This is a genomic window from Thauera sp. AutoDN2, from assembly GCF_051280715.1.
Taxonomy (GTDB): Bacteria; Pseudomonadota; Gammaproteobacteria; order Burkholderiales; family Rhodocyclaceae; genus Thauera.
The window spans coordinates 56,175-111,734 of record NZ_JBNCAR010000009.1; the positions used below are offsets into that span (position 1 = coordinate 56,175).

Genomic DNA, 55,560 nt, shown 5'->3' on the forward strand with positions numbered 1-55,560 from the left:
GTCTTCGAGGGCGACACCACACGCGACCGTCTGCGGGAGGTTCAGAAGCCGCGGAGCGGTACGCCATGAGCCGGCTCGCCTGGTTGCGGCTGCCATGGCTGTTCAACCGCCGCGTCGGCGTGGCGCTGCTGTGGACCTTGCTGGTGGCCGCCGCCGCGGTGGCGGTGAACATCGCCGGCATCCACGTGGTCGGCGGCGTCGAGGGCTGGCACCACTGGCTGCAGGTGCACGCCGGCCACTTCTTCGTGTGGCGGCTGTGCCTCTACGGAGCGACGGCTTACGGCTGGTGGTGGATGCGTCGGCGCCTGTTGCGGCGGGAGCCGTCACGCGAGACGCATCAGCGCCTGCTGCGCACGGAGATCGCGGCCGTGATCGCCGTGGTCGCGCTGGAAGCCAGCCAACTGTTGCGGCACGGCTGAGACCGGGAGGCAGGCATGACGCTCTACACCACGGACTACCTGGAGTATTACCTGACCCTGGTGGCCTGGGTGGTCAACAACGGCATCTGGAGCATCCTCGTGGCCAGCGGCGTGTTCGCGCTGCCGTTCGTGGCCATCGTGATCCAGGAATGGCTCAAGGCCCGCAGCGAAGGTGCGGACGAGGGCAACAAGGGCGTGCTGTCGTCGATGCGCATCGAGAACCGGGTGTGGGTGGCGATCGTGGTCATCATGTTCGCCGGCATCCCGTTCATCCCGGTGGATCTCGCCACGATCAGGTTCGACACCACGCGCTCCGCGCAATGCCAGGTCAACGTCCCGCTGCCCAACGACACGGGCTGGTCCAACGTCTACACGGCGCTCAACGACCAGAGCGCGCTGGTGCCGGTGTGGTGGTTCTTCATGCACGCGCTGTCGAAAGCCGTGACGGGTTCCGCGGTGGCGGCGATTCCCTGCGGCACGGACCTGCGTCAGATTCGCATGGATGTGGATGCCACGCGCATCGACGATCCGGTGCTGGCACAGGAGGTCGCCGACTTCACGCACGACTGCTACGGGCCGTCACGCGCCAAGCTGTTCATGAACCGGCCGACGCTCTCCGACGAGCAGATGAACGACGTCACCTGGATCGGGTCGAGTTACTTCCTCGACACGCCCGGCTTCTACGACACCTACCACTCCCGCACGCCTCGCACGGCCTGGCCGTACGACGCGACCCGCGATGCAGGGCTGGCGCAGGTGGACAGCGGCGGCGGCTATCCATCCTGCCGCCAGTGGTGGGCCGATGGCGACCAGGGGCTGCGCAGCCGGCTGCTGGCACAGGTCGCCCCGGACCTGCTGACCCGCATCGGGCGCTGGGCGGGCTTCCTGTCGCAGAGCGAGGTCGATGACTCGGTGATCCGCGCCGTGGTCTCACCGCGACAGCAGAAGATGAACCAGGGCGCCGTCTACACCGACTACGGCGGCCAGATTGACAAGACGCTGCCGAACGTTGTCACGCGCGGCGCGAGCGACCTGGGGCTGACCGTCGGCTCGCTGGGCTTCTTTCCGGCGATGGACGTGGTGCGCCAGGCGCTGCCGATGGTGCTGACCATGCTCAAGATGGCGCTCGTCATCTGCATCCCGCTGGTGCTGCTGATCGGCACCTACGACCTGAAGACGGTAGTGACGGTGAGCTGCGTCCAGTTCGCGCTGTTCTTCGTGGACTTCTGGTTCCAGCTCGCGCGCTGGATCGACAGCACGATCCTGGACGCGCTCTACGGCTGGGGGTTTGGCGCGGACAGGCCGCACACGAACTTTGATCCGCTGATTGGCTTGAACAACGCCTTTGGCGACATGCTGCTCAACTTTGTCATGGCGATGATGTTCATCGTGCTGCCGACGTTTTGGGTGATGGCATTGGCCTGGGCAGGCGTGCGCACGGGAAATATCGTGCAGGGGTTGTCCACCGCCACCTCGGACGCCAAGGGCGCTGGGGGGCGTGGCGCTGGCTTGGCAATGAGCGCCGTATCGAAGAAGTGACCGCCGTTCAGTCGTCGTCGGTCACATGCGGGTCGATGCGCCAGTCGCTCTTGTCATAAAGCCCGAAGCCGTTGGGGCCTTCCCTCCACTCGGGTTGTGGTTCCTCTTGATCCGGGTCGTCGTGCTGTACGAGCCATGCAGCAGTCACCGCAAAGGCAAGCAGCAGGGCCAGCCAGAACGCGAAGTAGAGCAGCGCACCGAGTACGGCGAGCTTGATGATCCAGAGCACGGCCGTGGCCACACCTGCGGGCACGCCGCGCATCACCAACCAGCCGGCGACATACTGCTCGCGGCGCAGGTATCCACGCCAGGCACGGCCAGCCCCCTGGCCCAGCCGGTGGCTCCAGCGCCCGTTGTACGTGTTGGTGGTCATGCTCACATGCCTCGGCTTCAGTGGTGCCTCACCTCGCGGAGCGGCCGGTCGTGGCTTGCCCACCAGCATAGACCGCGATCAGGAGGGCGGGTTGCGGCTGGCAGAGCCGGGTTGGCTCGGGTCGCAGGTCGATTAGATTCTGCACGATAAATCCAACCTTATACTACTTTCCATGCGTGTTCTTGCAGTAGCTCTAGGGGTCGATTGGATTTCGTGTTATTTTTATAACATGGATGGAAATTCTCGGCACCAGGTAATCAAGCGGCTGCAGGCGGGACTCCCCCGCGGGGCGCCGTTCGACCTTGCCACCCTGAGCCAGTTCGGGGTGTCGCCCCAGCTCGCCGCCCACTATGCCGACGGCGGGTGGCTCGTGCGCCTGGCCCATGGCGTCTATGCCTTCCCGAACGATGAGTTCGGGGTCTACGGTGCGCTGAAGTTCCTGCAACAGCGCGTGCCCGGCCTGCACGTCGGCGGCAAGAGCGCCCTGGCCCTGCAGGGGGTGCGGCACAACCTGGGCAGCCGGGAGGCGCTGGTGCTGTGGGGCGACGGTCGCTTCGCGTTGCCGGCCTGGTTCACTTCGCGCTTTCCGGCCCGCTATGTCCACGCCTGCCTGTTCGACTGGCCGGACACGGCGCTGGCCGGTAAGACCCTGACCACGCCGCCTGGCCTGCCCGAGGATCTGCGGGTGGCAGCCCCCGAGCGTGCCGTGCTGGAGCTGCTGTACGAAGCCGGCGTCAAGCAGAGCCTCGAAGAGGCCCGCAACCTCTTCGATGGACTGCGTTCCCCCCGCAAGGACTTGCTCGGGCAACTGCTGTCCTGCTGCGCCAGCGTGAAGGCCGTGCGCCTGTTCCTGACCTGGGCGCGCGAGACCAGCCTCGTGGATGTCGATGCCCTGCTGGAGCAGTACCCGGTTCGCACCGGCAGCAACACGCGCTGGATGAGCCGGCTCGATGACGGCACCTTGCTGAGCCTGAAACCTCATGGATAAGACCTACGCGGACACCGTTCGCCTGCTGCTGGCCGTCGCGCCCGACGTGTTCGCCAACGACATCTTCGCCATGAAGGGCGGCACGGCCATCAACCTCTTCGTGCGGGACATGCCGCGCCTGTCGGTGGACATCGACGTGGTGTACCTCCCGTGGCAGACGCCGCGCGACGAAGCGCTGCAAGCCATCAACCAGGAGCTGGCCGCCATCGCCACGCGCGTTGCGCCACTGGGCGTGCAGACACGCCTGGTTCGCGCCAAGGATCTGGGGGACACTAAGCTGATCGTCGAGAACGACGCCAACCAGGTGAAGATCGAGGTCAACGTCGTGTTCCGCGGCAGCGTGCTGCCCGTCGAGCGGCGGCCGCTGAGCGCCAAGACCAGCGATCTGTTCGGCGTCGAGTTCGAGCTGCCGGTTCTGGCACCGGACGAGCTGTACGCCAGCAAGCTGGTGGCCGCGCTGGATCGGCAGCACCCCCGCGACCTGTTCGACGTGTGGCAGCTCTTTGAGTCGGGCGACATCAGCGACGGCATGGTCGAGTGCTTCGTGGTCTATCTGGCGGGTCACAACCGGCCACCCCACGAAGTGCTGTTCGGCAACGACAAGGACATCGCCGGCGAGTACGAGCGGGCCTTTGTCGGCATGACGGAAGTAGACTGCTCCCTGGAGACACTGCTCGACGCTCGCGCCAGGCTGCGGCGCGAGCTGCCACAGCGACTGAGCACCGCGCACAGGCGGTTTCTGAGCGGGCTGGCGCGCGCAGAGCCGGACTGGTCGCTGGTGCAGTGCCAGCATGCCGCGCAACTGCCGGCACTGCGCTGGAAGCTCGCCAATCTCGAAACCTTCCGCAAGCGCCGCCCCGACGACTTCGCAGCGCAATCAGCCGCCCTCGACACCGGCTTGGGCCAGAGCTGACGAACACCCCCGCAGCTTCCGGCTTGCCGGGATTGCCCCATGCCGCATTCATCGTGGCACCCGCGAAGCTGCGGCCCTATACCCAAAGGCTTCCGACAAAGGCCAAAGGCCAAAGGGCTGGGAAGGGGCAAAGGAAGGGCGCCAAGGGGAAAGGCCCTATCCTGAAAAGGCCAAAAGGCGCCCCGAGCAGCCTGTCATCCGGGGTTCGCCATGCTCTCGCTGTTCCAGCGCAAAAGGGTGCCACCCACCGCCGGCACGCCGCCCACCTCCGCCATAGAAACTCCGAAAGGGTCGATGCGGCCGGAGTCGGCCGCATCGCTGCTGGCCACGCCGCGCCGGCAGAAACTACTGGAACACATCTGGCAGCGCACATCGCTCTCGCGCCGGCAGTTCGCCACGCTGTACCTCGCCCCACTGGAGCGCTACGCCGAGCTGGTCCAGCAGTTCCCGGCCTCCGAGAACCACCACCACGCCTATCCGGGCGGCATGCTGGACCACGGCCTGGAGATCGTCGCCTATGCGCTGAAACTGCGGCAGTCATACCTGCTGCCTGCGGGCGTCACGCCGGAGGCACAGGCGGCCCAGGCCGAAGCCTGGACCGCAGGCACAGCCTACGCGGCCCTGCTGCACGACATCGGCAAGATTGCGGTCGATCTGCACGTCGAGCATGCCGACGGCAGCGTCTGGCATCCCTGGCACGGCCCGCTGCGAAAGCCCTACCGCTTCCGTTACCGAAAGGAGCGTGAGTTCCGCCTGCACAGCGCCGCCACCGGGCTGCTCTACACGCGCCTTCTCGATCGGGACATCTTCGACTGGCTCAGCGGCTATCCCGACCTCTGGGCCGCGCTGCTGTACGTGCTGGCCGGCCAGTACGAGCATGCCGGCACGCTCGGCGAGCTGGTCGTGCACGCCGACCAGGCATCGGTCGCCCAGGAACTCGGCGGCGATCCCAGCAAGGCGCTGGCGGCGCCCAAGCATGCGCTGCAACGCAAATTGCTCGACGGCTTGCGCTACCTGCTCAAGGAAGAATTCAAGTTGAACCAGGCCGGCCCGGCGGACGGTTGGCTGACCCAGGACGCCTTGTGGCTGGTGAGCAAGACCGTCTCCGACAAGCTGCGCGCCCATCTGCTGTCGCAGGGCATCGACGGCATCCCGGCGAGCAACACGGCGGTGTTCAACGTGCTGCAGGATCACGGCATCGTGCAACCGACGCCGGATGGCAAGGCGATCTGGAAGGCTACCGTCACCAGCGACGCCGGCTGGTCGCACGCCTTCACCTTCCTGAAACTCTCGCCTGCGATGATCTGGAATGCGGCCGACCGGCCGGCGCCGTTCGCAGGCCGTGTGCAGGTCGAAGAGGAACAAGCGAAGCCGACGCCGCAGGCGCCGGCCGATGGGCCGCACGTGGAAGGCATCGAAGCTGCAACCGCGAGCACGGAGCCGATCGCATCCGCAGGCAAAGACACCGGTGTGGCCGCGCTGCTCGACCTGCTGGGCGATACCGCTCCGCCCACGGCACCGGAGATCCCGGGTTGCCCTGTCGCCGAGCCCGAGCCGACCCCTTTGACCGTGCCCCCGCCGCAGATGAGCCTTGCACCTGCCCAGGACCGCGCGGAGCCCTCCGGGGCGCACTTCATGGTCTGGCTGCGTCAGAGCATCCAGACGCGCAAGCTCATCATCAACGACGCCAAGGCCCTGGTGCATACCGTCGCCGGTACGACCTACCTCGTCAGCCCTGGCGTGTTCCAGCGCTACGCGCAGGAGTACCTTCAAGTCGCAGCGCTGGCCAAGCAGGAGAAGTTGGAGGGGTGGCAGTGGGTACAGAAGCGCTTCGAGAAGTTGGGACAGCACCGCAAGCAGCCGAGCGGGCTGAACATCTGGACCTGCGAAGTCACGGGGCCGCGCAAGTCGCGCCGGCTGCACGGCTTCCTGCTCGCCAGCCCGGATACGCTGTTCCAGGAGGCGCCGCCAGACAACCCATACCTGCGGCTACTCAGCGAGGCCGCAAAGCGCGAAGATTCAGCCCTTGGGGGCAAGGACGACGATCAGGCGTAGGCATGCGACCGCTGTGCGGGCAGGTGTCAATCCGCGGATGGGGCCGACTCTGCCAGCTTGGCTTCGGTCAGAGTCATCAAGTGGGCGGAACTGCATTTCAGCGCACGGGCGATCTTGAGGATGACTGTGAGCGTGGGGACATGCTTGCCGCGTTCGATCTTGCCCATGTGTGACCGCTCGATGCCAGCCATGAAGGCCAGCGTTTCCTGAGCGATGCCCTGGTTGGTTCTTTCTTCCCGCACGGCAGCACCAAACGCGATGGCTGGTTCCGCTTCGTAGGTAGAGGCGCCGGTGGGGCGGCCCCTTTGGATCGAACGCTTTGGCATTGCCAAGAGCGTCGAACACGGTCACGATTTAAACCACGTTAAACTTAACTCATCCAACGGCTTCGAGATCAGTTGCCACGAGTTCACCGCCTGGGGGAGCTGGACGTGGAATCGAGTGACTTCACCGCCGAAATTCGCATGGCCGTCCTCGGCGAATGGGTGCCTCCCCAGCTCGCCGACGTGCTCGCCCTGCAGCGTGCCGAAGAGCCGGAGACCCATGCCGTCCTGGCCGGATGGACAGATCCCGGTCGAGGCGCGGAGCTGCCGGGCGACGGCTTCGACTTCGCCTTGTCTGCGGTTGCCCGGCAGTGGGCTGGCTGGGTATGCGAGCCGCTGTGGCATGACACGCTGGCGGTCGCCGTGGCCAAGCGCTCCCACCTGCTGGCTTACCGTGAAGTGCCGTGCGGGGAAGTGCTCAAGCAGCCCTTGATCTGCTCGCAGTCCACGGCCGATGAACCATGGCGCATGACCGTGCAGCGCGTGTTCGGGAACGCGCTGCAGGAGCGGGAGCAAACGGTGGAGACATTCGATGTGGCGATGACGCTGGTTGCCGCCGGGTACGGGATCGCCATTGCGCCTGCCGCGAGACTGGCGAGCTACCTACGCCGAGGCATTGTCATGCGGCCGCTGGCCGGCGCACCAATGATCGTGATGGCTTACCTGCTCCGCCGCGATGCTTCCTTGTCGGACACCCAGGCAAGATTCGCCCGCCGCGCGCGCTTGGTGTCCTGACGAACGCGCGGGGATCGCGGTTTCGCCACGATCCCGCATTCCTGCTGCTGGGGGCGGATTCCGGTCACTCGCGACCATCGAAACCGATACGGAGCGATCAACGTCGCCGGTTCGTGATCGTTGGTCCGACGGCATGACCAACCGGTTGACCGGAAGTGCACCTGAGCCGCTTAATGATATTTGCAAGATCGAAGTTGGCTTTATGGTCTTCAAGCTGCCAGTCGTTTCTTCCGACTGACCGCCTCGTCCTCGGCCTCAGCTGCCGGCGGCCTCAGCCGAGTTGGGTGACCGGTGTAGTGCAGATTGCCGACGTTGGATTGATCCCAAGGCCGAATGACTTTTCTCCCTCGATGCCGAGCTGAACTGGACAATTGGTTCTACGTCAATGGCCACCTGTGGCCCCGTGGAGCTTCTTCCCTGATACGCATTGTGCGGCGTGCGGCACGTCGTGACTTGCTTCTCTCCCCGGGCCGGTATCTTCCGCCCCAAGAAGATCGCGAGCGCATAATGCAATCCCAACTGGGAGCATTAGGAAAGTAGCTACACAGGCCCAAGGGAGGGGGTAACGATGTCCAAGGTTAGCATCGAGCGCATTGCGAAAATCGTCCGCTTCATACGCAAGCGTGGTTCGGCGTCAATGTCGTTCCTCAAGGAGGAACTAGAAGTCTCAGAGGCCACGCTCAAGCGCGACTTTGACTTTCTTCGAGACCGCCTTGGATGCCCGCTCGAATGGGATAGAACCAAACGCGGATGGGTCATTCGGGACGATCTCGCTGAAGGAGGGAGATTTGAACTGCCTGGCGTTTGGTTCGACTCATCTGAAGTCATCGCACTTCTAACCATGCTTCACCTTGTTGAAGGTGTTCAGCCGGGTCTGCTCGAGGACCATGTCGCTCCTCTCAAGTCGCGGCTTCGCAGCATGCTGGCAGAAGGCACCATGTCAGCGCGCCCTGTCGAGCACAAGCTCCGTCTGATTCACTTCGCGTCGCGCAAGGTCGAGCCCAAGCACTTCCAACAAATTGCTAGCGGATTGCTGGAAGGCAAGCGCTTGCGCTTGGAGTACTGGAACCGAGATCGCATGGAGAACACAAACCGAGTCATTTCGCCGCAGCAACTGGTGCACTATCGAGAAAACTGGATCCTCGACGCTTGGTGTCACAGCAAGAACGCACTCCGTTCATTTGCCCTCGAGGCAATCCAGTCCATCCGAGTGCTTGACGAATGCGCCACCGAGGTCAGCGCCAAGGAGATGCAAGAGCACTTTTGCAGCGGCTACGGCATCTTTGCCGGACCTGCCGCGCACCGAGCACGCTTGAAGTTCACCCCGGAACGCGCCCAATGGGTTGGCAAGGAGACCTGGCACCACGACCAGACGAGTACCTACCTCGAAGATGGCAGCTATGTGCTGGAAGTACCCTACTCAAATGACCAGGAGTTGATCATGGACCTTCTGCGCCACAGCCCAGAGGTGGAGGTGCTCGGACCACCCGAGTTACGGCGCAAATTGCACGCCGTGCTGTGTGCCGCAACAAGAAAAAATTCGCCATCCGCAAGTCACTAGGTCACTAATTGAGCTACTACCGTCGTAATAATGCCTCCCATGTTTGAAATAGGTTCAGGCAAGGAGGGATGAATGAAGGTCAATCTCGCCCATCTTCGTGAGCGTGCCCGTAGTGGCGGTTGGATTAACTTTGCTGTCTTCGACGCACGGTCTTCATCGGGCACGCGCGACGACAACGTCCGGCTTCTCGCGCAACTGACCGCCAGGGCCAGGAGTGCCAATCTTCAAGTCGACCAGTCGGCCCTTGCTTTCATGTCCGGCGGCCGAGTTCAGTTCTTTGGTAGTCCACCGCTGGTGGAGTACCTGTCCAAAAGTGGGGTTCCTGGCTGGACCCACACCATCGAGGCCTAACGCAAAAGGAGTTCCACATGGCCAAGAACGCCCCTATCGGTGACAACGCTCGCCGCGGCGCCGTGCGCAACCGCTCGCAAGTCTTCAATCCCGTCACCCAGACTTGGACCAAGCGAGACACTGGCAATGGTCAGTTCATGGATCAGAAGAAGGACGGCGACCCCTTCAAAGGTGTTCGGAAGGAGCACAAGAAGTGAACCGCTCGACTCACCAGCTAGTCGCAGGCGCTGCAGTCGGCATCTACCTGGCTGACCACGAGAACATGGCTGGCGCCACCACTATCAAACCGCTTCTGGGTAGCGCGGCCGCAGCCTTCTTCACGAATCTACCAGACCTCCTAGAGCCGGCGACCTCCCCGAATCACCGCGCGTTCTTCCATAGTTTGGCTTTCGCTGCGTTGCTTGGCACGTGTTTGCATGAATTGAATCAGTGGCGGCCGCAGACCGACTCTGAGAAGTTCTGGAAGGGTGTCGGCATGCTGGCTGCATCGGCCAACCTGATTCATCTGGCGCTGGACTTCACGACCGCCAAGTCTCTCCCCCTGATTGGACAAGTCTGAGTTATCCCCTTATGCGTCTGCCCGACTAATCGCTCTGCACTTGAGTCCGCCACACACTGATTGGGGCACGACAACTGTCCATCAATTGGTCGAATTCCCCACTCTGGGTTGGAATCGGATTTTTTCAATACCTACGTCACTGAGAACAGACCACAATTTTATGACCTGTGCCTGGCCTCAACTCTCGCCGGGGCAAATATGGCCCAGTGCCTTGCTTAGTCGAGCGATGAGATGGATGAAGCAGTAGCCGTGTTTTCTCGGAATGGGTTGTTTACAACCACTGTGGTGGCGCGTGACATCCACAGCCATGAGCATGCTCGAAAGCTGTGGCCACTCGTTACTCCCTCAGTACCACGCCAATTGGTCACTTGGGTGAAGCCATCGTTTGAAGGTGATAAGTGCAAGCGGCGGTCGCACTTCAGAACGTTGCCCGGTTCAAAGAACCTAGGTGTCGCACAGATTTTCGAGCAAGAAGAAGCAGCACGATTCAAAGCCTCCAAGGAAAGTCTCGAGCACTCCCAAGCAAAGCAAATGGTTTCTGAGGCGCTGCGGCGGAGGTTGGCAAACGGTCGTGCCATGCCGTGGTACTTCAAGGATGAAGCAAGCTCTCAATTCCATCTTCAAGGAAACCTACTGCTCGGTGCGGAAGATGTCCACGTCGAAGAGCGCGTAAAAACTTCCTTTGGCTGCGAGTACAGGTTGGACGTTGCTGTCACCTCGAAGCCCGTTAACAAGAAGCCTATTCTCCTTGGGGGCGTCGAAATCGAGTGGGCCCATCAGTTTGACGGCAGAAAGGCGCTCATCGGAAAAACCCAAGCATTCCCGCTCATCTCTATCGACATTTCCGGAATGAGGCTGGAAGAGATTACACAGGAGTGGGCTGATATGGCGCTGACGGCAACAACCCATTCCAGGGAATCGGGACAGCGTAAAACCTATGTCTACCTGCATGACGTGCTGTACCCCTTGTACGTACAGCTTCCCAGCGATTTGGTAAAAGAAGACCGACATCAATTCTTGGTTTTCGCGCCGGATAAAGAAATTTCACGATTGGAACGTTGGGCTAAGCAACTGCAAGAACTAGTAGGTTTGAAGTCGGGTGTAATGGCAGCCTCGGTCATCAATGCCAAGAGCGAGCAATCCAAGAAGATGCTGGAAAACGCTGGTCAAGTCGTTGGCCCTGGCTGGCAACAGGTCAATTCACAGCGATGCTTGATGCTTACGGTGAAGCGGCCAAATCCGCTAGATGTTCCATCCCATCTGTTCCACTTGTGCATGGCGAATTTGTTCTTGTCCTACACTGACAGTCTGGTCGGGTACAAGTACATGACGGGAATTCTGAACGATGATCCGCAAGAAGATGTGTGGTTCCATCCGAAATGGAATCCAGAAACGAAAGGCGCTGACTACTACCGGATACTTCCCAAGCGATTGGCGGAGCCACGTTCACGGATTGTTAAAGTGCTGGACTCCCTCGGGCAGTTGACCAGCTAAATGGCAGCAGAGCGTGTCTTGTCCTAGGCGGTGCTTTGCAGGGTTTATTGTGTATGCAGGCGCCTGAATTGTGAGTGGTTGATTGATTGATAGCAATACTCAAGTGAAATGCTAAAGCGTAGGCGAAAAGATATCTCGCCCTCCCAACTGATGATATTACGTGCCAAGAAATTGCCTCGCAGCAAAGGGGGTAGTTTGTTGTCTATTGAGAGGCAAAGGACAAAACTCGATTTCGGCTGGGTTCCCTTTTTTACGTTAAGCATCACGGTGTTTACAGCGGTGGTATTTGGGGCAGGCAAGGCTTATCGACAGAATTACTTGGCTTCCTTTGGCTTCGATGACTCAGTAATTCCGTGGCTGTTTCAAGACGTGGTTTACCTTGGAATCACCAAGCAATTACCTATCTTGCTGACGGCTCCGATGGTGGCTATCGGAGCGGTATTTGGATTTGCTGTATTGATCGGGGTGCTGCTTTGGATAGGAGATCGGCTTGCTGCGCGACGAACAATGCCCAGAGGGAACAACAAAGCAGTAACAAAAAACAGTACGGAATCCTTGCTGGATGTGGGTCAGTTTGTGCTGAATTGCTTGGGTTCGGTGTTTTTGTTTGGTTTGCTGGCTCTGTTTTTTGTTGCACGAGCGGAAAATCTTGGAAGTCTCGATGCAAAATCAGAGATTGAAAGTGTGGCTCAAGGAAGTTCAAACAAACCCAAGATGCCTTACGTAACAATTGAGCGGCTAGTCGGTGGGCAAAAGATCATCGAAGCGGGGTATTTGGTAAGTTGTTCTGAGCGCGCCTGTGGCTTGTATTCACCGAATAAGGGGAAGGAAGCGAGTAGATTGGTTTCCTTGGATGGTGTCACCTCCTTCAGCATTACCCAGTGAGAGTGGGCAGTACCGGTGATCGTCACGATGCAAGCGGGCGATTCATAGCGTTAGACGACTTTCCCGAACTGGCTGCGCTATGAGTCGGTAGTTTGCATTCGCTAATTCGAAAAGCTGCGGTTCAGGACGATGCCCTGCTGAGTGACACCTACCCGACACATTCCGGAGCGCGTTGGCAGATTTTCGTAAGCCACTACGTCTCTTGATGGCTGCTGTCGCCGCTAATCATGATCGCCGATCTTCCTGTTCAGATCGCTGGATCGGTTTGTCCAATGAACTGAAATATGTATGTACTAGGCGACCCTGACTCGCGGCGGGGTCCATTCGCTTTCCTTCACGGCCGTGCTCACGGCCATGACGAGCTTGTCGAGATTGCTGGCCGTCACGCCCTCCAGTGCCGAACGCCCCCGCAGCATCGAGCGCGGTTGCAGCAGTGCATGGTAGATCTGCCAAGGGTCTGCACCCCTGGTCAGCTTCAGGACGGACTGGATCAGCTCGTGCTTGAGTGGGTCGAGATGCCAATCCGGCACGCGCTGGCCGCGGTTGCCTACGTTCAACGCCAGCAAGTTGCCCGCCTTGATCTCGTAGCTGATCCACCTGCGGGACTTGCCCGCCATCTTGGCAAACGCCGCGACGGGAAGGTTGTGCGGCGCTTCGAAGACATCGAACAACTCCATCCTCTCGCGCTGAATGTCCGAAGGCACCAGCGGCGCGGCCGATCGAGGGGGCGGAACCGCCGGCAGCCGATGTGCGGCGGCAGAAACCAACGGCATGGCGTCACCCGGCTTCGTCACCAGCAGGATTGGCGAAGCGGCAACCGGCGTGGAGGGTGGGCTTGCGGTTTGCTCACTCGGGAATGCGGGCACGCCTTCCAGATGCACGGTGAGCGGCATGCTGGCCGCCTCGACCTGGTTCTGCTCGAAGAGGTCGAGCCGATCGGCCCAGTCCTGCATCATGCGGCGACGCTGCTCCACGTACTCGGCATGGTTGTAGGTCGCGCTGACCTTGTTGGGATCGACATGCGAGAGCTGTGCATCCACCCAGACCTTCGGGTAGCCGATCTCGTTGAGCGCAGTGGACATCGTGCCGCGGATGCCGTGTCCGGTCAGGCGTTCCTGATAGCCCATGCGCTTGAGCGCACCATTGAGCGTGTTCTCGCTGATGCGCTTCTTCAGGTCGCTGTCGTGCCGGAACAGGTAGTGCTGGGCCGGCTTGAACTCATCGAGCAGGTGCCGGACGATCTCCATGGCCTGAATCGACAGCGGCACGATGTAGGGCGGGATGTCCTTCGGCTGCTGCCGCTTCTTGCGCATATCCACCTGGAGTTGCTTCACGACGTCGGGCGGGATGATCCACAGCCCACGGTCCAGATCGAATTGATCCGGCGTCGCCTGTCGCAGCTCTCCGGTTCGCACGCCAGTCAGCAGCAATAGCCGCAGCCCGAGCTGGGTCTGCCGCCTGCCGCGATAGCTGCGCAGCCGCTGCAACAGCTTCGGCAGCTCGGCCATGCGCAGGAACGGGTTGTGGTTGACGGGTGGCAGCGGCAGCGCCACCACATCGAGATCGGAGGCGGGGTTCTGCTCCAGGCTCGGCACGATCACCAGCGCGTAGCGGAACAGCTGGTTGAACCACGTCCTGACTTTCTCGGCGACGGACAGCGCCCTGCGCTTCTCGATCTTGGCGATCACCTCCAAGAGGTCGGGACGCTTGATCTCATAGACCGACCGCTTGCCCAAGGCGGGCAGCACATCCTTGTCGAAGATGCGCGGAAGGATCGAGAGGGTCGTCTGCCGGCCTTCCTTGAGGCTGAGCCCACGATGCTTGAGCCACTTGCGATACACCGCCTCGAAGGTGTTTTCGTCGGCGAGCCGGACAGCGGTGCGCTTCTGCTTGCGGTGAACGCGAGGGTTGGTGCCTTTGGCCAGCAGGGCGCGCGCTTCGTCGCGCAGGCTGCGGGCCTCGCGAAGCGTCACCTCCGGGTAGGTGCCGAGCGACATCCGCTTCTGCTTGCCCGCCCAGTAGTAGCGGAAGTGCCAAGTCCTGCCCCCTGCAGCCGTGACGGCCAGGGAGAGGCCATCCAAGTCAGGGAGGGTGTATGCCTTGCCAGTTGCCTTGGCCTGTCGAACGGCCAGGTCTGAGAGTGCCATGCTCTTGCTCCTGAACATGAGTCAGGAACCAGATGCTGGTCACGTCGACCTCGCCCCTCCATCAACAATCCGGAATCAGCCGCGCCCGCAAAAATGGACTTGTTTGTGGACTTAAAAGTCCCGGCTGTAGGCGGATCGCAGTGGACCGCGGCAGAACGTCAAAGAGAGGAAAAATCCTTGTGTGGCAACGACTTGCAGACTCTCTTGGACTTCTGCGGAAGTCCGCAGAATGATGCGGTGGAGCGGGTGAAGGGAATCGAACCCTCGTATGCAGCTTGGGAAGCTGCCGTTCTGCCATTGAACTACACCCGCACGCGTTTCGACGCCCTTGCCGAGCGGTATCGCGGAAGCACGGATTGTAGCCGCTGTGCCGGGTGGCTTCAACTTGCGTTTGTCACTTGCGTTTGTCGGCTGCGGATGGTCCCGCAGGCGGCCTTCAACCGGAGAGGCGCTCCATCGCTTCGCGGATGCGTGCTGGTTCGTCCATCTTCAGGATACGCTGGACCTTGGGCGCGAGGTCACCGAGGTCGGCACGCAGGATGATCTGCTTGATCTCGAGGATGTTTCCCGGGTGCATGGAGAAGTTGCGCAGGCCCATGCCGAGCAGCAGCGCCGTGTAGGTCGGATCGCCCGCCATCTCGCCGCATACCGATACCGGGAGGCCGTAGCGTGCGCCGGTGGAGATCGTCATGGCGATGAGCTTGAGCACCGCCGGGTGCAGCGGGTCGTAGAGGTGGACCACCGCGTCGTCCGAGCGGTCGATGGCCAGCGTGTACTGGATCAGGTCGTTGGTGCCGATCGACAGGAAGGACAGACGGCGGATGAACATCCCCAGGGATAGCGCTGCAGCGGGCACCTCGACCATGCCACCGATGCGGATGCCCTCGTCGAACTTGTGCTTCTCGGCGCGTAGCTCGGCCTTGGCCTTTTCGACCAGGGCGAGGCACTGGTCGATCTCCTGCGCGTGCGAGAGCATCGGCACCATGATCTGCAACTGGCCGTGTGCGGAGGCGCGCAGCAGGGCGCGCAACTGCGTGAGGAACATCTTCGGCTCGGCGAGGGAATAGCGCACCGCGCGCAGACCCAGCGCCGGGTTGGGCTCGACACGTGTCTGCCCGCCGTCGAGCGCCTTGTCGGCGCCAACGTCGAAGGTGCGGATGGTGACGAGCTTGTTCGGCAACGCCTTCAGCACCGTGCGGTAGGCCTCGTACTGCTCGTCCTCGTCGGGCAGGCTCTCGCGGCCGATGAAGAGGAACTCGGTACGGTACAGGCCCACGCCATCGGCGTTCGCGGTCTTCAAGGCCGGAAGGTCCTTGGGGCCTTCGATGTTGGCGAGCAGGTTGATCTCCTCGCCATCGAGCGTGGTGGCCCGGGTGTCGCGCAGGCGATTGAGCTTGGAACGCTCGATCTCGAGCTCGCTCTTGCGCAGGCGGTATTCTTCCACCAGTTGCTCGTCGGGTGCGACGATGATGACCCCGCGAGAGCCGTCGACGATGATCAGCTCATCGTCCTCTAGCAGGTCGCGTACATGGTGCAGGCCTACAACGGCGGGAATCTTCAGACTGCGCGCGACGATTGCGGTATGGCTGGTCGGGCCGCCAACGTCGGTGACGAAGCCTGCGATATTGTGGTCGCGAAAGCTGATCGTGTCCGCCGGGGAAAGATCATGGGCGACGACGATGGTGCCCAGTCCGTCGCGGCGCTTGGGCGGCAGGTGTCCCGGGTGGCCGAGCAGCTCTTTCACCAGGCGCTCGACGACCTGGACCACATCGGCCTGGCGTTCGCGCAGGTAAGGGTCCTCGATCTGGCGGAACTGCTCAACGACGTGCTCCATCTGCTGCACCAGCGCCCACTCTGCATTGCAGCGCCGCTCGAGGATCAGCCGCCGTGCGGCTTCGACCAGCATCGGATCGGCGAGCATCATTAGTTGCAGATCGACGAAGGCGCCGACCTCGCTGTGCGTCTGGCCGGAGGTGGTGACCGCCTTCAGGCCTACGAGCTCGCCCTGGACGGTGGCGACGGCTTCGTCCAGGCGCGCGGTTTCCTCATCAAGGTATCTCTCGGCGACGTGGTAGTGGTTGACCTCCAGCAGTGCATGCGAGACCAGATGGACGTGGCCGATTGCGATGCCCTGGGAAACCGCCAGGCCGTGCAGGGTGAAAGGCATGTCACTCCTCTTCGCCGAAACGGTCGGCGATCAGCGCCTGAAGCGCCTGCATGGCCTCGTCAGCCCGTTCGCCGTCGGTGTCGATGGTGATCGTGCTGCCCTTGGCGGCGGCCAGCATCATCACACCCATGATGCTCTTCGCATTGACGCGGCGGCCATTGCGTTCGAGCCATATCTCACAAGGGTATGCGCTCGCGAGCTGGGTCAGCTTGGCTGAGGCGCGTGCATGCAGACCGAGCTTGTTGATGATGGGCGCATCCTCTCGCGGCATTGTGGCGTGTCTCCGTTCGTGTCGCAGGACCGGGCATGCAGCCTATCCCGATCGTCATTGCATTGCAGAGCGCGATTCTAGCGGAGAGCAGTGGTTTCGTGCCGTTGCACCGGGAGGTCGCAGCACTGGCGGAGTGTGTTTGTACAAAATATATGTCAGAAAATGCTACACTTCGCGCCGCTTTCGTAAAGGTGGATGATGGTGTGCCACGAGCCGTTGCATCATCCTTGCGCGACAGCGCTCAAACAACAAGGAGAGCTCATGACGGAAAAGAAGGATCCGATGATCCCGGATGGAGACGTCAATCCGATCGACACCGATTACAAGGTCGGTCAGGACAACATCCTCGTCAACGTGGGCCCATTCGGCCTCGACATCCACAACCGCGTGTTCGCGATCTCCGGCCTGATGGTCGTCGCCTTCGTGGTGCTCACGCTGGCGTTCCAGAATCAGGTCGAGCCGATGTTCACCTCGATGCGGGGCTGGCTCACCTCGAGCCTCGACTGGTTCTTCCTCAGTGCCGGCAACATCTTCGTGCTGGTGTGCCTGGTTCTGGTGGTCTCGCCGCTCGGCAAGGTGCGCCTGGGCGGCACGGAGGCCACGCCCGATTACACTTACCTGGGCTGGTTCTCGATGCTGTTCGCTGCCGGCATGGGGATCGGGCTGATGTTCTTCGGCGTTTCCGAGCCCTTATCGCACTTCGGCAGCGCCTTCGGCGGCACCGCGATGGAGAACGGCGTGCGCACCGACTGGGCGCCGCTCGGCGCCGCGGCGGGCGACGCCGAGGCCGCGACCCGGCTCGGCATGGCGGCGACGATCTACCACTGGGCGCTGCATCCGTGGGCGATCTACGCCATCCTCGCGCTCGGCCTGGCGCTGTTTTCGTTCAACAAGGGCCTGCCGCTGACGGTGCGCTCGGTGTTCTATCCGCTGCTGGGCGAGCGTGTCTGGGGCTGGCCGGGTCACCTCATCGATATCCTCGCCGTGCTGGCCACGCTGTTCGGGCTGGCGACCTCTCTGGGCTATGGTGCGGCACAGGCGAGTTCGGGCCTGAACTTTCTGTTCGACGTGCCGCTCGGCAACACCACGCAGGTCGTGCTGGTGATCGGCATCACGGCGATTGCGCTGTTCTCGGTGGTGGCCGGCCTGGACGCCGGGGTCAAGCGCCTGTCCGAGATCAACATGATCCTGGCCGTGCTGCTGCTGCTGTTCGTGGTCGCGGTGGGGCCGACGCTCGACATCCTCACCGGGTTCTTCGCGAATCTTGGGGCGTATTTCCAGCAGCTGCCGGCGCTGTCCAACCCGGTCGGCCGCGAAGACGCCAACTTCTCGCAGGGCTGGACCGCGTTCTACTGGGCATGGTGGATCTCGTGGTCACCCTTCGTCGGCATGTTCATCGCGCGCGTCTCGCGCGGCCGCACAGTACGCGAGTTCATCATTTCGGTGCTGATCGTGCCCTCGCTGGCCTGCGTGCTGTGGATGACGGTTTTCGGCGAAACCGCGATCCTGCAGTTCGTGCGTGACGGTTACGAGGCGGCGACCAAGGCCGAACTGCCGCTTCAGCTGTTCTCAATGCTCGACGCGCTGCCGCTGGCGCAGATCACGTCCTTCATCGCGATCATTCTGGTGGTGGTGTTCTTCGTGACCTCGTCCGACTCGGGTTCGCTCGTCATCGATGTCATCGCCGCGGGCGGCAAGGTCGATGCGCCCACGCCGCAGCGCGTGTTCTGGTGCGTGTTCGAGGGCCTGGTGGCGATCGCGCTGATCCTTGGCGGTGGGCTCGTGGCGCTGCAGGCGATGGCGGTGTCGACCGGCCTGCCCTTCACCATCGTGCTGCTGATGTCGGCGGTGGCGGTGGTCAAGGGACTCATGTCGGAGCCGCGCGCGCGCTGACGCCTTGGCGCTGATCGCCGGTTTCGCGCCGGCTTCAGGCACACTTCGCGGGCAAGCCCGCTCCTGCGGCGGTGATGCGGTGGGAGCGGGCTTGCCCGCGAAGCGCTTGTAGGAATCGGAACCCAGCATGCAAGTCGAACAACTCGAGATCCTTGATTTCCTGCGCGCTCATCGCCCCTTCGATGAATTGCCTGAAGAGGCGCTGCAGCGCACCGCGGCTGTCATCGACGTGCGCTACTACAAGGCGGGCGAGCGCATCGTGGCGTTCGGCGAGGTGGCCGAATACTGGCATCTGGTGCGCAGCGGTGCGGTAGAGGTGTTCCGGCGCAACGGTACGCTCTACAACCGGCTCACCGAGGGCGGCTACTTCGGCGAGTTCGGTCTGCTGCGCAACGGACGTGTGCGTTTCCCGGTGGTGGCGCTGGAGGATTCGCTGATCTACCTGATCCCGCGCGAGGTGTTCGCCGAGCTCTTCGACCAGTACGAGGCCTTCGCCGACTATGTCGAGGTCGAGGACAAGACCCGCCTGCGCCAGGCCATGTCGCGCAAGGAAGACGCCAACGACCTGCTGTCGGCTACAGTCGAAACCCTGGTGGGGCGTGCGGCGGTGACGCTCGACAGCACGGCGACGGTGCGCGAGGTGGCGCAGCGCATGAGCGAGGAGGGCGTCTCCTCGCTGCTGATCGTGGACGACCACCCCGACGTGCCCGGCCTGCCCCAGCTCTCGGGCATCATCACCGACCGTGACCTGCGCACCCGCCTCGTGGCGCCCGGCCTCGCCTACGACACGCCGGCGACCGAGATCATGTCCTCGGGCGTGGTGTCGGTGAACCACAACCAGCTCGTGTTCGAGGCCATGCTGGTGATGCTGCGACACAACGTGCACCACTTGCCGGTGCTCGACAACCTGCGCCCGGTGGGTGTGGTGGCGCTGTCGGATATCATCCGCTACGAGTCCCGCAACAGCCTGTTCCTGGTCGGCAGCATCTTCCGCCAGCAGTCGCAGGACGAACTCGCCACCCTGGTGCCCGAGGTGCGCGCCTGCTTTGCACGCATGGTCAACGAAGACGCCAGTTCGCACATGATCGGCAGCGCAATGGCGGCGATCGGGCGCAGCTTCAAGCAGCGCCTGCTCGAACTCGCCGAGGCAGAACTCGGCCCGCCGCCGGTGCCATACTGCTTCCTCGCGCTAGGCTCGATGGCGCGCCAGGAGCAACTGCTCGTCACCGACCAGGACAACGCGCTGGTGCTCGACAACCGCTTCGATCCCGCGCAGCACGACACCTACTTCAAGGCGCTCGCCACCTTCGTCAGCGACGGCCTGGCGCGCTGCGGCTACAGTTACTGCACCGGCGGCGTAATGGCGACCAACGACAAGTGGCGACAGCCGCTCAAGGTCTGGGAGCGCACCTTCACCGACTGGATCGAGCGCCCTACACCGGAGTCCCTGCTCCACGCCGGCATCTTCTTCGACCTCGACGGTGTATGGGGCAAGACCGCGTGGGCGAACCGGCTGCGCGAGCTCATCGCGCGCAAGGCGCGCGGCAACTCGCGCTTCCTTGCCTGCATGGCGCGCAACGCGCTGCAGCGCACGCCGCCGCTGGGTTTCTTCAAGGACTTCGTGGTCGAATCCGATGGCCGCCATACTGGCGCGATCAACATCAAGCGCCGCGGCACCGCGCCGCTCGCCGACCTCATCCGCGTGCATGCGCTCGCCATCGGCTCGGATTCGCTGAACTCTTTCGAACGTCTCAAGGATGTCATCGACGCTGCCATCCTGCCGCTCGGTCGCGGGCAGGACCTGTTCGACGCGCTGGAATTCATCTCCATGGTGCGTGCGCGTCACCAGGCCGAGTCGCTGGCCGTGGGTGAAGAGCCGGACAACAGCATCGACCCCGAGAAGCTCTCCGAATTCGAACGCAAGAGCCTGCGCGACGCCTTCCTGATCCTGGGCAACGCACAGAAATACCTCAAGTACCGCTATCAGCCCGGGCGGGCGAACTGAGGGGCGCGCGATGCTGCATCTGGGGGATATCAAGGGCGCCGGGAGTGGCGCGCGCAGCCGCAGGCCCGAGGCGGTCGCGGCGCCGGACTGGCCGGCGCGCTTCGCGGCGCTCGCCGAGGCCGCGCAAGACCCGCGCCTGCGCGCCTTCTACGCCGCCGGCGCGGTGGCTGGCGACACGCCGCTGGCCGAGGTGCCGATGGTGGCGATCGACGTCGAGACCACCGGGCTCGACCCCGCGCGCGACGAGATCGTCAGCATCGGCCTGCTGCCGATGACGCTCAAGTGCATTGCCTCGAGCGCCTCGCGCTACTGGGTGGTGCGTCCGCGCATCGATTTGAACCCGGAGTCGGTGGTCATCCACGCCATCACCCATGCGCAGATCGAGGCGGCGCCGGATTTGGGTGCGGTCATCGACGAACTGCTCGCGGCGCTGGCGGGTCGCGTGGTGGTGGTGCATTGCCGCGACATCGAGCGCAGCTTCCTGGACCGCGCGCTCAAGGCGCGCATCGGCGAGGGCGTGGAGTTTCCAGTCATCGACACCATGGACCTCGAGGCGCGCATTCATCGCGCCGCCCGGCCGGGCTTCTTCGCCCGCCTGTTCGGCAGGAAGCCGGCGCCGGTGTCGATCCGCCTCGCCGACAGCCGCACGCGCTACCACCTGCCGCGCTACCGCGCCCACCATGCGCTGACGGATGCGCTCGCCACCGCCGAGCTGCTGCAGGCGCAGATGGCGCACCGGTTCGCGCCGGAGACGCCGCTGCGCGAGCTGTGGCGCTGAACCGACCTCCGTGAGGGCGGGCAGGCCCGCTCCCACGCTCGCCTTCGGTTCAGTCCAGACCTTGCGAGGAAAGGTATTCCTCGTACGTGCCCCGGTAATCCACGATCTGGTGGTCGAGCTTGATCTCGATAATGCGCGTGGCCAGCGAGCTTACGAACTCGCGGTCGTGCGAGACGAACACCAGCGTGCCGTTGAACTTGTCCAGCCCGGTGTTGAGCGACTCGATCGATTCCATGTCGAGGTGGTTGGTCGGCTCGTCCATCAGCAACACGTTGGGGCGCGACAGCATCAGCTTGCCGAACAGCATGCGGCCCTGTTCGCCACCGGAGATCACCTTGACCGACTTCTTCACCTCGTCGCCCGAGAACAGCAGGCGGCCGAGCGTGCCGCGCAGCAGCGTCTCATTGTCCTCGCCGGTGGCGGCCGCGGTGATGCGCGAGTAGGGCGCGATCCAGTCGGTGAGGCTGATGTCCTCGGCGAAATCGCTCGAGTGGTCCTGCGCGTAGTAGCCGGGTTTGGCCTTCTCTGCCCACTTGATGGTGCCCTTCTGCGGCTGCAGTTCGCCCATCAGCAGCTTGAGCAGCGTGGTCTTGCCGACGCCGTTCTCGCCGATGATGGCGATCTTCTCGCCTGCCTCGATGGCGATCGAGAAGCGGTTGATCAGCGGCTTGTCCATGCCCTCGTAGGCAAAGGAAATGTTGTCCACCTCGCAGGCCAGGCGGTGCAGCTTGTCCTTCTCGTCGTAGTCGAAGCGGATCCACGGGTACTGGCGCGAAGACGGCTTCACGTCCTCGGGCTTGAGCTTGTCGATCAGCTTGAGGCGGCTGGTGGCCTGCTTGGCCTTGGACTTGTTGGCCGAGAAGCGGCGCACGAAGGCCTGCAGCTCCTGGATCTTGTCCTTGGCGCGGGCGTTGGCCGACGACTGGCGCTCGCGCGCCATCGTCGACGCTTCCATGTAGTCGTCGTAGTTGCCCGGGTAGATCGTGATCGTGCCGTAGTCCAGGTCGGCCATGTGGGTGCAGACCTGGTTCAGGAAGTGGCGGTCGTGCGAGATGATGACCATCGTGCAGTCGCGGTTGTTGAGCACGTCCTCGAGCCAGCGGATGGTGTTGATGTCGAGGTTGTTGGTCGGTTCGTCCAGCAGCAGGATGTCGGGGTTGGCGAACAGCGCCTGGGTCAGCAGCACGCGCAGCTTCCAGCCCGGGGCGACCTCGCTCATCGGGCCGTTGTGCAGTTCGGTGGGAATGCCCACGCCGAGCAGCAGTTCGCCGGCGCGCGCCTCGGCGGTGTAGCCGTCGTACTCGCCGACCTTGCCCTCGAGCTCGGCGGCGTGCATGTAGTCGTCCTCGGTGGCGTCCGGGTTGGCGTAGATCGCGTCGCGTTCCTTGATCGCCGCCCACAGCTCCTCGTGGCCCATCATCACCACGTCGAGCACACGCATGTCTTCATAGGCAAACTGGTCCTGGCGCAGGTAGGCCATGCGCTCGTGCGGGTCCTTGGACACGTTGCCTGCGCTGGGGTCGAGGATGCCGCACAGGATCTTCATGAAGGTCGACTTGCCGGCACCGTTGGCACCGATCAGGCCGTAGCGGTTGCCGTCGCCGAACTTGACGGAGACGTTCTCGAACAGGGGCTTGGCCCCGAACTGCTGGGTGATGTTGGCTGCAACGAGCACGGAAAATCCTGTTTTTCAGATAAAACAAAGCCTTGCATTATAGCCGGGAAAAGGCATACGCGTGCGCGTCGCAGCCCTTGCCCGCACGGCAGGCGGGCATGGCGGGGCGATGGAAGGGGGCCCTCAACCGTCGTTGCCGAGCGTGATTTCCTGCGTTCTTGCGGGCAGCAGAATGCGGCCGAGGTCCTCGGCCGGCAGCGGTTTCGAGAACAGGTAGCCCTGCGCTTCGGTGCAGCCGTAGATGCGCAGTTGCGCGAGGGTCTGCTCGTCCTCTACGCCTTCGGCAATCGTGGTGAGCCCCAGGCTGCGGGCCATCTGCACGATTGCGCGCACGATTGCGGCGTCCTCCGGGTCGTGCGCCAGGTTGCGCACGAAGGACTGGTCGATCTTCAGCCGGTCGACGGCGAAGCGCTTGAGGTAGGCGAGGCTGGAGTAGCCCGTGCCGAAATCATCGATGGAGAGCCGGACGCCGAGGTGCTTGAGCCGTCGCACCTTGGCCAGCACCTCATCGGTACCGGTGATCAGGATCGACTCGGTCAGTTCGAGTTCGAGCAGGGCCGGGTCCAGGCCGGAGGTGTTCAGGGCGCCGATTACCGATTGTTCTAGGTCGCCGCGCCGGAACTGAATGGCCGAGAGATTGACCGCCACGGTGAACGGTTCCAGTCCCTCGCGCTGCCAGCGTGCGCACTGCATGCAGGCCTCGTGGAGCACCCAGGCGCCGATCTGCACGATGAGGCCGCTGTCTTCCGCAATCGGGATGAAGCGCGCGGGCGAGATGTTGCCCATCTCGCCGTGGCGCCAGCGCAGCAACGCCTCGGCCCCGGTGTGGCGGCCGCTGGAAATCTCGACCTGCGGCTGGAAGTGGAGGCTGAACTCCCGGCGCTCGAGGGCGCGGTGCAATCCGTTGCGGATCTGCATCTGCTCCAGCGCTTCCCGGGTCATGTCGGGATCGAAGTATCGGTAAGTGTTGCGGCCAGCGTCCTTCGCCTGATACATGGCGAGATCCGCCTTCTGCCGCAGCGCGTCGAACGCCTCTCCGTCCTCCGGGTAGACGGCGACCCCAAGCGAGACGGTGGTCGACAGTTCGTGACCTTCGATCAGGAAGGGCTCGGCGAAGCAGCCGATCAGCTTGGACAGCAGCGGACCGAGATCGCCGACCTCGCCGACTGCGGGCAGCATCAGCAGGAACTCGTCGCCGCCCTGGCGACACAAGGTGTCCGACTGGCGCACGTTCTCCAGCAGCCGGGCGGCCACGCTGCACAGCAGCGCATCACCGACCTGGTGGCCGAGCGAGTCGTTGATGGTCTTGAACTTGTCGAGGTCGATGAAGACCAGCGCGATCCGCGTTCCGGACCGGCTGGCGATTGCCTTCGCCGTCGAGAAATGTTCCTGCACGAGGAGTCGGTTCGGCAGGCCGGTCAGCACGTCGTGGTAGGCGAGGAATTGGACGCGCTCCTCCGCCTTCTTTCGGCCTGTGATGTCGTGGACGATCCAGACGGCACCTGCCCAGGGCCTGCCGGGTTCGAGCGCATGGGCGGTGATTTCCGCCCAGAACATTCCGCCGTCTTGGCGGGCGACGCGGTGGGTGGAACTGAAGCTCCCGCCTTCGGCAAGCACTTCGTCGACCTGTTCGCTGAACGCCTCGAAGTCTTCCTGCGAGGGGCAGAGCGCCGCTGCCGAGCGGCCGGCCAGCTCTCCCGGCGCCAGGCCGTAGATTTCCTCCATGCGCCGGTTGCAGGTGGCGATGTTGCGATTGCGCACGAGTGCGATCCCGACGATCGCGTTGTTGAGGATGGCCTGGTTCTCCGCAAGCAGGGCCGACATGATTTCTTCGCGGTGCTTGCGCTCGGTTACGTCGCGCCCGACCAGGATGCCGAAGCGCTGTCCTTCCACCTGCGCAACGCGGAAGGACAGATCGATCCAGATCGTGCCTTTGGCTTGCTCGAAGCAGGTGATGCCGGTGTGGTTCGGGTAGTCCTGCGTTTTCTTCATGTCGCGACGAAGGATGCGCAGGATTGCCGCTGTGCGGCTCAGGCCGATCTCTTTGAAGGCTCGCCCGATCAACTTCTCGGGCGGCTCGCCGAGCAACTGGGCGAGCGCCAGGTTCGCATCCTCGATCGTGCCGCCGGGGAGCGTCACCATGAGCACGAGGTCCGAAGTCTGATCGAGCAGGGTCCGGAAGCGCTCCAGGCGCGCCATGTTGACCCGGAGTTGCGGGTAATAGCTCTTGCGGAACGAGCGCTCACCCAGTCCGATGATCCGTTCGCGCTGCGCCTGGCGTTCGTCTTCCGGCTCAGATCGCATCGGCGTAGATGGCCTTCAGGTCGTCTTCGCGGGCGATGCGCGGGTTGGTCACGATGCAGGCATCCCGTGCCGCGTGGTACGCGAGCTCGGGGATGTCCGAACTGCTCACTCCGCGCGTGCCCAGCGCACCGGTGATGCCGCAGCGCTGGCGCAGGCCCGCCACCGCATCCAGCACGCGCTGGCCGCGTTCGCGCTCGCCCAGGCCGCGCAGGTCCAGCCCCATCGCCGCGCCGATGCGCGCATAACGGTCGGAGGCTTCCCGGTAGTTGAAGCGGATGACGTGCTCGAGCAGCAGCGCGTTGCATTCACCGTGCGGCAGATCGAGGAATCCGCCCAGGGAGTGGGCCATGGCATGCACTGCGCCCAGGCTGGCGTTGGAGAATGCAAGTCCGGCCTGCAGGCTGCCGAGCATCATGTTCTCGCGTGCGCCCATGTCGTGCGGGGCGCTCACCGCCTTCTCGAGGTTTTCCCAGATCAGCGAGATCGCGGCCAGCGCGTGCACGTCGACCACCGGCGAACTGGCGGTCGACACATAGGCCTCCACCGCGTGGGTCAGGGCATCGAGCCCGGTGCAGGCCGTCAGGTACGGCCCCATGGTGCAGGTCGTCTCCGGGTCGACCAGTGCGACGTCGGGGACCATGGTCTTGCTGATGATGGCGATCTTGTAGCGTGACCGGCGGTTTGAGACGATGCAGAACTGCGAGATGTCGGCCGCCGTACCCGCGGTGGTGGGGATGCAGATCAGGGGCGGGCCGGGCATCGTCACCTGGTCCACGCCCTCGAACTCGAGCACGTGCTGCCCGTTGGAGTGCACGATCCCGATGCCTTTCGCACAGTCGATGACACTTCCGCCGCCGACGGCGATGATGACGTCGCAGCCTTCCTGCGCGTAGAGGGCCGCCCCGGCCATGACCTCGTGGTCCTTCGGGTTGGCCGATATGGCCGAGAACACCACCCAGGAAATGCCGGCCGCCTCGAGGTCTTCCTGCAGCGCATCGAGCCAGCCGGCGGCGATGACCCCGGGGTCGGTGGCGATCAGCACGCGCGCGGCGCGCAGGTTGCTTGCGTAATGCGCAGCCCGGTGGCGTGCGCCGACGCCGAAGATGAATTCCGGTGCGACGAATTTTCGCATCTCGTAGAGGGCCATGCGAAAACCTCCCTGTTTGCGCGCTGCCGTCTTCCGGCAAGGAGTCGCCGGGAGGCCGTTCGCAAGCGCAGGATAGCGCCGCCCATGCGATAAATCACCCATGAATGGCTGCATTGGCGATGCTTATTTCACGCTCCGTTCGCGTTGGAGCCGGCCAGAGCGCGCACATGGACGGAGCGTGCAAGCAAGGTGCTGCACCGGTGCAGGCCTGCAGCGCGCATTCGGGGCGACAGCGGGGGCGGCAGCGGGTTTGCCGCGAGCAGTCTGAAAAGGCCATGATTCACAGGCATACTGCGCGGGCTTCCCGTTCCGGAGTTCCCGTTCGTCATGCGCTTCCTCCACACCGCGGACTGGCATCTGGGCCGCGTCTACCATGGTGTCTCGCTGCTCGAAGACCAGGCCCACGTGCTCCAGGGCTTCATCCGAATAGCACGCGAAACACGTCCTGACGCAATCCTGATCGCCGGCGACGTCTACGACCGATCCGTACCGCCCGCCGAGGCGGTGCGGCTGCTCGACCTCGTACTCTCCGAGCTGATTCTGGGGCTGAAGATTCCGGTAGTCATGATCGCGGGCAACCACGATGGCCCGGACCGCCTCGGATTCGGTGCCGGGCTACTGACGCGGGCCGGACTCACCGTGCGCGGCCCGGTGGAAGCGGAATCGGTGCCCCTGCTGCTGCGTGACGCCCATGGCGAGCTTGCGGTGCATGCCCTGCCCTACGGCGAGCCGGCGCTCGTGCGCAGCGCGCTTGGTGACGAGGGGGTGGTGGACCATCACTCGGCCCTTGCAGCGCAGACGCGGGCAATCCTGCGCGCCCGGCCCGAGGGGCGGCGTGTGGTGCTGGTGGCGCATGCCTTCGTTCTCGGCGGTGCCGAGAGCGAGTCCGAGCGTCCCCTGTCGGTGGGGGGGAGCGGGGCAGTCTGCGCCGGCCTGTTCGAAGGCTTCGACTATGTTGCGCTCGGGCACCTGCACCGGCCACAGCAGGTCGGCGCGCCATGCATCCAGTATTCCGGCTCGCTGTTCAAGTACTCCTTCTCGGAGGCCGGTCACACGAAGTCGGTCAATCTGGTCGAACTCGGCGCCGAGGGCCGCTGCACGGTCGAGCGTATCCCGCTCGTGCCGCGTCGCGACCTGCGCATCGTCGAGGGCGAGCTCGACACCCTGATCGCCGCCGCAGCCGCCGATCCGGGGCGGGACGACTACCTGCTCGCCCGCCTCACCGACCGCGGTGCGCTGCTCGACGCCATGGGCCGGCTGCGCACTGCCTACCCCAACGCGCTCGCCATCGAACGCCCGGCGCTCAGTGGCGACGGCCCGGGGCGCGCCGCGGCGGATCATCGCCAGCTGCGTGTGCAGGATCTCTTCGCCGGTTTCCATCGCGACGTCACCGGTCTCGCCCTCGACACGGCCGAGCATGCAGCGCTCGAGCGCGTCCTCGATAACCTGGAGCGGGAGGCGCGCGCGCAATGAAACCGCTGCGACTCATCATGCAGGCCTTCGGGCCCTTTGCCGGCCGTGAGGAGGTGGACTTCGCCCGCCTGCCAGAGGGTGCGCTGTTCCTGATCTCCGGCCCCACCGGCGCGGGCAAGACCTCCATCCTCGACGGCCTCAGCTACGCCCTCTACGGCGACACCTCGGGGGGCGAGCGCAGTGCGCGCGAAATGCGCAGCCACCACGCCGACGCCGCAGTGGAGACCGAGGTCGAGTTCGACTTCGCGTTGGGTGCGCGCCGCTACCGCGTGCGCCGCGTGCCCGAGCAGGAGCGTGCCGCGCGCCGCGGCGGGGGGCTGGCCAAGGTGCTGGCCAAGGCCGAGCTGTCCCGCCTGGAGGAAGACGGTCACACCTGGACTCCGCTCGCACACAAGACCACCGAAGTCACCGCCCTGGTCGAGGAACTGCTCGGCTTCAAGGCGGAACAGTTCCGCCAGGTCGTCGTGCTGCCCCAGGGCCAGTTCCGCCGTCTGCTCGCGGCGAGTTCGGCCGAGCGTGAGAAGATCCTCGAGACCCTCTTCGCCACCGCTGCCTACAAGCGTGTGCAGGATGCACTCAAGGCCGAGGCTGCCACATTGCGCGAGCGCGGCGAAAAGGCTGCGCTGCAGCGCCGCACCTTGCTCGACCAGGCCGGCGCCGAAACGGCCGAGGCCGTCGCCGCGCAGCAAGCGACCCTGAGCACAACGCTTGCAGGCCTGACCGAAGAGGAAGGCCGCGCGCGCAGCGAGGATGCCGCTGCGCGCCTCGCGCTGCAGCAAGGACAGGCGGTCGAGGCGAGCTTCGCCGAAGCCGCCAGCGCTGCCGCTGCGCTGGAGGTTCTGGAGGCGGGCAAGGCCGAGCTGGACGTGCAGCGCGCGGTGCTGGCGAGTGCGCGCCGGGCGCAGCAGATCGTGCCCGCCGAAAAGGCGCTCGCGAGCGCGCGCCGTGGCGCCGACGAGGCACGCACGCAGGTCGAGCAGGTGGGCCGGGAGGCCGTCGAAGCCGCCCGCTGTCTCGACGCGGCACGGCACGCGTTGCAAGCCGAGGTCGAGCGGGCGTCCGTGCGCGAAGCCGCGCAGCGCGAACTGCTGCGCCTGGAAGGGCTGGCCGAAACGGTCGCACGCGCGGCCGAGGCCGACGCCGAGCTGGCGCGCAGCGATGCAGTGCGCGTTTCTGCGGACAAAGCGCTGGCCGATGCGGCCGCTCGCCACGAAACCCTGCGCCTGCAGCGCAGTGAACTCGTTGCCCGCATCGACACCATGCAGGCGCCGGCCGCAGAGGCGGGCAGCCTTGCGCTGCAGGTGCAGCAGGCTGAGCAGCGCGTCGCGGCGCTTGCTGCGCTGGCGCATGCACGCACACAACTCGCCGGCCGGGCTGCAGCCGAGGCGTGCGCACGGCAGGCTTTTGAGGCCGCCGAAGAGGGGGCACGTGCTGCGCACAGCGCGCTCGAGGCGCTCGACGCCCGCTGGCGCACGGCCCAGGCGGTCGTCCTCGCCCGCCACCTGCATGAGGGCGAACCCTGCCCGGTGTGTGGTAGCGCAACCCATCCCGCGCGCGCGCGCCATGACGGCGAGCTGCCCACCGAGCTGGCCCTGCAGGCGGCAGCCGAACAGGCGCGCGCTGCCGAGCAGGCGCTCGACGCGGCGCGGCGTGCGCTCAACGCCGCAGAACTTGCACGCGCCGGGGCGGCAGCGGCGGTCGACACCCGCGCGGCGGCGCTCGCATCCGACCTGGGTGCAGCGCAGGCGGCACAGGGTGAACAGGCCTCGCCCGATGCCGCGCTCGCCGAACTGCGCCGCCGGCTGGACGCTGCCCAGGCCGCAGCACGCGAGATCACGCCACTGCGCGCGCAACTGAATGAGACCGATGCAGCAATCGCCGCGGTTACCGCTGTCTGTGAGCAGGCCCGCAGCGCTGCGGCCGAAGCTGCGAGCGTGGCGCGCGCCGCGCAGCACGTGGCGCAGGAGCGCCGTGCCGGCGTGCCCGAAGCGCTGCGCTCGCCTGCCGCGCTGCACGCTGCGACCGCCGCCGCGAAGGCTGCGCGCGAGCGGGCCGAGCAGGCGCTTCAGCAGGCTCAGCACGCCCATCATGACGCCGCCAGCCGCGAAGCCGCGCTACGTGCCCGGCATGCCGCCCTGAACGAGGCTGCTCAAGCTGCACGCATGCGCGTGGACGAGGCCACGCAGCAGTTCATGGCAGCGCTGGCCGCCGCCGGTTTTGGCGCCATAACCCCCGATTCGTCCGTCGCCGCGTCCGGTGCCTCCGACCCAGCGCAGGGGCTTGCCGCCGCGGAGTCCGCCTGGCGCGCCGCCCTGCTGCCGCTCGAGCGTATCGACCGCCTTGAGACGTCGTTACGCTCGGCCGATGACCGCCTCGCCGCCGCGCGTGCGCGCGCACAACGCGCCAGCCAAGACATTGCCGGCCGCGTCCGCCCCGAGCTTGCCGTGCTCGAAGCCCGCGCCGCCGCTGCGCGGGAACGGATCGAGTCCGTGCTGGCGCGCATTGGTGACACCCGGGCCGCCTTGCGCACGCTCGATACCCTGCTCTCCCGCCTGGAGGCGCTTGCACGCGAATCCGGCGCGATCGAAGCTGAATACCGTGTCGTGGGCCATCTTGCCGAGGTCGCCAATGGCAACAACGGTTGCAATCTCACCTTCCAGCGCTACGTGCTCGCCGCCCTGCTCGACGACGTGCTGCGCGCCGCTTCCGAGCGTCTCGCCGCAATGAGCCGCGGCCGCTATCGCCTGCAGCGGCGTGAGGAACTCGCCGACGCCCGCCGCGCCGGCGGCCTCGACCTGGAGGTGTTCGACGAATACACCGGTCGCAGTCGCCCCGCGGGCACGTTGTCTGGCGGCGAAGGCTTCATGGCCTCACTCTCGCTCGCGCTTGGGTTGTCCGATGTGGTCCAGGGGTACGCCGGTGGCGTCCAGCTCGATACCCTGTTCATCGACGAAGGCTTCGGCAGCCTCGACCCCGAGGCGCTCGACCTCGCGATGAAGGTGCTCATCGACCTGCAGCAGCGCGGCCGCAGCGTAGGCGTGATCTCGCACGTCGAGGAGATGAAGCAGCAGATCGACGTGGCGATCGAGGTGGTGCAGGGGGTGCGGGGGAGTCACGTTCGCATACGGTCGTGAGTACTCGCCGCCCGTAGCCGTCGTGCTTAGTCCGCAAGGGCTTGAGCGTGATGCCGCAGATGATCCTCGATGAAGCTGGCGATGAAGTAATAGCTGTGGTCGTAGCCCGGCTGCAGGCGCAGTGTGAGCGGGTGGCCGGCGGCAGCAGCAGCGGCTTGCAGGGCCTCGGGCTTGAGTTGATCCGCAAGGAAGCCATCGGCTTCGCCCTGGTCGACCAGCAATGGCAGGCGTTCGGTGGCTTGCGCGATCAGCGCGCACGTGTCCCATTCGCGCCACTGCGCGCGGTCTTCGCCGAGGTAGCGTGAGAAGGCCTTCTCGCCCCAGGGGCAGTTCATCGGATTGACGATCGGCGCGAAGGCCGACACCGAGCGGTAGCGCCCCGGGTTGCGCAGCGCGCAGACCAGTGCGCCGTGGCCGCCCATGGAGTGGCCGCTGATGCCGCGGCGGTCGGAGGCGGGGAAGTTGGCCTCGATCAGCGCTGGCAGTTCATCGACCACGTAGTCGTGCATGCGGTAGTGGCGCGACCACGGCGCTTGAGTGGCGTTCACATAGAAGCCGGCGCCATGGCCGAAATCCCAGGCGCCGTCCGGGTCGCCCGGCACGTCGGCGCCGCGCGGGCTGGTGTCGGGGGCGACGATGATGAGGCCGAGCTCGGCCGCCATGTGCTGCGCGCCCGCCTTCTGCATGAAGTTCTCGTCGGTGCAGGTGAGCCCCGACAGCCAGTAGAGTACCGGCAGACGGACGCCCGGTTGTTCGGCCTGCGGCGGCAGGTAGACCGCGAACACCATGTCGCAGCCGAGCACGTTCGAATGATGGCGGACGCGCTGGTGCCAGCCTCCGAAGCTCTTCTGGGTGCTGAGGATCTCCAGGCTCATCGCCATGTCTCCGGGCAAGGTGGGGTCGGAACGGAGCTCGCGGCCGGGCTCGCCGGGAGCACCACCGTGCGGCTCGCCTGCGGCCGCATCAGAAATGAATCACCGTGCGGATGCTCTTGCCCTCGTGCATCAGGTCAAAGGCCTGATTGATGTCCTCGAGCGGCATGGTGTGGGTGATGAAGGTGTCGAGCGGGATCTCGCCCTTCTGCGCTTTCTGCACGTAGCTCGGCAGTTCGGTGCGGCCCTTGACGCCGCCGAAGGCGCTGCCGCGCCAGACGCGGCCGGTGACGAGCTGGAACGGCCGTGTGCTGATCTCCTGCCCCGCGCCGGCCACGCCGATGATGGTCGATTCGCCCCAGCCCTTGTGGCAGCACTCGAGCGCGGCGCGCATCAGCTTGACGTTGCCCACGCATTCGAAGGAGTAGTCCACGCCGCCGTCGGTCATGTCGACGATCACGTCCTGGATCGGCTTGTCGTGGTCCTTCGGATTGACGAAGTCGGTCGCGCCCAGCTTCTTCGCGATGTCGAACTTGGCCGGGTTGATGTCGACGGCGATGATGCGCCCGGCCCTGGCCATGGTCGCGCCGATGATCGCCGCCAGACCGATGCCGCCCAGGCCGAAGATGGCCACGGTGGCGCCTTCTTCGACCTTGGCGGTGTTGAGCACAGCGCCGATACCCGTGGTGACGCCGCAGCCAAGCAGGCAGACCTTGTCGAGCGGTGCGTCCTTGTCGATCTTGGCGAGCGAGATCTCGGGCACCACGGTGTATTCCGAGAAAGTCGAGGTACCCATGTAGTGGTAGATCGGCTGGCCCTGGTAGGAGAAGCGCGTGGTGCCGTCGGGCATCAGGCCCTTGCCCTGGGTGGCGCGCACTGCCTGGCACAGGTTGGTCTTGCCCGACTTGCAGAACTTGCACTCGCGGCATTCGGCCGTGTACAGCGGGATCACATGATCGCCGACCGCGAGCGAGGTCACGCCTTCGCCCACCGCCTCGACGATGCCGCCGCCTTCATGGCCGAGGATGGCCGGGAACACGCCCTCCGGATCCTCGCCTGACAGGGTGTAGGCGTCGGTGTGGCACACGCCGCTGGCGACGATGCGCACCAGCACTTCGCCCTTTTTCGGCGGCTCGACATCCACCTCTGCGATCTGCAGGGGCTGGTTGGGGCCGAAGGCCACGGCGGCACGCGATTTGATGGTCATGGTGCGGATCCTGGAGGCAAGCGGGCGCACGGCCCGCGACCCTGGAAGTATCCGTACGCGGCTAAATCCGATAAATGGATAATTTCAGATTTCAGTCTTCCTAATTCTGGAATAATCGGCCATCCCCTTTTCCGTCTTGTCAGGAGTACCCAATTCTGAACCGCCTGGAAATGCTGCGCATCTTCTGCACCGCCGCCGAGTCACGCAACTTCAAGGAAGCGGCCACCCGGCTGGGCGTGTCGCCGCAGGCAGTCACGCGCGCGGTGAAGGAGCTGGAGGACCACGTCGGCGAGCTGCTCTTCCACCGCAACACCCGCCACAACCGCATCACCGAATCCGGCGAACAGCTCGCGGCGCGCGCGCGCCACAGCCTGCAGGGCGTGGATGCGGTTTTCCAGCGTGCCGAGCAGGCGCGCGCCAGCGAACTCGCCGGCCTGGTGCGCATCACCGCGCCGCGGGCGCTCGGCCGACACGGACTGATGCGGGTGCTCGCCGAGCTGTGTGCGCAGCATCCGGGGCTGCAGCTCGACCTGCGCTTCTCCGACCAGTTCGCCGACGTGGTCGATGAGCAGATCGATATCGGCATCCGCGTCGGCGTGCTGCGCGACAGCCGCTTCGTCGCGCGCGCGGTGTCGAGCGTGTCCTTCCACATCGTCGCCGCGCCCGAGCTGCTCTCGCGCTGCGGCGCACCGCAGTCGCTGCAGGATCTGGCCGAGCGTCCCACCACCGTCGCCATCGATCCCAACACCGGGCGGCCGTGGGCGTGGTTCCTCGCCGGCGGCCAGCAGTGGCTGCCGCGCACGCCCACCTTCGCCACCGACGACACCGGCGCCGAGGCCGAGGCGGTGCTCGCCGGCGTCGGCTTCGGTCAGCTCACCGCCTACCTCGCCGCGCCGCACCTGCGCGCCGGGCGGCTGGTCGAGGTCCTGCCCGAGCTGGCGCCCGAGCCGTGGAGCCTGTCGGTGTACCGCCCGCAACGCGGCCCGGTGGCGGCGCGGATACGGCTGGTGTTCGACCGGTTGGTGGAGTATTTCGGCGAGGTTGGGCGGTTTCCGTAGGATACCCACCGGACAAGTTCCATGCGCAAACACAGGCTATACTGCAGTCAGGTGTAATACAGGAGATTACTCATGGCTACGACCCCTGTCTCGGTTCGTCTTGATGAACCCCTCAAGGCACGCGTTCGCAGCCTGGCCGATCAGCGCCGCCGCCCGGTGCACTGGTTGATGCGCGAGGCTATCGAGCAGTACGTGACGCGCGAGGAGCAGCGCGAGGCCTTCCGCCAGGAAGCGCTCGACGCCTGGGAGCATTTCCAGAGCACAGGCCTGCATGTGACCGGCGCCGAGGCGGATGCCTGGCTGGCCGAACTCGAGGCCGGTAACGACGTCGAGCCCCCCCGAGCGCATATCTGATGCCTCGCCTGGTCTGGTCGGAACCGGCGCTGGCCAATGTCCAGCGCTTGTATCGATTTCTGGTGACGAAGAACCCTGCCGCAGCCCAACGCGCGGTGAGGGCGATTCGTGAGGGCGTGAACATCCTGGCGGCTCATCCGCAGGTGGGGCGGGTGGTCGAGGATATGGAGGAAGCGTTCCGCGACTGGCCGATACAGTTCGGTGATTCTGGTTATGTGGTTCGCTACCGGTTCGATGGCGACCAGGTCACGATATTGACGGTAAGGCACCAGAGGGAAGCCGGGTTCTAGACGACGGGGTGCACGCGCCGTCCGTCACTCGCCGACCCGGCGACAGCATGCGGGTCGCGTCGGTGGAAGGCGAGGATGGCGCGAGGTCGGCATCTGCGGTCGGTGGTGCAGTCCTTGATTCCTTTGTGAACTGGTCTATAAACTGGTCTATACCAATCGGAGAACGTCATGAACCTTGAAATCGGCTCATACGAGGCCAAGACCAAACTGCCCGAGCTGCTCCGCGGCGTGCAGGCGGGCAAGCGCTACACCATCACCCTACGTGGGGAGCCCATCGCCGACCTGGTGCCGGCTGAAGACGCCAAGCAAGCGGATGCCGCGGCGGCCGTCGACGCGATGCGTCAGTTCATGCGTGCGGCGCCGCCCGTCGAGGGGATCGATCTGAAGGCGCTGATCAACGAGGGGCGGGCATGAGCTTCGTGCTCGATAACTCGGTCGCGATGTGCTGGCTGCTGGCCGATGGCAAGCCTGCCGATGTGGCGTACGCCGAGACCGTGCTCGATGCGCTGCGCGAACAGCAGGCGCTGGTCCCATCGCTGTGGGCGCTCGAGGCCAGCAACGTCATCGCCAGGGCCGAGGCCAAGGGGCTACTCACCGAGGCGCGCTCGCAGGCCTTCGTCGTCCTCCTGCAACGGTTGAACATCGCGACCGATCCCGCCACCGCAGCGCACGCCTTGGGCGACACCCTGCATCTGGCCCGCCGTTACAAGCTATCTGCGTACGATGCGGCGTATCTGGAGCTGGCCCTGCGAACCGGCCTGCCGCTCGCGACCCTGGACGCAGATCTGAAAAAGGCAGCGCAGGCCGCGGGCGTGGAGGCGTTCGCCCCGAATTGACCGGCGGAAAGCTGGCCTCCCCTTGTCTGCGGAATGCGCGCTGCCGGCGCCGTCCCGCCACCCAGCTCAGCCCGCCACCTTCGCCCGCGCCGCGTGCAGCTTCCGGTAGCTGTCGATCAGCCGCTGGTGCCGATCCAGCCCTTCGAGCTTGATGCTCGTCGGCGTCAGGCCGTGGAAGCGCACGCTGCCGTCGACCGACCCCAGCACCGCGCCCATCCGCTCATTGCCGAACATGCGGCGGAAGTTGGCGACGTAATCGTCCAGCTCCAGCTCGTCGTCCAGCACCACCTCCAGCACCACGTTCAGGGCCTGGTAGAACAGCACGCGCTCGACCGTGTTCTCGTTGTATTGCAGCAAGGCCTCGACGCGCTCCTTCGCCTCTTCGAACTGCTGCAGGGCGAGGTGGATCAGCAGCTTCAGTTCCCCAATCGTGAGCTGGCCCCACACCGTGTTCTCGTCGAACTCGATGCCGATCAGCGTGATGATGTCGGTGTAATCGTCGAGCTCGCTCTCTTCCAGGCGTTCGAGCAAGGCCTCCAGGGCGTCGTCGTCGAGGCGGTGCAGATTCAGGATGTCGTCGCGGAAGCGCAGCGCCTTGTTGGTGTTGTCCCAGATCAGGTCGTCGACCGGATAGACCTCGGAATACCCCGGCACCAGGATGCGGCAGGCGATGGCGCCGAGCTGGTCGTGCACCGCCAGGTACGCCTCCTTGCCCATGTCCGCGAGGATGCCGAACAGGGTCGCGGCCTCGTCGGCGTTTGAATTCTCTCCGTGGCCGGAGAAGTCCCACTCGACGAATTCGTGATCGGCGCGCGCGCTGAAGAAGCGCCACGACACCACGCCGCTGGAATCGATGAAGTGCTCGACGTAGTTGTGCGGGTCGGTGACGACGGCGGTCTCGAAGGTGGGCGGCGGCAGGTCGTTCAGGCCCTCGAAGCTGCGCCCTTGCAGCAGTTCGGTCAGGCTGCGCTCGAGCGCCACCTCCATGCTCGGGTGCGCGCCGAACGACACGAACACGCCGCCCGTGCGCGGGTTCATCAGGGTGACGCACATCACCGGATACACCCCGCCCAGCGACGCATCCTTCACCAGCACCGGGAAGCCCTGGCGCTCCAGCTCCTCGATGCCGGCGACGATGCCGGGATACTTCGCCAGCACTTCCGGCGGCACGTCGGGCAGCGCGATCTCGCCTTCGATGATCTCGCGCTTCACCGCGCGCTCGAAGATCTCCGACAGGCACTGCACCTGCGCCTCGGCCAGCGTGTTGCCGGCGCTCATGCCATTGCTGAGGAAGAGGTTGTCGGTGAGGTTGGTCGGGAAATACACCACCGCGCCATCCGACTGGCGCACATAGGGCAGGGCGCAGATGCCGCGCGCGGTGTTGCCCGAGTTGGTGTCGTACAGATGCGAGGCGCGCAACTCGCCCTCGGGGTCGTAGATCGCCCGGCAGTAGTCGTCGAGCAGCCCCGCCGGCAGCGCATCCTTGCGGCCGGGCTTGAACCAGCGCTCGTCCGGGTAATGCACGAAGGGCGCGTTGGCGATGTCCTCGCCCCAGAACTGGTCGTTGTAGAAGTGGTTGAAATTGAGCCGCTCGATGTACTCGCCCAGGGCGGAGGCCAGCGCGCTCTCCTTGCTTGCGCCCTTGCCGTTGGTGAAGCACATCGGCGAATGCGCATCGCGGATGTGCAGCGACCACACGTTGGGCACCAGATTGCGCCACGACGCGATCTCGATCTTGATGCCCAGGTCCGCCAGCACCTTCGACATGTTGGCGATCGTCTGCTCGAGCGGCAGATCCTTGCCGAGGATGTAGGTGTGGGCGTCCGGCGCCGGAGCCAGCGTCAGCAGCGCCTGGGCGTCGGCGTCGAGGTTCTCCACTTCCTCGATCACGAACTCCGGTCCGGTCTGCACCACCTTCTTCACGGTGCAGCGCTCGACCGAGCGCAGGATGCCCTGACGATCCTTGTCGGAGATGTCGGCCGGCAGCTCGACCTGGATCTTGAAGATCTGCTTGTAGCGGTTCTCCGGATCGACGATGTTGTTCTGCGACAGGCGGATGTTGTCGGTGGGGATGTTGCGCGTGTCGCAGTACAGCTTCACGAAGTAGGCCGCGCACAGCGCCGACGACGCCAGGAAGTAATCGAACGGGCCGGGCGCCGAGCCATCGCCCTTGTAGCGGATGGGCTGATCGGCGATGACCGTGAAGTCGTCGAACTTGGCTTCGAGACGAAGCTTGTCGAGGAAGTTGACCTTGATTTCCATGGGGGGCTGAGGCGGCGGGCTGAGTGAAGTGGGCGCGATTATCGCCGGTTTCCCCGGGGGGAGAAGGGCGGTTCCGTGAAGTTCGGGGGCTGAGTGCTGGTGCGGCATCTGCTGCCGCGCTGGACGTTGCAGCGTGCGGCCAACCTGCGCGGATGCAGCGATCGCGTCCGCATGATGCCTGGCGCGTATTGCAAGCGGTCAGCGCCCAGCATAGCGCCTGCGCTACATCGGCGCTTTGCACCGCATGGCGCTTACCGCGTGTCCTCAGTGCCTTGGCCAGTTCCAGATCGCGGGGACATCCCGCGCGTGGTGCAGGACCCGCGCAACGGTGATCCCATCGTCCTCGACGAAATAGAACAGAACGTAGGGCGTCGACGTCGGCCAACTGCGCAGGCCGACTGCCAGTTCGTCCCGAGTCCGGCCCATTTTCGGCTGCAAGAGCAGGTTTCGCGAATCGGCCTGGATCTGATCGAGTAAGCGGTCGGCGGCCTCGATGCTGTCCTCGGCGATGAACAGCCAAGCCTCGAGCAAATCGTTTTCCGCACTGGCGGAATGCCGAACCTTGCTCACGCCGTCGCTACGCCGGTCGCCGAGCTGCCAGAGTCGCCCGGCCGCGTTGCTTGATCTCGTTCATGTCGAGCTCGCGCACCCGGCCCGCCTCGATGTCGGCGACGGCTTGGGCGATGTCGGCTTTCAGGCTGGCCAGGTTCGCCGCCTGGACGCCCTGGTAGGCCTCGAACAAGCGCAATGCTTCGCGGATGACTTCACTCGCAGAGCTGTAGAGGCCAGACTCCACGTGCTGACGAACCCGGTTTTCCAGCTCTGGGGGTAAGGAGACGTTGAGGGACATGGCGTGCTCCAGGTAATGTCAAGTAATGGCATATTTTGCCACTAAACCGACTGCTGTGCGCTTGGAGGCATCTTTCCGCCGCCTCGATGGACCCCACTTTGTTCTCCTGGCGGGTGCGCCCCGCCGCCCCTCACTCAACGATCGGCGTGCCCTTCTGCGACGACACAACGCTGATCCCGTCCGCCAGTGCCAGCAGGCCGCGCTCCTCGCCCGCCAGCGCCGTGGCGCAGCCTCAGCGCATCTCGAACGCCTCGCGCCGGAAGCGCAGCCGCCGTCCCCACAGTCGCGCCAGCCCGGCCTTGAGCTGGTCGCCGAAGCCGCGCGGGCCGCAGAACCAGACTTCTGCGCGCTGGCCATCGGTGCCCGTGGCGGCGAGGCGCTCGGGGGTCAGGTCGTCGCCGGCGCTGCGGTCATGGATGTGCAGGCTCACGCTCGGCAGTTCGGCGCACAGGCTGCGTAGGCGTTCGACGAAGGGGTCGTGCGCTGCGTCGCGGGTGCTGTAGTGCAGCGCCACCGTCGGGGCCGCGGCGGGGTCGGCGCGCAGGGCGTCGAGCCAGGCCAGGAAGGGGGTGACGCCGATGCCGCCGGCGATCCAGATCTGGCGCGCCTTGTGGTCCTGGCGGCCGAGCACGAAGCGGCCGTAAGGGCCTTCGACGGTGACCGCCTGGCCGACCGCGACGCGGCTGGCGAGCTGGCGGGTGTAGTCGCCCAGGGCCTTGATCTGGAAGGTGAGGCTGCGGTCACCGTGGTCGGCGCTGGCGATGGTGAAGGGGTGCGAACCTTCGAAGCGCTCGAAGCCGACGAAGGCGAACTGCCCGGCCTGGTGTCCGCGCCAGGCGCCGTCGAGCCGGCAGACGATCTCGGTGACGTCGGGGCTGGGCGAGGACACCGCGGTGACCACGCCTCGCACCTTGCGGTCATGGCCGATGCGGCCCGTCAGCGCGATGAGCGAGGACACGGTGCCGCCAGCCAGCAGCAGCGCCAGCAGCATGCCCACCGGCTGCGTCCAGTAGTCGGGCGGGGCCAGCACGGCAGAGTGGAAGGCGAGCAGCAGGTAAAACACCGGCATCGCGCGGTGCAGGTGGCGCCAGAACTTGTAGGGGAAGCGCTTCCACAGGCTGAGCACGACCATCGCCAGCACCAGGTAGATGGCGAACTCGCCGAGCTCCTCGCCGGCGTCGCGCAGGGTTTCGTAGAGGCCGCCGAATTCGTCGTGCGCGGGCTTCCCGGCCTTGCCGTAGAGCGACTTGATGACGTCGTCCGACATCTCGATCAGCCAGTGCAGCGCCGCGAACACCGCGGCGAGGATGCCGGCCCACTTGTGCAGGCGGAAGATGCGGTCCATGCCGCCGAGCGGGCGCTCGAGCACGGTGGGGCGGGTGGCGAGCACCATCGCCAGCGACATCAGGCCGATGGCAAGCAGACCGCTGAGGTAGAGCCCTTGCTCGCGGATCAGCCAGGGCAGGGAAGCGGTGCCGCCGTCGAGGGCGGCGGCGTTGAGGCCCCAGGCCGCGGCGATCAGGGCGACGAAGGCGGTGAGCGCAGGCAGGGTGGGGAGGGCGGGGATCATGGCGTGGGCTCCCGGCGGTGGCGGGTGGAAGGCGAGGGTGGAGGGTATGAGGCGGCAGGCGGAAAGCGGGCGCTGGAAAGATGGGGACCGAAAGGCGGCAAGCGCGTGTCGGGCGGGCACGCGGCAAAAAGGGCCGGCAGTCGTGCCGGCCTCCCCGCGCGGTGCTTACTTGCTGCGCTTGACCTCGGTCTTGAGGATGTCGCCGCTGAGCGGATCGATGTCCAGCTCCACGCGCTGTCCTTGCGGGTCGGTGGCCTTCACCTCGTATTTGTTCTTCTCGCGTTCGATCTCGCGGAAGTCGGTGTAGCCGGCCGCTTCGAGCTTGTCGAGCACGTCCTTGATACTCATCCAGCTGGACTGGGCGGCGGGCGCTACTGCGGTAGCCGAGGCGGCGGGGACTGTGTTCTGGGCGAACGCGGGGGCGATGGTGGCGCCGGCGCCGATGAGTCCGCCGGTGAGGGCCAGGGTGGCGATGAGGGTGGTTGCACGCATGATGGCATCTCCTTGGTTGGGTAGTCGGTCCTGTTTCGACCGTGATGCCATGCTGCGCCCCGCCGCCTGAATCGATGCTGAAGGCGCCGTTCATCGCGCGTTCATCTCTGCAGCGACGGAAAACGGGAGGATTGTGGCGGTGGCGGTGGCGGCTGTCGCAGCCGCACTGGTTTCAGTCTGGCAGGCGTCGGTAGCGCCCCAGGCGCACATCCACCGTCATCGTCAGCGCAGTGAGCGCCGCGGCGCGGGCGCGGCCTTCTGCGGTGGCGCGGTAGAGGTGGGGCGTCATCGCCAGCAGGTCGGCGATGGGTGAGGCGCCGTCGACATGGATCTGGAAGCGCAGGGTGTCGGTGCCGAGGGGCTCGAAGCCAGGCGGCATCTGGCGTGCGGCGGGGCGTTCGGGCTTGAGCGTGGGGTAGATGACCTCGCGCAGTTCGCGCAGGTGATCGGGGCCGGCGTCGACCTGCAGCAGCTCGCCGCCGCGGCGCAGGACGCGGGCGAATTCCGTGTAGACCGGGAAGCCGAACATGCACAGCACGCGATCGAGCGTGGCGGGCAGCACCGGCAGGCCGGCGTTGCTGCCGACTACCCAGGTCGTGTGCGGGTCACGCTTGGCGGCGGCTTGTACCGCCCACTTCGAGATGTCCAGCCCGAGCAGGGCGAGTGGCAGCGTGTCGCCCGCGGCGGCGAGCTGCCGGAGGTAGTAGCCCTCGCCGCAGCCGGCGTCGAGACAGGTGAGGGTGCGGCCGGGCACGGCGTCGGCGAGCACGGCTTGCGCCACCGCATCGGCGATGGGCTTGTAATGTCCGGCCTCGAGAAAGCGCCGGCGTGCGGCGACCATCTCCTTGCTGTCGCCGGGGTCGCGCGAGCGCTTGTTCTGCACCGGCAGCAGGTTCACATAGCCCTGGGCGGCGAGGTCGAAGCAGTGCCCGCCCGGACAGCGCAGGCTGCCGCCCTGGCGCTGCAACGGCGCGCCGTCCAGCGGGCAGGCGAGGGCGGTGAAGGGTTTTGCGGGCATGGAGGCGTGAGGTGTGAAGGGGATCGGCCGACGGGCGGAGCGCGCATGATAGGCGAGGTGCAGGCGATTGTTTTGGCGGGCCTGCAATGCTGCGGACCTTGTTCGACACGCAGGTCTCGGGGGCAGGGCGGGCAAGCGCAAATGCAACCTCGACCCCTGTGTGCGTGTCGAACCGCACGTTGCGGACCTGGATGGGTTCGATGCTGGCGCGCCTCATACGCCAGCAGGACAATACAAAAAAACTCAGGAACCTGATGGATACCCTTACCCATGCACTCTCCGGTGCCCTCGTCGGCCGTGTGTTTGCCGAGCGTCGTGCCGGTGCGGCCGCGGCCGCACCGGCTGCAGGTCGGGTGCAGCCGCCGGTCTGGCAGATGGTCGCCGCCGGCACCATCGCCGCGATCTTTCCCGATCTCGACTTCGTGCTCGGCTGGGTCTCCGAGCTCACCTACCTGCGCGGCCACCGCGGCGTCACGCACTCGCTGCTCCTGCTGCCGCTGTGGGGCCTGCTGATCGCCTGGCCGCTGGCGCGCTTCTGGCAGCGCGGTGGGCGGGTGGCGGCGGGCTGGCGCAGCTTCTACCCGGTGGTGTGCGCGGCGATCTTCGTGCACATCCTCGGTGACCTGATCACCCAGTTCGGCACCATGATCCTGGCGCCGTTCTCCGACCAGCGCTTCGGCTGGGGCACGACCTTCATCATCGACCTGCCCTTCACCGGCATCCTCCTCGGCGGCCTGCTCGCCAGCGCGCTGTGGCGCAACAGCCGCGTGCCGGCGACGGCGGCGCTGGTGCTGCTCGTCGGTTGGGTCGGCGTGCACGCCATGGGCCGCGCCGAGGCGATCGACGCCGCGCGCGCCTACGCCGCGGCCAAGGGCATCGCGGCGGTCGAGGTCGACGCCGCGCCGCGTCCGGCCTCGCCCTTCAACTGGACCGCGATCGTGTTCGACGGCGAGCGCTACCACTACGCCCACATCAACACCCGGCGCAGCGAACCGCTCGTTGCCACCGACGACGACAACTTCATCCGCCGCTTCTCCGCCCCCTACCTGCCGGTGGCGATGGCACAGTGGGAGGTGCGAGAGCGCTTCGGCAACGGCAGCATGCGCGCGCTCGCCGAGCAGGTGTGGAACGCGGAGGACTTTGCCTTCTACCGCTGGTTCGCGATGTTCCCGGTGCTGGACCATGCCGGCGAGGAAGGGGACGGCAGCGTGTGCGCCAGCTTCAAGGATCTGCGCTTTGTTACCCCGGGACGCGGCCGCGAGCCTTTCGTCTATGGTCTGTGCAACATGGCCGGAGGCTGGCGGCTGTTCGAGCGCGAGGCCGACGGCTTGCGCTGGATCGACGTACGATGAGCAGCATGAACGGGCAGATGAAGAATCCGGGGAACGACCCTGCGCCCCCGCCGCCGGACCCGGGCGAAGCCTCCGAGCAAGGGACGCCGCATGCCGCGGCGCCTGCACGCAAGCGCCCGCGCTGGCGGCGCTGGGCCGTGGAGATTGCGATTTTCGTGGGGATCTTCTTCGCCATTCAGGCATGGATGGCGCGCGACGTGCCGGGCGGCGCTGCGCCGGCGTTCGCTGCGCCCGGTACGGATGGCAGCGAGCTGAGCCTTGCCGCCTGGCGGGCCGCGCATCCCGGCAAGTCGGTCGGGGTGTATTTCTGGGCCGACTGGTGCCCGATCTGCACCGCGCAGCAGGGTACGATCGACGCCGTGCAGGCGGACTACCCCGTGCTTACGGTGGCGATGCAGTCCGGCGATGCTGCGGCGGTGGCGGGGGTGCTTGCCGAGCGCGGTTTGGACTGGGCTACGGCGATCGACTCAGATGGCGGCATCGCCCGGGGATACGGCCTGCGCGGCGTGCCGGCCTTCGTCACCGTTGATCCGGCGGGCGAGATCCGCTCGGTGTCGCTCGGTTACACCACCGGCTGGGGCTTGCGTGTGCGGTTGTGGTGGGCAGGTTTGAGTTCTTGAGGAGCAGCAAATGGGCGCACCCGGACTGATCACCGCTTTCACCGCCGGCGCAGCCACGCTCGCGGGCGGACGGGCGTTGGTGCATTGGGGAATCCGCAAGGGCCTGGCCGCGCCGCGGGTGCCGCATCACATGGATCCCAGCGCGCTCGGGCTGGGGTTCGAGACGCTGCGCATCGGTACCGAAAACGGCAAGTCGCTGCATGCGTGGTTCATTCCCGCACCGGTGCGCGTAGGGGTTGCCGATGCGGATGCTGCGAGCGCCGCCGCTGCGGCTGAAAGGGAAGCGGACGTTTCGCCCGCGGCTGCGCCGGCGGTGGTGGTGATGCACGGCTGGGGCGGCAACGCCGCACTGATGCTGTCGCTCGCCCGCCCGCTGCACGCGGCCGGTTACGCCACGCTGTTCGTGGATGCGCGCTGCCATGGCGCGAGCGACGACGACACGTTCGCTTCGCTGCCGCGCTTTGCAGAGGACACGGAGCACGCGTTCGCCTGGCTGGCGGCGCAGCCGGGGGTGGATGCTGCGCGCATCGCGCTGCTCGGTCATTCGGTGGGTGCAGGCGCGGTGTTGTTCGCGGCCACCCGTACGCCGCAAGTGGCAGCGGTCGTGAGCGTGGCGGCCTTCTCGCATCCGGCGGCGATGATGCGGCGCTGGCTGGCGGCCAAGCGCATCCCCGAGAGGCCGGTCGGGCGCTACATCCTTGACTATGTGCAGAAGACCATCGGCCACCGCTTCGACGACATCGCTCCGCTGAGTACCATCGGCCGTATTCACCGCCCGGTGCTGCTGGTGCATGGCGAGGACGACGAGGTGGTGCCGATCGAGGAGGCACACCAGATTTTTGCCGTGCGCGGCGACACGCCGGCGGAGATGATGAGCGTGTCGGGCGATCACGAATCCTTTGCCGATCTGGAACATCACATGGGGCGGTTGATTGCGTTCCTGCGCCGAACGCTCTGATCTTGCAGGAGAAGCACGGGATCCCGTGGGGCCAAACGCCCGCATTCGCGCCCGTCGATTCGTTCACCCGGCGGACCGGCGCTGGAATTTGCGCTGGCCCGCAGGCTTCCCGGTTTGTAGAATCGGTCTTCCCCTGCGCAGCGCTCGCCGCCGCGTCCCCCGCGTCAAAACCAAGAAAACGGAGACGTCTCATGCAAAAACGCCGCTTCACCGCCCTCATCGCCGGTCTCGCCGCTTCGGCCGCACTCGGCCTGTCGATGCCCGCCTCGGCACAGCAGTACAAGGACGAATACAAGCTCTCCACCGTGCTCGGCGAGGCCTTCCCCTGGGGCTGGGGCGCCAAGCGCTGGGCCGACCTGGTGGCCGAGAAGACCGAAGGCCGCATCAAGATCAAGGTCTATCCGGGCACCTCGCTGGTGTCGGGCGACCAGACCAAGGAATTCACCGCGCTGCGCCAGGGCATCATCGACATGGCCGTGGGTTCGACCATCAACTGGTCGCCGCAGGTCAAGGAGCTGAACCTGTTCGCGCTGCCCTTCCTGATGCCCGACCACAAGGCGATCGACGCGCTCACGCAAGGCCGCGTCGGCACCAAGATGTTCGAGATCCTCGCCGAGCGTGACGTGGTGCCGCTGGCCTGGGGCGAGAACGGTTTCCGCGAGGTCTCCAACTCGAAGAAGCCGATCCGCACCCCGGACGACGTCAAGGGCATGAAGATGCGCGTGGTCGGCTCGCCGCTGTTCCTCGCTACCTTCAACGCGCTCGGCGCCAACCCGACGCAGATGAGCTGGGCCGACGCCCAGCCGGCAATGGCGACCGGCGCGGTCGACGGCCAGGAGAACCCGCTGGCCGTGTTCAACGCCGCCAAGCTGCACACCGTCGGCCAGAAGAATCTGACGCTGTGGGGCTACGTTGCCGACCCGCTGATCTTTGTCGTGAACAAGAACGTGTGGAATTCCTGGTCCGAGGCCGACCGCAAGGCGGTGTCCGAAGCCGCCCAGCAAGCCGCGAAGGAAGAGATCGCCCGCGCCCGCGCCGGCATTTCGGCGGGTGACGATGCGTTGCTGAAGGAGATCGAGGCCAACGGCGTGGCCGTCGTGCGCCTCTCCGACGCCGAGCGCGATGCCTTCCGCAAGGCCACGGCCGGCGTGTACAAGGAATGGGCCGAGAAGATCGGTTCGGACCTGGTCAAGCAGGCTGAGGAAGACATCGCCAAGCGTTGATTGCCCTCGTTCTGCCCGCCGGGGACGCGGCGGGCATTCCTTCTGCAGGCTGTGGAACTCGCTTCGCTCAGACAGTCCTCGCCTGCGCCAGGAATGCCCACCGCGTCCCCGACTACATGGGTGCGGGTGATTCCGCCTTGCGCCCCGCTTGCTCCCCGACCGGATCCGGACGGGGCTATCTCCTGAATCACTGGCACTCTCGATGAGCACCGAATCGCAGCACGAAGACGCGAGCCCTGCGCCCTATACCGTCGAACAGATCCTTTCCGGCATCGCCATGGGCCTGATCGTGCTGATCACCTTCGGCAACGTGCTGGCGCGCTACTTCACCTCGCAGTCCTTCGCCGCGACCGAGGAGTTCTCGATTGCGCTGCTGATCGTGCTGTCTTTCCTCGGCTCTTCGGCGGCGTTTGCCTTTGACCGCCACATCCGGGTCGATTTTTTCGTACGCAAGCTCCCATCGGCCTGGCACACGGCGGCGGGCTGGCTTTCGTTTGCCGTCACTGCGAGCCTGTTCGCCTTCATTGCGTTCTATGCCGGCAAGCTCACCTGGGATCAGTACCGCTTCGAGGAGACCTCGCCCGCGCTCGGCGTGCCGCAGTGGTGGTACACGGTGTGGATGCCGGTTCTGGCCGTCGCGCTGGTGCTGCGTCTGGTGCTGACCCGCATGCGGAAGCGCTCGTCTCCGCGGGAGAGTGGGGTGCATGGTGGTGGAAGGGGCGTCCAGTGATCGGCACCGTTCTCATCGGCTTGTTCTTGCTCGCGCTGGTCGCGGGTATGCCGCTGGCCACCGGTCTGGGTGTGGCGAGCATCGCAGTGCTGGCGATGGCCGGCTTCGACCAGCTTGCGGTGCCCACCAACATTTACGCGGGCATCGCCAAGTACCCGCTGCTGGCGATCCCGATGTTCATCCTCGCCGGCATGATCTTCGAGCGTTCCGGGGTGGCGGTGCGGCTGGTGCGCTTCGTCACCGCGATGGTCGGCGAATGGACCGGCTCGCTGGCGGTGGTCGCGGTGCTGGTGTCGATGCTGCTCGGCGGCATCTCCGGCTCTGGCCCGGCCGATGCGGCCGCGGTGGCGGCGGTGATGCTGCCGTCGATGATTGCGCGTGGCTATCCAAAAGGTTTCTCCGCTGGCCTGATCGCCGCCTCGGGTTCGACCGCGATCGTCATCCCGCCCTCGGTGGCCTTCATCGTCTACAGCGTGATGGTGCCGGCGGCGACCGTGCCGGCGCTGTTCGCCGCCGGCCTGTTCCCGGGCATGATTGCCGCGCTCTGCCTGCTGGTGCCGGCCGTCATCATCAGCCGCAAGCACGGCTTTGGCCGCGATTACAAGGCCGAGCGCCCGCCGCTGGGCAAGAGCTTCATCGATGCGATCTGGGGCTTGCTCGCGCCGGTGATCATCTTGGGTGGCCTGCGCACCGGCATCTTCACGCCCACCGAGGCAGCGGTAGTGGCCGTGGCCTATGGCATCTTCGTCGGCATGGTCGTCTACCGCAGCATCAGCCTCAAGGGCCTGTTCCGCATCCTGGTCGAGGCGGGCGAGCTGTCGGCGGTGGTGCTGATGATCATCGGCGTCGCGTCGGTGTTTGCCTGGGCGGGTAACACGCTGGGTATCTTCGACGCTGCGGCCAAGGCGCTGGTGGGACTGCATTCCAGCGAATGGCTGATGCTGCTGTCGATCAACCTGCTGCTGCTCGTCGCCGGCATGTTCCTCGACGCGATCTCGATCTTCCTGATCCTGCTGCCCTTGCTGGTGCCGATCGCGGTGGCGATGGGCTGGGACCTGGTGTGGTTCGGCGTGATGATGACGATCAACCTCGCCATCGGTCAGTTCACGCCGCCGATGGCGATCTCGCTGATGATCACCTCTCGCATCGCCGGCATCGGCATGGAGGAGACCTTCAGGTGGGTTGTCTGGCTGGTGCTGGCGATGGCCGCCGGGCTGGCGCTGATGATCGTGTTTCCGCAACTCGCGCTGTGGCTGCCGGGACGGCTGGGTTACCTCTAGGGCGGATCCTTCGGGCCAGCGGCGGGCCGCTCAGCCCGGCTGGTCGAGCAGATCGTTGATGGCGATCTGGATGCGTCGCGCGACGCGCTCGTGGTCGAGGGCAGGGTTGCGGATGGTGCGCAGCAGCAGACCCTCGAACAGACTCGCGAGTACTTCCACCATGTCTTCGATCGCCTTGGGTGGGTCGTCGTGCCCGGTGGCACGGCGGATCACGCCGATCGTGGTCGCGAGCTCGCGTCGACAGGCAGCGTCTGCTTCGCGCACGATCTGCGCAACCCGTGGGTTGCGCGCCGCTTCGGCGACGATCTCGAGCTTCAGTGCGGCACTCACCGGGTCGAGCTGATCGAAGACGCCTTCGGCAGCGCGCTCGATCAGGGCTGCGCGCACATTGCATGCAGCGCGCAGTTCGGCGGTCAGCGTGAGCAGGCCCTCGAGATCCTGTGCCACGATCGCGGCGATGATGGCTTCCTTGTTTTCGAAGTAATGATAGATGTGCCCCGGACTCATGCCCGCGGTCTTCGAGATCTGCGCGATGCTGGCGCCATGAAAGCCGTGCTCGCGAAAGCACTGCGCCGCGGCGTTGAGGATCTGCTGGCGGCGCGCGGCGGCGCGCGAGGCTTCGTGCTCGTGCTGCTGAGGTGTCTGTTCCGTGGTCTGCATGTCTTGCTGGCGGCGCGCGCGGGCCTGTTGTGGATCGGCCTGCGCATGGGAAGCTCACTGAAATTCTTGCGGTGCAACAAACCATAACATAGAATGAGCGTTCGATCTAGAACGAGCATTCTAAATCTACCCGATCCTAGGCTGCAGCCAACACCTTTCAGTGGGCCGCAGTCTTTCGCGTTCACGAGGCTCAAATGAAGACCAACTCCCGTTCCCTGATCCGATCCGCAGTCGCGGTGGCCGCGAGTGCCCTGTTCCTTGCTGCCTGCAGCGGCGGCAAGGAACAGGGCGCCGCGCCGGGTGCCGGGGCGCAGCAGCAGGCGCCAGCGGTCACCGTGATGACCGTCGCGACCGCTGCGGTGCCCATGGTGACCGAGCTGCCCGGCCGCACCACGCCGTACCTGATCGCCGAGCTGCGCCCGCAGGTCACCGGCATCCTTACCGAGCGCGCCTTCAAGGAAGGTAGCGAGGTCGAGGCTGGGCAGGTGCTCTACCGGATTGACCCGGCGCTGTACCAGGCCGCGCTGGACAGTGCGAAGGCGAATCTCGCGCGCGCCGAGGCCAATGCCCAAGCGGCGAGCATCAAGGCCCAGCGCCATGCCGGCCTGGTGAAGATCGACGCGGTGAGCAAGCAGGCCAACGACGATGCCCAGGCTGCGCTCAAGCAGGCCCAGGCAGAGGTTGCGGCGGCAAAGGCCGCGCTCGACAAGGCGAAGATCGACCTTGACTACACGCGGCTGAAGTCGCCGATCGCCGGCCGCATCGGCCGCTCGGCGGTGACTGCCGGTGCGCTGGTCACCGCTAACCAGGCGCAGGCACTCGCCACGGTGCAGCAGCTTGACCCGATCTACGTTGACCTTACCCAGTCCAGCGCCGATATGCTGCGCATGCGCGCCGAGATCGCCGCTGGCCGACTGCAGCCGGGCGCCAAGGGGGAGGTGCCGGTGAGGCTGGTCCTCGAGGATGGCAGCGAGTACGCCGCCGAGGGCCGCCTGGCGCTGTCCGAGGTCACTGTGGACGAAGGCACCGGCAGCGTGACCCTGCGTGCCCAGTTTCCCAACGCCGACGGCGTGCTGTTGCCCGGCATGTACGTGCGTGCGCGCTTGCCGCAGGGCACGCGCAGCGAGGCGATCCGGGTGCCGCACAAGGCGCTCAGCCGCGACCCGCGCGGCAACGCACTGGTGATGGTGGTCAATGCCGAGAGCAAGGTCGAGGCGCGTCCGGTGCAGGTTGCGCAGTCGTTGGGCTCGGACTGGGTGGTGACCAGCGGCCTTGCGGCTGGCGAGCGCATCATCGTCGAGGGGCTGCAGAAGGTCCGGCCGGGTGCGCCGGTGCAGGCGCAGGAGGCGGGGATAGGGGCGCCCGCTGCCACGCCCGCAGGCAAGGCCAGCTGAGGTAGCGGACCATGGCACGTTTCTTCATCGACCGGCCCATCTTCGCGTGGGTCATCGCCATCGTCATCATGCTGGCGGGCGCCCTGTCCATCCAGCAGTTGCCGGTGTCCCAGTACCCGTCGATCGCGCCGCCCGCGATCGTCATCAACGCCCGCTATCCGGGCGCCTCCGCCAAGGCGGTGGAAGACTCGGTGACGCAGATCATCGAGCAGAAGCTCACCGGCCTCGACGGCCTGCTGTACATGAAGTCGACCAGCGACGCCTACGGCAACGCCTCGACCACGCTGACCTTCTCCGCCGACACCGACCCCGACATCGCCCAGGTGCAGGTGCAGAACAAGATGCAGACTGCGCTGCCGCTGCTGCCGCAGGCCGTGCAGCAGCAGGGGGTGACGGTCGCCAAGTCGGCGATGAACTTCCTGATGGTGGTCGGCTTCGTGTCCGCGGACGGCAGCATGGACGGTACCGACCTGTCGGACTTCCTCGTGTCCTCGGTGCAGGACCCGCTGTCGCGCGTCGATGGCGTTGGCGAGGTGCAGGTGTTCGGTGCCCAGTACGCCATGCGGGTGTGGCTCGACCCGGCCAGGCTGACCAACTACCGCCTCACCCCGGGTGATGTGCGCACCGCCCTGGTGGCGCAGAACACCCAGGTGTCGGCCGGCCAGCTCGGCGGTACGCCGGCGGTCCCCGGCCAGGGCTTCACCGCCACCATCACCGCGCAGAGCCGCCTGCAGACCGTGCAGGAGTTCGAGAACATCCTGCTGCGCAGCAGCATGCAGGGCGGCGAGGTGCGCCTGAAGGACGTCGCCCGCATCGAGATCGGCGCCGAGAACTACGGCACCGTCGCCCGCTTCAACGGCCAGCCGGCCGCGGGCGTCGGCATCCGCCTGGCCTCGGGCGCCAACGCGCTCGACACCGCGACCGCGGTGCGCGCCAGGCTCGACGAGATGAAGCGCTACTTCCCGGAAGGCGTGGAGTACGTCGTGCCCTACGACACCACCCCCTTCGTGAAGATCTCGATCGAGTCGGTGGTGATGACGCTGATCGAGGCGGTGGTGCTGGTCTTCCTGGTGATGTACCTGTTCCTGCAGAATTTCCGCGCCACGCTGATCCCCACCATGGCGATCCCGGTGGTGCTGCTCGGCACCTTCGGCCTGATGGCCGCCTTTGGCTTCTCGATCAACACGCTCACCATGTTCGGCATGGTGCTGGCGATCGGCCTGCTGGTGGACGACGCCATCGTGGTGGTCGAGAACGTCGAGCGCGTGATGACCGAGGAGGGCCTGCCGCCCAAGGAAGCCACCCGGCGCTCGATGGACCAGATCACCAGCGCGCTGATCGGCATCGGCCTGGTGCTGTCGGCGGTGTTCGTGCCGATGGCCTTCTTCGGCGGCTCAACGGGGGTCATCTATCGCCAGTTCTCGATCACTATCGTGTCGGCGATGGCGCTGTCGGTGGTGGTGGCCATCGTGTTCACCCCCGCCCTGTGCGCGAGCATCCTCAAGCCGGTGGAGAAGGGCCACGAGCATGGCGAAGGCGGTCTGTTCGGCAAGTTCTTCCATTGGTTCAACGTTAGGTTCGACCGCAGCACCCAGGGCTACGAGTCGGCGGTCGGCGGAATCCTCAAGCGTAGCGTGCGTTTCCTCGCCATCTACGTCGCCATCGTCGCGGTGCTCGGCCTGCTCTTCATGCGCATGCCGACCTCCTTCCTGCCCGAGGAAGACCAGGGTGTGATGTTCAACCAGGTCATGTTGCCCGCTGGTGCCACCCAGGAGCGCACGCTCGAGGTGCTGAGGAAGGTCGAGCAGCATTACCTGGTGAATGAGAAGGACACTGTGCGCGCGATCTTCACGGTTGCAGGCTTCTCCTTCGGCGGCAGTGGCCAGCACATGGGTATCGGCTTCGTGAATCTGAAGCACTGGGACGAGCGCAAGGCGCCAGGCAAGGACGTGAAGTCCGTGGCCGGGCGAGCGATGGGCGCGTTCTCGCAGATCCGCGAGGCCATGGTGTTTGCCTTCGTGCCGCCGGCGGTGATCGAGCTCGGCACCTCGGGTGGCTTCACCGTGCAGATGCAGGACCGCTCCGGCCTCGGCCACGAAGCCCTGCTGGCTGCGCGCAACCAGTTCCTCGGCATGGCCGCGCAGGACAAGCGCCTGGTGGGCGTGCGCCCCAACGGTCAGGAGGACATGCCCGAGCTCAAGCTCGACATCGACCACGCCAAGGCCGGCGCGCTCGGCCTGTCGGTCGCGGACATCAACGACACCTTGTCCACCGCCTGGGGCGGCAGCTACATCAACGACTTCCTCGACCGTGGCCGCATCAAGAAGGTCTATCTGCAGGGTGAGGCAGGCTCGCGCATGACGCCCGAGGATCTCGACAGGTGGTACGTGCGCAACAAGGCGGGCGAGATGGTGCCGTTCTCGGCCTTCGCCACCGCGCACTGGACCTATGGCTCGCCGCGCCTGGAGCGCTTCAATGGCCAGCCCTCCATGGAGATCCTCGGCCAGGCCGCGCCAGGCCTTTCGTCGGGTGAGGCGATGCAGGCCGTGGAGGAGATCATGGCGAGGATGCCGCCCGGCATCGGCTACGACTGGTCGGGCACCTCCTACGAGGAGCGCCGCTCCGGCTCGCAGGCGCCGGCGCTGTACGCGCTGTCGCTGCTGGTGGTGTTCCTGTGCCTGGCGGCGCTGTACGAGAGCTGGTCGGTGCCCTTCGCGGTGATGCTGGTGGTGCCGCTCGGCGTGCTTGGCGCGCTGCTCGCCGCCAGCGGGCGTGGCCTGTCGAACGACGTGTATTTCCAGGTCGGCCTGCTCGCCACCATCGGCCTGTCGTCGAAGAACGCGATCCTGATCGTGGAGTTCGCCAAGGCGCAGATGGAAGAAGGCAAGGACCTGATCTCCGCCACGCTGACCGCGGTGCGGATGCGTCTGCGCCCGATCATCATGACCTCGCTCGCCTTCGGTTTCGGCGTGCTGCCGCTGGCGATCGCCACCGGCGCCGGCGCCGGCAGCCAGAACGCGATCGGCACCGGCGTGCTCGGCGGCACCATCGCCGCGACGCTGCTTGGCCTGTTCTTCGTGCCGCTGTTCTATGTGGTGATCAAGCGCGTATTCCCCGACAAGCCGAGAACGGAGGTCGTGGTGCCGACCGCCCAGGAGGGACGTTGATATGAGCAAGTACGCAACAAGGTTGCCGCTGCGCGGCCTGCTGACGGCTCTGGCGGCCAGCGCGCTCGGTGCATGCTCGATGATGCCGGTGTTCGAGCGCCCCGCGGCGCCGGTGCCGGCGAGCTTCCCGCAGGCTGCGCCTACCGAGGCTACGGCGGTCGCGCCGCTGGCCGACACCGTCGCCTGGCGCGACTACTTCGCCGACGAGCGCCTGCGTGAGGTGATCGCGCTCGCGCTCGAGAACAACCGCGACCTGCGTGTCGCCGCGCTCAATATCGAGCGCGCGCGGGCCCAGTACGGCATCCAGCGTGCCGACCTGTTCCCGTCGATCGCGGCCAGCGGCGGGCAGAGCGCGCAGCGTGTGCCGGGCGACCTGAGCATGAGTGGCGACTCGACGGTCAGCCGCCAGTATTCCGCCAACCTCGGCTTTGCCAGCTATGAGCTCGACTTCTTCGGTCGTGTGCGCAGCCTCGAAGAGCAGGCGCTGCAGACCTACCTTGGTACCGAGGAGGCGCGCCGCAGCGCACAGATCAGCCTGGTCGCCGAAGTGGCCAATGCCTGGCTGCGCCTTGCGGCCGACCGTGAGCGTCTGGCTCTGGCGCGCAGCACCTTCGCGACGCGGCAGAAGTCCTTCGAGCTCACGCAGCGCAGCTTCGATCTCGGTGCGGTGTCCGCGCTCGATCTGCGCCAGGCCGAAACCCTGATGCAGACGGCGCGTGCCGATGCCGCGCGTTACGCCGCGCTGGTGGCGCAGGGCGAGAATGCACTCGCGTTGGTGGTGGGGACCGGCGTGCCCGCTACGCTGCAGCCGCCGGCCCTGGGCGAGCAGGTCGCGGCCATCGCCGAACTGCCCGCCGGTCTGCCTGCAGAGGTGCTTGTGCGCCGCCCCGACGTCCTGCAGGCGGAGCGCGCGCTGATGGCCGCCAATGCCAGCATCGGTGCGGCACGTGCCGCCTTCTTCCCGCGCATCACGCTCACCGCCAGCGCCGGGACGGCGAGCAGTGAGCTGAGCGGCCTGTTCGACGGCGGCTCGGGGGCGTGGAGCTTCGTGCCGCAGATCCGCCTGCCGATCTTCGAGGCGGGGCGCCTGCAGGCCAGTCTGGATGTGGCCGAGATCCAGCGCGACATCCATGTCGCCCAGTACGAGAAGGCGATCCAGTCCGCCTTCCGCGAGGTGTCGGATGCGCTCGCCGAGCGCGCCACGCTGGCCGAGCAGCTCGACGCGCGGCGCCGGCTGGTCGAGGCTGCGCAGCAGAGCTTCGCGCTCTCGGATGCACGCTACAAGGGCGGGGTGGACAGCTACCTCAACCTGCTCGACGCCCAGCGCAGTCTGTACGGCGCCGAGCTCGAGCTGATCTCCACCCGACTGTCGGATGCGAGCAACCGTGTTGCGCTGTACAAGGCGCTGGGCGGCGGCTGGCAATAAGGGCGCGTGCCGTGGGTCGTGAAGCACGGCTTGCGGCACGCTACACTGCATGCCGATGAACGCCTCCGACCCAAACGCACAAGAAGCCGACCGCCGCATTCCGGTCACGATCCTCACCGGCTTCCTCGGTGCGGGTAAAACCACGTTGCTGAATCATCTGCTGCGACAGCCGCAGATGGAAGGCTGCGCGGTGTTGATCAACGAGTTTGGCGAGGTCGGCGTCGATCACCACCTGGTCGAGAAGGTCGATGAGAGCCTGGTGGTGCTCGATTCGGGCTGCATCTGCTGCAGCGTGCAGGGTGATCTGGTGCGGGCGCTCAAGGGCCTGTTCATGCGCGCGCTGCGACGCGAACTCAAGGGTCTGCGCCGGGTGCTGATCGAAACCACCGGCCTGGCCGATCCGGCCCCGGTCATCCATACGCTGCTGTCGGAGCCCTTCCTGTCCGAACGTTACCGGCTCGACGGCGTGGTGACTGCGGTCGATGCGCCCCATGCCCGTGAGCAGCTCGCCAGTCATAACGAGGCCATGCGCCAGGTGGCGATGGCCGACCGCCTGCTGCTCACCAAGTGTGATCTCGCCAGTGAGGAGGTCCGCGCCGAGGTCGCGGCGCTGGTGTCGGCCTTGAATCCCGGCGCGCGTCAGGTGGAGGTTGAGCAGGGCCGGGTGGCCCCCGAGCAGATCTTCGACTGTGGCTTGTACGATCCGGGCGGCAAGACGCCCGATGTGGCTGCCTGGCTGGGAGAGGAGGCGG

50 protein-coding genes and 1 tRNA gene (2 of these 51 running past the window's edge) are annotated in these 55,560 nt (G+C 65.7%); 33 read left to right on the forward strand and 18 right to left on the reverse strand.

Translation table 11 applies throughout. The annotated features are described in order from the left end of the window. The 3 genes in view from ACPT9U_RS07480 to ACPT9U_RS07490 are tightly spaced (at most 15 nt apart) and all read left to right on the forward strand, a layout consistent with a single transcriptional unit that may run on beyond the window. Positions 1 to 69 carry the 3' portion of an integrating conjugative element protein gene (locus tag ACPT9U_RS07480; protein WP_435750422.1) on the forward strand. The gene continues 1,338 nt to the left of window position 1, outside the view, so the window shows 69 of its 1,407 coding nt (coding positions 1,339-1,407); the start codon falls outside the window, past its left edge; the stop codon is at positions 67 to 69. After that, on the forward strand, positions 66 to 419 hold the full coding sequence (locus ACPT9U_RS07485; protein ID WP_435750423.1) for a hypothetical protein: 354 nt from the start codon (positions 66 to 68) through the stop codon (positions 417 to 419). Before ACPT9U_RS07480 ends, ACPT9U_RS07485 begins: the two co-directional genes overlap by 4 nt. Positions 420 to 434: 15 nt before the next feature. Beyond that, positions 435 to 1,958, forward strand: a complete 1,524-nt coding sequence (locus ACPT9U_RS07490; protein WP_435750424.1) for a conjugal transfer protein TraG N-terminal domain-containing protein — start codon at positions 435 to 437, stop codon at positions 1,956 to 1,958. Between the two features lie 7 nt (positions 1,959 to 1,965). Here ACPT9U_RS07490 and ACPT9U_RS07495 read toward each other — a convergent pair whose 3' ends face one another. Next, the gene (locus ACPT9U_RS07495; RefSeq protein ID WP_435750426.1) at positions 1,966 to 2,331 is read right to left on the reverse strand and encodes a DUF3742 family protein; all 366 of its coding nucleotides are present in this window, start codon (positions 2,329 to 2,331) and stop codon (positions 1,966 to 1,968) included. 229 nt (positions 2,332 to 2,560) lie between these two features. Here ACPT9U_RS07495 and ACPT9U_RS07500 point away from each other — a divergent pair, with 229 nt between their 5' ends. The 3 genes from ACPT9U_RS07500 to mobH all read left to right on the forward strand — a co-directional run bounded on the left by ACPT9U_RS07500 (position 2,561) and on the right by mobH (position 6,287). Then, positions 2,561 to 3,319, forward strand: a complete 759-nt coding sequence (locus ACPT9U_RS07500) for a type IV toxin-antitoxin system AbiEi family antitoxin domain-containing protein (RefSeq protein WP_435750427.1) — start codon at positions 2,561 to 2,563, stop codon at positions 3,317 to 3,319. Continuing rightward, entirely contained in the window at positions 3,312 to 4,232 is a 921-nt protein-coding gene (locus tag ACPT9U_RS07505; RefSeq protein ID WP_435750428.1) for a nucleotidyl transferase AbiEii/AbiGii toxin family protein, read from the forward strand. Before ACPT9U_RS07500 ends, ACPT9U_RS07505 begins: the two co-directional genes overlap by 8 nt. A gap of 210 nt (positions 4,233 to 4,442) precedes the next feature. Continuing rightward, positions 4,443 to 6,287: a MobH family relaxase gene (mobH, locus tag ACPT9U_RS07510; protein ID WP_435750429.1), complete on the forward strand. Its 1,845-nt coding sequence runs from the start codon at positions 4,443 to 4,445 to the stop codon at positions 6,285 to 6,287. 26 nt (positions 6,288 to 6,313) lie between these two features. Here the strand turns inward: mobH and ACPT9U_RS07515 are convergent, their stop codons facing one another. After that, positions 6,314 to 6,613, reverse strand: coding sequence for a helix-turn-helix domain-containing protein (locus ACPT9U_RS07515; RefSeq protein WP_435750430.1), 300 nt, complete (start codon positions 6,611 to 6,613; stop codon positions 6,314 to 6,316). 138 nt (positions 6,614 to 6,751) lie between these two features. Here ACPT9U_RS07515 and ACPT9U_RS07520 point away from each other — a divergent pair, with 138 nt between their 5' ends. The 7 genes from ACPT9U_RS07520 to ACPT9U_RS07550 all read left to right on the forward strand — a co-directional run bounded on the left by ACPT9U_RS07520 (position 6,752) and on the right by ACPT9U_RS07550 (position 12,195). After that, positions 6,752 to 7,345 (forward strand): LysR substrate-binding domain-containing protein, encoded by a 594-nt coding sequence (locus ACPT9U_RS07520; RefSeq protein WP_435750431.1) that lies wholly within the window; start codon positions 6,752 to 6,754, stop codon positions 7,343 to 7,345. A 568-nt stretch (positions 7,346 to 7,913) separates the two neighbouring features. After that, on the forward strand, positions 7,914 to 8,906 hold the full coding sequence (locus ACPT9U_RS07525) for a helix-turn-helix transcriptional regulator (RefSeq protein WP_435750432.1): 993 nt from the start codon (positions 7,914 to 7,916) through the stop codon (positions 8,904 to 8,906). A 72-nt stretch (positions 8,907 to 8,978) separates the two neighbouring features. Continuing rightward, entirely contained in the window at positions 8,979 to 9,257 is a 279-nt protein-coding gene (locus ACPT9U_RS07530) for a hypothetical protein (protein ID WP_435750433.1), read from the forward strand. 17 nt (positions 9,258 to 9,274) lie between these two features. Then, positions 9,275 to 9,454, forward strand: a complete 180-nt coding sequence (locus ACPT9U_RS07535; protein ID WP_435750434.1) for a hypothetical protein — start codon at positions 9,275 to 9,277, stop codon at positions 9,452 to 9,454. Continuing rightward, positions 9,451 to 9,816: a metal-dependent hydrolase gene (locus ACPT9U_RS07540; RefSeq protein ID WP_435750435.1), complete on the forward strand. Its 366-nt coding sequence runs from the start codon at positions 9,451 to 9,453 to the stop codon at positions 9,814 to 9,816. The genes ACPT9U_RS07535 and ACPT9U_RS07540 overlap by 4 nt, the downstream gene beginning before the upstream one ends. Positions 9,817 to 10,047: 231 nt before the next feature. Further along, on the forward strand, positions 10,048 to 11,310 hold the full coding sequence (locus ACPT9U_RS07545) for a hypothetical protein (RefSeq protein WP_435750436.1): 1,263 nt from the start codon (positions 10,048 to 10,050) through the stop codon (positions 11,308 to 11,310). A 108-nt stretch (positions 11,311 to 11,418) separates the two neighbouring features. Beyond that, on the forward strand, positions 11,419 to 12,195 hold the full coding sequence (locus ACPT9U_RS07550; RefSeq protein WP_435750437.1) for a hypothetical protein: 777 nt from the start codon (positions 11,419 to 11,421) through the stop codon (positions 12,193 to 12,195). 293 nt (positions 12,196 to 12,488) lie between these two features. On the opposite strand, the gene ACPT9U_RS07555 is transcribed toward ACPT9U_RS07550, so the two are convergent. From ACPT9U_RS07555 to ACPT9U_RS07570, 4 genes are all read right to left on the reverse strand, one after another. Continuing rightward, complete coding sequence (locus ACPT9U_RS07555; RefSeq protein ID WP_435750438.1) at positions 12,489 to 14,342, reverse strand: tyrosine-type recombinase/integrase; 1,854 nt, start codon at positions 14,340 to 14,342, stop codon at positions 12,489 to 12,491. A 238-nt stretch (positions 14,343 to 14,580) separates the two neighbouring features. Beyond that, positions 14,581 to 14,654: transfer RNA gene (locus ACPT9U_RS07560), tRNA-Gly, on the reverse strand. Between the two features lie 124 nt (positions 14,655 to 14,778). After that, complete coding sequence (gene ptsP, locus ACPT9U_RS07565; protein ID WP_435750439.1) at positions 14,779 to 16,509, reverse strand: phosphoenolpyruvate--protein phosphotransferase; 1,731 nt, start codon at positions 16,507 to 16,509, stop codon at positions 14,779 to 14,781. Position 16,510: 1 nt separating this feature from the next. Beyond that, positions 16,511 to 16,780: an HPr family phosphocarrier protein gene (locus ACPT9U_RS07570; protein WP_435750440.1), complete on the reverse strand. Its 270-nt coding sequence runs from the start codon at positions 16,778 to 16,780 to the stop codon at positions 16,511 to 16,513. A 261-nt stretch (positions 16,781 to 17,041) separates the two neighbouring features. On the opposite strand from ACPT9U_RS07570, the gene ACPT9U_RS07575 reads away from it, so the two are divergent. The 3 genes from ACPT9U_RS07575 (at position 17,042) to ACPT9U_RS07585 (ending at position 21,456) form a co-directional block, all read left to right on the forward strand. After that, entirely contained in the window at positions 17,042 to 18,673 is a 1,632-nt protein-coding gene (locus tag ACPT9U_RS07575) for a BCCT family transporter (protein WP_435750441.1), read from the forward strand. A 127-nt stretch (positions 18,674 to 18,800) separates the two neighbouring features. Next, positions 18,801 to 20,678, forward strand: a complete 1,878-nt coding sequence (locus tag ACPT9U_RS07580) for a DUF294 nucleotidyltransferase-like domain-containing protein (RefSeq protein WP_435750442.1) — start codon at positions 18,801 to 18,803, stop codon at positions 20,676 to 20,678. 10 nt (positions 20,679 to 20,688) lie between these two features. Further along, positions 20,689 to 21,456 carry a 3'-5' exonuclease gene (locus tag ACPT9U_RS07585; RefSeq protein ID WP_435750443.1) on the forward strand — a complete coding sequence of 256 codons (768 nt, stop codon included), beginning with the start codon at positions 20,689 to 20,691 and terminating at the stop codon, positions 21,454 to 21,456. A gap of 49 nt (positions 21,457 to 21,505) precedes the next feature. Here the strand turns inward: ACPT9U_RS07585 and ACPT9U_RS07590 are convergent, their stop codons facing one another. From ACPT9U_RS07590 to ercA, 3 genes are all read right to left on the reverse strand, one after another. Beyond that, positions 21,506 to 23,131, reverse strand: coding sequence for an ABC-F family ATPase (locus ACPT9U_RS07590; RefSeq protein WP_435750444.1), 1,626 nt, complete (start codon positions 23,129 to 23,131; stop codon positions 21,506 to 21,508). 123 nt (positions 23,132 to 23,254) lie between these two features. Then, positions 23,255 to 25,435, reverse strand: coding sequence for a putative bifunctional diguanylate cyclase/phosphodiesterase (locus ACPT9U_RS07595; protein ID WP_435750445.1), 2,181 nt, complete (start codon positions 25,433 to 25,435; stop codon positions 23,255 to 23,257). After that, positions 25,425 to 26,582 carry an alcohol dehydrogenase-like regulatory protein ErcA gene (gene ercA, locus ACPT9U_RS07600; RefSeq protein ID WP_435750446.1) on the reverse strand — a complete coding sequence of 386 codons (1,158 nt, stop codon included), beginning with the start codon at positions 26,580 to 26,582 and terminating at the stop codon, positions 25,425 to 25,427. Before ercA ends, ACPT9U_RS07595 begins: the two co-directional genes overlap by 11 nt. 327 nt (positions 26,583 to 26,909) lie before the next feature. Here ercA and ACPT9U_RS07605 point away from each other — a divergent pair, with 327 nt between their 5' ends. Together ACPT9U_RS07605 and ACPT9U_RS07610 are read left to right on the forward strand one after the other, a co-directional pair. Continuing rightward, on the forward strand, positions 26,910 to 28,055 hold the full coding sequence (locus ACPT9U_RS07605) for an exonuclease SbcCD subunit D (protein WP_435750448.1): 1,146 nt from the start codon (positions 26,910 to 26,912) through the stop codon (positions 28,053 to 28,055). Then, on the forward strand, positions 28,052 to 31,189 hold the full coding sequence (locus ACPT9U_RS07610; protein ID WP_435750450.1) for an AAA family ATPase: 3,138 nt from the start codon (positions 28,052 to 28,054) through the stop codon (positions 31,187 to 31,189). Before ACPT9U_RS07605 ends, ACPT9U_RS07610 begins: the two co-directional genes overlap by 4 nt. A 26-nt stretch (positions 31,190 to 31,215) precedes the next feature. Here ACPT9U_RS07610 and fghA read toward each other — a convergent pair whose 3' ends face one another. Together fghA and ACPT9U_RS07620 are read right to left on the reverse strand one after the other, a co-directional pair. Then, positions 31,216 to 32,064, reverse strand: coding sequence for an S-formylglutathione hydrolase (fghA, locus tag ACPT9U_RS07615; protein WP_435750451.1), 849 nt, complete (start codon positions 32,062 to 32,064; stop codon positions 31,216 to 31,218). 88 nt (positions 32,065 to 32,152) lie between these two features. Further along, positions 32,153 to 33,268, reverse strand: coding sequence for an S-(hydroxymethyl)glutathione dehydrogenase/class III alcohol dehydrogenase (locus ACPT9U_RS07620; protein WP_435750452.1), 1,116 nt, complete (start codon positions 33,266 to 33,268; stop codon positions 32,153 to 32,155). Positions 33,269 to 33,438: 170 nt separating this feature from the next. On the opposite strand from ACPT9U_RS07620, the gene ACPT9U_RS07625 reads away from it, so the two are divergent. The 5 genes from ACPT9U_RS07625 (at position 33,439) to ACPT9U_RS07645 (ending at position 35,806) form a co-directional block, all read left to right on the forward strand. Next, positions 33,439 to 34,326, forward strand: coding sequence for a LysR family transcriptional regulator (locus tag ACPT9U_RS07625; protein ID WP_435750453.1), 888 nt, complete (start codon positions 33,439 to 33,441; stop codon positions 34,324 to 34,326). Between the two features lie 72 nt (positions 34,327 to 34,398). Beyond that, complete coding sequence (locus tag ACPT9U_RS07630) at positions 34,399 to 34,680, forward strand: CopG family ribbon-helix-helix protein (protein ID WP_138861659.1); 282 nt, start codon at positions 34,399 to 34,401, stop codon at positions 34,678 to 34,680. Then, positions 34,680 to 34,970: a type II toxin-antitoxin system RelE/ParE family toxin gene (locus ACPT9U_RS07635; RefSeq protein WP_435750454.1), complete on the forward strand. Its 291-nt coding sequence runs from the start codon at positions 34,680 to 34,682 to the stop codon at positions 34,968 to 34,970. The genes ACPT9U_RS07630 and ACPT9U_RS07635 overlap by 1 nt, the downstream gene beginning before the upstream one ends. 168 nt (positions 34,971 to 35,138) lie before the next feature. Further along, the gene (locus ACPT9U_RS07640) at positions 35,139 to 35,384 is read left to right on the forward strand and encodes a type II toxin-antitoxin system Phd/YefM family antitoxin (RefSeq protein WP_435750455.1); all 246 of its coding nucleotides are present in this window, start codon (positions 35,139 to 35,141) and stop codon (positions 35,382 to 35,384) included. Beyond that, positions 35,381 to 35,806 carry a type II toxin-antitoxin system VapC family toxin gene (locus ACPT9U_RS07645; RefSeq protein ID WP_435750456.1) on the forward strand — a complete coding sequence of 142 codons (426 nt, stop codon included), beginning with the start codon at positions 35,381 to 35,383 and terminating at the stop codon, positions 35,804 to 35,806. The genes ACPT9U_RS07640 and ACPT9U_RS07645 overlap by 4 nt, the downstream gene beginning before the upstream one ends. 66 nt (positions 35,807 to 35,872) lie before the next feature. Here the strand turns inward: ACPT9U_RS07645 and ACPT9U_RS07650 are convergent, their stop codons facing one another. The 6 genes from ACPT9U_RS07650 to ACPT9U_RS07675 form a co-directional block, all read right to left on the reverse strand. Beyond that, on the reverse strand, positions 35,873 to 38,068 hold the full coding sequence (locus ACPT9U_RS07650; RefSeq protein ID WP_435750457.1) for an OsmC domain/YcaO domain-containing protein: 2,196 nt from the start codon (positions 38,066 to 38,068) through the stop codon (positions 35,873 to 35,875). Positions 38,069 to 38,332: 264 nt separating this feature from the next. Beyond that, positions 38,333 to 38,638: a type II toxin-antitoxin system RelE/ParE family toxin gene (locus ACPT9U_RS07655; protein ID WP_435750458.1), complete on the reverse strand. Its 306-nt coding sequence runs from the start codon at positions 38,636 to 38,638 to the stop codon at positions 38,333 to 38,335. A 7-nt stretch (positions 38,639 to 38,645) separates the two neighbouring features. After that, positions 38,646 to 38,918 (reverse strand): type II toxin-antitoxin system ParD family antitoxin, encoded by a 273-nt coding sequence (locus ACPT9U_RS07660; RefSeq protein WP_435750459.1) that lies wholly within the window; start codon positions 38,916 to 38,918, stop codon positions 38,646 to 38,648. A gap of 232 nt (positions 38,919 to 39,150) precedes the next feature. Then, on the reverse strand, positions 39,151 to 40,488 hold the full coding sequence (locus ACPT9U_RS07665; protein WP_435750460.1) for a ferredoxin reductase family protein: 1,338 nt from the start codon (positions 40,486 to 40,488) through the stop codon (positions 39,151 to 39,153). Between the two features lie 165 nt (positions 40,489 to 40,653). Continuing rightward, entirely contained in the window at positions 40,654 to 40,980 is a 327-nt protein-coding gene (locus ACPT9U_RS07670) for a PepSY domain-containing protein (RefSeq protein WP_435750462.1), read from the reverse strand. A gap of 172 nt (positions 40,981 to 41,152) precedes the next feature. Beyond that, on the reverse strand, positions 41,153 to 41,998 hold the full coding sequence (locus ACPT9U_RS07675) for a putative RNA methyltransferase (protein ID WP_435750463.1): 846 nt from the start codon (positions 41,996 to 41,998) through the stop codon (positions 41,153 to 41,155). 254 nt (positions 41,999 to 42,252) lie between these two features. Here ACPT9U_RS07675 and ACPT9U_RS07680 point away from each other — a divergent pair, with 254 nt between their 5' ends. From ACPT9U_RS07680 to ACPT9U_RS07705, 6 genes are all read left to right on the forward strand, one after another. Next, a complete protein-coding gene (locus ACPT9U_RS07680; protein WP_435750464.1) occupies positions 42,253 to 43,350 on the forward strand; it encodes a metal-dependent hydrolase in 1,098 nt (365 codons plus the stop codon). Continuing rightward, positions 43,347 to 43,970 carry a redoxin family protein gene (locus ACPT9U_RS07685; RefSeq protein ID WP_435750465.1) on the forward strand — a complete coding sequence of 208 codons (624 nt, stop codon included), beginning with the start codon at positions 43,347 to 43,349 and terminating at the stop codon, positions 43,968 to 43,970. Before ACPT9U_RS07680 ends, ACPT9U_RS07685 begins: the two co-directional genes overlap by 4 nt. A gap of 10 nt (positions 43,971 to 43,980) precedes the next feature. Beyond that, positions 43,981 to 44,928 (forward strand): alpha/beta hydrolase, encoded by a 948-nt coding sequence (locus tag ACPT9U_RS07690; protein ID WP_435750466.1) that lies wholly within the window; start codon positions 43,981 to 43,983, stop codon positions 44,926 to 44,928. A 191-nt stretch (positions 44,929 to 45,119) separates the two neighbouring features. Then, complete coding sequence (locus ACPT9U_RS07695; RefSeq protein ID WP_418363974.1) at positions 45,120 to 46,151, forward strand: DctP family TRAP transporter solute-binding subunit; 1,032 nt, start codon at positions 45,120 to 45,122, stop codon at positions 46,149 to 46,151. Between the two features lie 202 nt (positions 46,152 to 46,353). After that, entirely contained in the window at positions 46,354 to 46,881 is a 528-nt protein-coding gene (locus ACPT9U_RS07700) for a TRAP transporter small permease (RefSeq protein WP_435750468.1), read from the forward strand. Continuing rightward, positions 46,878 to 48,161, forward strand: coding sequence for a TRAP transporter large permease (locus tag ACPT9U_RS07705; protein WP_435750469.1), 1,284 nt, complete (start codon positions 46,878 to 46,880; stop codon positions 48,159 to 48,161). The genes ACPT9U_RS07700 and ACPT9U_RS07705 overlap by 4 nt, the downstream gene beginning before the upstream one ends. A 30-nt stretch (positions 48,162 to 48,191) precedes the next feature. Here ACPT9U_RS07705 and ACPT9U_RS07710 read toward each other — a convergent pair whose 3' ends face one another. After that, the gene (locus tag ACPT9U_RS07710; RefSeq protein WP_435750470.1) at positions 48,192 to 48,821 is read right to left on the reverse strand and encodes a TetR/AcrR family transcriptional regulator; all 630 of its coding nucleotides are present in this window, start codon (positions 48,819 to 48,821) and stop codon (positions 48,192 to 48,194) included. 194 nt (positions 48,822 to 49,015) lie between these two features. On the opposite strand from ACPT9U_RS07710, the gene ACPT9U_RS07715 reads away from it, so the two are divergent. The 4 genes in view from ACPT9U_RS07715 to ACPT9U_RS07730 are tightly spaced (at most 49 nt apart) and all read left to right on the forward strand, a layout consistent with a single transcriptional unit that may run on beyond the window. Further along, positions 49,016 to 50,215: an efflux RND transporter periplasmic adaptor subunit gene (locus ACPT9U_RS07715; RefSeq protein WP_435750471.1), complete on the forward strand. Its 1,200-nt coding sequence runs from the start codon at positions 49,016 to 49,018 to the stop codon at positions 50,213 to 50,215. Positions 50,216 to 50,226: 11 nt separating this feature from the next. Then, positions 50,227 to 53,382, forward strand: coding sequence for an efflux RND transporter permease subunit (locus ACPT9U_RS07720; protein ID WP_435750472.1), 3,156 nt, complete (start codon positions 50,227 to 50,229; stop codon positions 53,380 to 53,382). 1 nt (position 53,383) lies between these two features. Beyond that, on the forward strand, positions 53,384 to 54,808 hold the full coding sequence (gene adeC / locus ACPT9U_RS07725; protein ID WP_435750473.1) for an AdeC/AdeK/OprM family multidrug efflux complex outer membrane factor: 1,425 nt from the start codon (positions 53,384 to 53,386) through the stop codon (positions 54,806 to 54,808). Between the two features lie 49 nt (positions 54,809 to 54,857). Beyond that, a protein-coding gene (locus tag ACPT9U_RS07730) for a CobW family GTP-binding protein (RefSeq protein ID WP_435750474.1) crosses the window boundary here: on the forward strand, positions 54,858 to 55,560 show its 5' portion. The gene runs 434 nt beyond the window's last position; 703 of the gene's 1,137 nt are visible here — the first part of the coding sequence; it begins with the start codon at positions 54,858 to 54,860; the stop codon falls past the right edge of the window.

Excerpts from the sequence above, each read along its gene's own strand:
- ACPT9U_RS07645 (WP_435750456.1), top strand. The coding sequence starts at position 35,381 with ATGAGCTTCGTGCTCGATAACTCGGTCGCGATGTGCTGGCTGCTGGCC.
- ACPT9U_RS07505 (WP_435750428.1), top strand. The coding sequence starts at position 3,312 with ATGGATAAGACCTACGCGGACACCGTTCGCCTGCTGCTGGCCGTCGCG.
- ACPT9U_RS07535 (WP_435750434.1), top strand. The coding sequence starts at position 9,275 with ATGGCCAAGAACGCCCCTATCGGTGACAACGCTCGCCGCGGCGCCGTG.
- ACPT9U_RS07715 (WP_435750471.1), top strand. The coding sequence starts at position 49,016 with ATGAAGACCAACTCCCGTTCCCTGATCCGATCCGCAGTCGCGGTGGCC.
- ACPT9U_RS07525 (WP_435750432.1), top strand. The coding sequence starts at position 7,914 with ATGTCCAAGGTTAGCATCGAGCGCATTGCGAAAATCGTCCGCTTCATA.
- ACPT9U_RS07490 (WP_435750424.1), top strand. The coding sequence starts at position 435 with ATGACGCTCTACACCACGGACTACCTGGAGTATTACCTGACCCTGGTG.
- ACPT9U_RS07530 (WP_435750433.1), top strand. The coding sequence starts at position 8,979 with ATGAAGGTCAATCTCGCCCATCTTCGTGAGCGTGCCCGTAGTGGCGGT.
- ACPT9U_RS07520 (WP_435750431.1), top strand. The coding sequence starts at position 6,752 with ATGGCCGTCCTCGGCGAATGGGTGCCTCCCCAGCTCGCCGACGTGCTC.
- ACPT9U_RS07620 (WP_435750452.1), bottom strand. The coding sequence starts at position 33,268 with ATGACCATCAAATCGCGTGCCGCCGTGGCCTTCGGCCCCAACCAGCCC.
- mobH (WP_435750429.1), top strand. The coding sequence starts at position 4,443 with ATGCTCTCGCTGTTCCAGCGCAAAAGGGTGCCACCCACCGCCGGCACG.
- ACPT9U_RS07610 (WP_435750450.1), top strand. The coding sequence starts at position 28,052 with ATGAAACCGCTGCGACTCATCATGCAGGCCTTCGGGCCCTTTGCCGGC.
- ACPT9U_RS07660 (WP_435750459.1), bottom strand. The coding sequence starts at position 38,918 with ATGTCCCTCAACGTCTCCTTACCCCCAGAGCTGGAAAACCGGGTTCGT.
- ACPT9U_RS07550 (WP_435750437.1), top strand. The coding sequence starts at position 11,419 with ATGCTAAAGCGTAGGCGAAAAGATATCTCGCCCTCCCAACTGATGATA.
- ACPT9U_RS07580 (WP_435750442.1), top strand. The coding sequence starts at position 18,801 with ATGCAAGTCGAACAACTCGAGATCCTTGATTTCCTGCGCGCTCATCGC.
- fghA (WP_435750451.1), bottom strand. The coding sequence starts at position 32,064 with ATGAGCCTGGAGATCCTCAGCACCCAGAAGAGCTTCGGAGGCTGGCAC.
- ACPT9U_RS07515 (WP_435750430.1), bottom strand. The coding sequence starts at position 6,613 with ATGCCAAAGCGTTCGATCCAAAGGGGCCGCCCCACCGGCGCCTCTACC.
- ACPT9U_RS07695 (WP_418363974.1), top strand. The coding sequence starts at position 45,120 with ATGCAAAAACGCCGCTTCACCGCCCTCATCGCCGGTCTCGCCGCTTCG.
- ACPT9U_RS07485 (WP_435750423.1), top strand. The coding sequence starts at position 66 with ATGAGCCGGCTCGCCTGGTTGCGGCTGCCATGGCTGTTCAACCGCCGC.
- ercA (WP_435750446.1), bottom strand. The coding sequence starts at position 26,582 with ATGGCCCTCTACGAGATGCGAAAATTCGTCGCACCGGAATTCATCTTC.
- ACPT9U_RS07700 (WP_435750468.1), top strand. The coding sequence starts at position 46,354 with ATGAGCACCGAATCGCAGCACGAAGACGCGAGCCCTGCGCCCTATACC.
- ACPT9U_RS07675 (WP_435750463.1), bottom strand. The coding sequence starts at position 41,998 with ATGCCCGCAAAACCCTTCACCGCCCTCGCCTGCCCGCTGGACGGCGCG.
- ACPT9U_RS07720 (WP_435750472.1), top strand. The coding sequence starts at position 50,227 with ATGGCACGTTTCTTCATCGACCGGCCCATCTTCGCGTGGGTCATCGCC.
- ACPT9U_RS07555 (WP_435750438.1), bottom strand. The coding sequence starts at position 14,342 with ATGGCACTCTCAGACCTGGCCGTTCGACAGGCCAAGGCAACTGGCAAG.
- ACPT9U_RS07640 (WP_435750455.1), top strand. The coding sequence starts at position 35,139 with ATGAACCTTGAAATCGGCTCATACGAGGCCAAGACCAAACTGCCCGAG.
- ACPT9U_RS07545 (WP_435750436.1), top strand. The coding sequence starts at position 10,048 with ATGGATGAAGCAGTAGCCGTGTTTTCTCGGAATGGGTTGTTTACAACC.
- ACPT9U_RS07595 (WP_435750445.1), bottom strand. The coding sequence starts at position 25,435 with ATGCGATCTGAGCCGGAAGACGAACGCCAGGCGCAGCGCGAACGGATC.
- ACPT9U_RS07710 (WP_435750470.1), bottom strand. The coding sequence starts at position 48,821 with ATGCAGACCACGGAACAGACACCTCAGCAGCACGAGCACGAAGCCTCG.
- ACPT9U_RS07605 (WP_435750448.1), top strand. The coding sequence starts at position 26,910 with ATGCGCTTCCTCCACACCGCGGACTGGCATCTGGGCCGCGTCTACCAT.
- ACPT9U_RS07625 (WP_435750453.1), top strand. The coding sequence starts at position 33,439 with ATGCTGCGCATCTTCTGCACCGCCGCCGAGTCACGCAACTTCAAGGAA.
- ACPT9U_RS07650 (WP_435750457.1), bottom strand. The coding sequence starts at position 38,068 with ATGGAAATCAAGGTCAACTTCCTCGACAAGCTTCGTCTCGAAGCCAAG.
- adeC (WP_435750473.1), top strand. The coding sequence starts at position 53,384 with ATGAGCAAGTACGCAACAAGGTTGCCGCTGCGCGGCCTGCTGACGGCT.
- ACPT9U_RS07685 (WP_435750465.1), top strand. The coding sequence starts at position 43,347 with ATGAGCAGCATGAACGGGCAGATGAAGAATCCGGGGAACGACCCTGCG.
- ACPT9U_RS07570 (WP_435750440.1), bottom strand. The coding sequence starts at position 16,780 with ATGCCGCGAGAGGATGCGCCCATCATCAACAAGCTCGGTCTGCATGCA.
- ACPT9U_RS07575 (WP_435750441.1), top strand. The coding sequence starts at position 17,042 with ATGACGGAAAAGAAGGATCCGATGATCCCGGATGGAGACGTCAATCCG.
- ACPT9U_RS07585 (WP_435750443.1), top strand. The coding sequence starts at position 20,689 with ATGCTGCATCTGGGGGATATCAAGGGCGCCGGGAGTGGCGCGCGCAGC.
- ACPT9U_RS07635 (WP_435750454.1), top strand. The coding sequence starts at position 34,680 with ATGCCTCGCCTGGTCTGGTCGGAACCGGCGCTGGCCAATGTCCAGCGC.
- ACPT9U_RS07670 (WP_435750462.1), bottom strand. The coding sequence starts at position 40,980 with ATGCGTGCAACCACCCTCATCGCCACCCTGGCCCTCACCGGCGGACTC.
- ACPT9U_RS07665 (WP_435750460.1), bottom strand. The coding sequence starts at position 40,488 with ATGATCCCCGCCCTCCCCACCCTGCCTGCGCTCACCGCCTTCGTCGCC.
- ACPT9U_RS07690 (WP_435750466.1), top strand. The coding sequence starts at position 43,981 with ATGGGCGCACCCGGACTGATCACCGCTTTCACCGCCGGCGCAGCCACG.
- ACPT9U_RS07630 (WP_138861659.1), top strand. The coding sequence starts at position 34,399 with ATGGCTACGACCCCTGTCTCGGTTCGTCTTGATGAACCCCTCAAGGCA.
- ptsP (WP_435750439.1), bottom strand. The coding sequence starts at position 16,509 with ATGCCTTTCACCCTGCACGGCCTGGCGGTTTCCCAGGGCATCGCAATC.
- ACPT9U_RS07680 (WP_435750464.1), top strand. The coding sequence starts at position 42,253 with ATGGATACCCTTACCCATGCACTCTCCGGTGCCCTCGTCGGCCGTGTG.
- ACPT9U_RS07500 (WP_435750427.1), top strand. The coding sequence starts at position 2,561 with ATGGATGGAAATTCTCGGCACCAGGTAATCAAGCGGCTGCAGGCGGGA.
- ACPT9U_RS07495 (WP_435750426.1), bottom strand. The coding sequence starts at position 2,331 with ATGACCACCAACACGTACAACGGGCGCTGGAGCCACCGGCTGGGCCAG.